The sequence below is a fragment of the Bacillus norwichensis genome, from assembly GCF_014836955.1.
GTDB classification, from domain to species: Bacteria; Bacillota; Bacilli; order Bacillales; family Bacillaceae_C; genus Siminovitchia; species Siminovitchia norwichensis.
On the sequence record NZ_JACSPV010000011.1, the window covers coordinates 1 to 57,671 of the forward strand.

At 41.7% G+C, this 57,671-nt stretch carries 53 protein-coding genes and 2 riboswitches (1 of these 55 running past the window's edge); of the genes, 41 read left to right on the plus strand and 12 right to left on the minus strand.

What is annotated here, in order from left to right:
• Positions 1-156 precede the first annotated feature (156 nt).
• Entirely contained in the window at positions 157-339 is a 183-nt protein-coding gene (locus H9631_RS08410) for a hypothetical protein (protein WP_191811771.1), read from the minus strand.
• 345 nt (positions 340-684) lie between these two features.
• Between H9631_RS08410 and H9631_RS08415 the strand changes: the two genes are divergently transcribed.
• The 6 genes from H9631_RS08415 to prpB all read left to right on the plus strand — a co-directional run bounded on the left by H9631_RS08415 (position 685) and on the right by prpB (position 7,253).
• Positions 685-1,896, plus strand: coding sequence for an efflux RND transporter periplasmic adaptor subunit (locus tag H9631_RS08415; protein WP_191811773.1), 1,212 nt, complete (start codon positions 685-687; stop codon positions 1,894-1,896).
• Complete coding sequence (locus H9631_RS08420; RefSeq protein ID WP_191811776.1) at positions 1,880-2,560, plus strand: ABC transporter ATP-binding protein; 681 nt, start codon at positions 1,880-1,882, stop codon at positions 2,558-2,560. Before H9631_RS08415 ends, H9631_RS08420 begins: the two co-directional genes overlap by 17 nt.
• Positions 2,557-3,762: an ABC transporter permease gene (locus H9631_RS08425; protein ID WP_191811778.1), complete on the plus strand. Its 1,206-nt coding sequence runs from the start codon at positions 2,557-2,559 to the stop codon at positions 3,760-3,762. The genes H9631_RS08420 and H9631_RS08425 overlap by 4 nt, the downstream gene beginning before the upstream one ends.
• A 180-nt stretch (positions 3,763-3,942) precedes the next feature.
• Positions 3,943-4,140, plus strand: a riboswitch (cobalamin riboswitch).
• 195 nt (positions 4,141-4,335) lie between these two features.
• On the plus strand, positions 4,336-4,575 hold the full coding sequence (locus H9631_RS08430) for a hypothetical protein (protein ID WP_191811779.1): 240 nt from the start codon (positions 4,336-4,338) through the stop codon (positions 4,573-4,575).
• Positions 4,576-4,892: 317 nt separating this feature from the next.
• A complete protein-coding gene (locus H9631_RS08435) occupies positions 4,893-6,329 on the plus strand; it encodes a bifunctional 2-methylcitrate dehydratase/aconitate hydratase (RefSeq protein ID WP_191811781.1) in 1,437 nt (478 codons plus the stop codon).
• A 15-nt stretch (positions 6,330-6,344) separates the two neighbouring features.
• Entirely contained in the window at positions 6,345-7,253 is a 909-nt protein-coding gene (prpB, locus tag H9631_RS08440) for a methylisocitrate lyase (RefSeq protein WP_191811783.1), read from the plus strand.
• A 73-nt stretch (positions 7,254-7,326) separates the two neighbouring features.
• Here prpB and H9631_RS08445 read toward each other — a convergent pair whose 3' ends face one another.
• Positions 7,327-8,385: a C45 family autoproteolytic acyltransferase/hydolase gene (locus H9631_RS08445; RefSeq protein WP_191811785.1), complete on the minus strand. Its 1,059-nt coding sequence runs from the start codon at positions 8,383-8,385 to the stop codon at positions 7,327-7,329.
• A gap of 331 nt (positions 8,386-8,716) precedes the next feature.
• On the opposite strand from H9631_RS08445, the gene H9631_RS08450 reads away from it, so the two are divergent.
• Positions 8,717-10,321, plus strand: a complete 1,605-nt coding sequence (locus tag H9631_RS08450; RefSeq protein ID WP_404801726.1) for a catalase — start codon at positions 8,717-8,719, stop codon at positions 10,319-10,321.
• 249 nt (positions 10,322-10,570) lie between these two features.
• On the opposite strand, the gene ilvA is transcribed toward H9631_RS08450, so the two are convergent.
• The 3 genes from ilvA to H9631_RS22575 all read right to left on the minus strand — a co-directional run bounded on the left by ilvA (position 10,571) and on the right by H9631_RS22575 (position 12,648).
• Complete coding sequence (gene ilvA, locus H9631_RS08455) at positions 10,571-11,839, minus strand: threonine ammonia-lyase IlvA (RefSeq protein WP_191811787.1); 1,269 nt, start codon at positions 11,837-11,839, stop codon at positions 10,571-10,573.
• Between the two features lie 99 nt (positions 11,840-11,938).
• Entirely contained in the window at positions 11,939-12,397 is a 459-nt protein-coding gene (locus tag H9631_RS22570; RefSeq protein WP_191811962.1) for an SIMPL domain-containing protein, read from the minus strand.
• Positions 12,289-12,648: an SIMPL domain-containing protein gene (locus H9631_RS22575; protein ID WP_191811789.1), complete on the minus strand. Its 360-nt coding sequence runs from the start codon at positions 12,646-12,648 to the stop codon at positions 12,289-12,291. Before H9631_RS22575 ends, H9631_RS22570 begins: the two co-directional genes overlap by 109 nt.
• A 215-nt stretch (positions 12,649-12,863) precedes the next feature.
• Here H9631_RS22575 and H9631_RS08470 point away from each other — a divergent pair, with 215 nt between their 5' ends.
• From H9631_RS08470 to H9631_RS08500, 7 genes are all read left to right on the plus strand, one after another.
• On the plus strand, positions 12,864-13,616 hold the full coding sequence (locus H9631_RS08470; protein ID WP_191811791.1) for a MerR family transcriptional regulator: 753 nt from the start codon (positions 12,864-12,866) through the stop codon (positions 13,614-13,616).
• The gene (locus H9631_RS08475) at positions 13,609-14,238 is read left to right on the plus strand and encodes a hypothetical protein (protein WP_191811793.1); all 630 of its coding nucleotides are present in this window, start codon (positions 13,609-13,611) and stop codon (positions 14,236-14,238) included. The genes H9631_RS08470 and H9631_RS08475 overlap by 8 nt, the downstream gene beginning before the upstream one ends.
• A gap of 428 nt (positions 14,239-14,666) precedes the next feature.
• Positions 14,667-15,575 (plus strand): hypothetical protein, encoded by a 909-nt coding sequence (locus H9631_RS08480; RefSeq protein WP_191811795.1) that lies wholly within the window; start codon positions 14,667-14,669, stop codon positions 15,573-15,575.
• A 15-nt stretch (positions 15,576-15,590) separates the two neighbouring features.
• On the plus strand, positions 15,591-16,241 hold the full coding sequence (locus H9631_RS08485) for a DUF4129 domain-containing protein (RefSeq protein WP_191811797.1): 651 nt from the start codon (positions 15,591-15,593) through the stop codon (positions 16,239-16,241).
• A gap of 2 nt (positions 16,242-16,243) precedes the next feature.
• A complete protein-coding gene (locus H9631_RS08490) occupies positions 16,244-17,380 on the plus strand; it encodes a DUF4350 domain-containing protein (RefSeq protein WP_191811799.1) in 1,137 nt (378 codons plus the stop codon).
• Positions 17,377-18,306, plus strand: a complete 930-nt coding sequence (locus H9631_RS08495) for an AAA family ATPase (RefSeq protein WP_191811801.1) — start codon at positions 17,377-17,379, stop codon at positions 18,304-18,306. The genes H9631_RS08490 and H9631_RS08495 overlap by 4 nt, the downstream gene beginning before the upstream one ends.
• 7 nt (positions 18,307-18,313) lie before the next feature.
• Positions 18,314-19,618, plus strand: coding sequence for a DUF58 domain-containing protein (locus tag H9631_RS08500; RefSeq protein WP_191811964.1), 1,305 nt, complete (start codon positions 18,314-18,316; stop codon positions 19,616-19,618).
• A 221-nt stretch (positions 19,619-19,839) separates the two neighbouring features.
• Here the strand turns inward: H9631_RS08500 and H9631_RS08505 are convergent, their stop codons facing one another.
• Positions 19,840-20,817 carry a stage II sporulation protein M gene (locus tag H9631_RS08505; RefSeq protein WP_191811803.1) on the minus strand — a complete coding sequence of 326 codons (978 nt, stop codon included), beginning with the start codon at positions 20,815-20,817 and terminating at the stop codon, positions 19,840-19,842.
• A gap of 99 nt (positions 20,818-20,916) precedes the next feature.
• On the opposite strand from H9631_RS08505, the gene H9631_RS08510 reads away from it, so the two are divergent.
• Positions 20,917-21,714 carry an RDD family protein gene (locus H9631_RS08510; RefSeq protein ID WP_191811805.1) on the plus strand — a complete coding sequence of 266 codons (798 nt, stop codon included), beginning with the start codon at positions 20,917-20,919 and terminating at the stop codon, positions 21,712-21,714.
• Between the two features lie 318 nt (positions 21,715-22,032).
• On the opposite strand, the gene H9631_RS08515 is transcribed toward H9631_RS08510, so the two are convergent.
• From H9631_RS08515 to H9631_RS08530, 4 genes are all read right to left on the minus strand, one after another.
• Complete coding sequence (locus H9631_RS08515; RefSeq protein WP_191811807.1) at positions 22,033-23,385, minus strand: aldehyde dehydrogenase; 1,353 nt, start codon at positions 23,383-23,385, stop codon at positions 22,033-22,035.
• A 1,162-nt stretch (positions 23,386-24,547) separates the two neighbouring features.
• Positions 24,548-25,372, minus strand: a complete 825-nt coding sequence (locus H9631_RS08520) for an ABC transporter permease (protein ID WP_191811809.1) — start codon at positions 25,370-25,372, stop codon at positions 24,548-24,550.
• Positions 25,373-25,376: 4 nt separating this feature from the next.
• Positions 25,377-26,201 (minus strand): ABC transporter ATP-binding protein, encoded by an 825-nt coding sequence (locus H9631_RS08525; protein ID WP_191811811.1) that lies wholly within the window; start codon positions 26,199-26,201, stop codon positions 25,377-25,379.
• Positions 26,202-26,226: 25 nt separating this feature from the next.
• Positions 26,227-27,279 carry an ABC transporter substrate-binding protein gene (locus H9631_RS08530; RefSeq protein WP_191811813.1) on the minus strand — a complete coding sequence of 351 codons (1,053 nt, stop codon included), beginning with the start codon at positions 27,277-27,279 and terminating at the stop codon, positions 26,227-26,229.
• Between the two features lie 562 nt (positions 27,280-27,841).
• Here H9631_RS08530 and H9631_RS08535 point away from each other — a divergent pair.
• The 16 genes from H9631_RS08535 (at position 27,842) to H9631_RS08610 (ending at position 44,584) form a co-directional block, all read left to right on the plus strand.
• Positions 27,842-28,630, plus strand: a complete 789-nt coding sequence (locus H9631_RS08535; protein ID WP_191811815.1) for an alpha/beta fold hydrolase — start codon at positions 27,842-27,844, stop codon at positions 28,628-28,630.
• A gap of 160 nt (positions 28,631-28,790) precedes the next feature.
• Positions 28,791-29,540 carry an IclR family transcriptional regulator gene (locus H9631_RS08540; protein ID WP_191811817.1) on the plus strand — a complete coding sequence of 250 codons (750 nt, stop codon included), beginning with the start codon at positions 28,791-28,793 and terminating at the stop codon, positions 29,538-29,540.
• A 206-nt stretch (positions 29,541-29,746) separates the two neighbouring features.
• Positions 29,747-31,009, plus strand: coding sequence for an MFS transporter (locus H9631_RS08545; RefSeq protein WP_191811819.1), 1,263 nt, complete (start codon positions 29,747-29,749; stop codon positions 31,007-31,009).
• Between the two features lie 242 nt (positions 31,010-31,251).
• Positions 31,252-31,788 carry a cupin domain-containing protein gene (locus H9631_RS08550; RefSeq protein ID WP_191811821.1) on the plus strand — a complete coding sequence of 179 codons (537 nt, stop codon included), beginning with the start codon at positions 31,252-31,254 and terminating at the stop codon, positions 31,786-31,788.
• A 72-nt stretch (positions 31,789-31,860) separates the two neighbouring features.
• On the plus strand, positions 31,861-32,781 hold the full coding sequence (locus H9631_RS08555) for a VOC family protein (RefSeq protein WP_191811823.1): 921 nt from the start codon (positions 31,861-31,863) through the stop codon (positions 32,779-32,781).
• 120 nt (positions 32,782-32,901) lie between these two features.
• Positions 32,902-33,693 (plus strand): SDR family oxidoreductase, encoded by a 792-nt coding sequence (locus tag H9631_RS08560; RefSeq protein WP_191811825.1) that lies wholly within the window; start codon positions 32,902-32,904, stop codon positions 33,691-33,693.
• Between the two features lie 29 nt (positions 33,694-33,722).
• Complete coding sequence (locus H9631_RS08565; protein WP_191811826.1) at positions 33,723-35,408, plus strand: thiamine pyrophosphate-binding protein; 1,686 nt, start codon at positions 33,723-33,725, stop codon at positions 35,406-35,408.
• Between the two features lie 15 nt (positions 35,409-35,423).
• Positions 35,424-36,869, plus strand: coding sequence for an aldehyde dehydrogenase family protein (locus H9631_RS08570; protein ID WP_191811828.1), 1,446 nt, complete (start codon positions 35,424-35,426; stop codon positions 36,867-36,869).
• Between the two features lie 15 nt (positions 36,870-36,884).
• Complete coding sequence (gene nadX, locus H9631_RS08575) at positions 36,885-37,670, plus strand: aspartate dehydrogenase (protein WP_191811830.1); 786 nt, start codon at positions 36,885-36,887, stop codon at positions 37,668-37,670.
• Between the two features lie 24 nt (positions 37,671-37,694).
• A complete protein-coding gene (locus H9631_RS08580) occupies positions 37,695-38,999 on the plus strand; it encodes an aromatic ring-hydroxylating oxygenase subunit alpha (RefSeq protein WP_191811832.1) in 1,305 nt (434 codons plus the stop codon).
• Between the two features lie 20 nt (positions 39,000-39,019).
• Positions 39,020-39,529 (plus strand): aromatic-ring-hydroxylating dioxygenase subunit beta, encoded by a 510-nt coding sequence (locus H9631_RS08585; RefSeq protein ID WP_191811834.1) that lies wholly within the window; start codon positions 39,020-39,022, stop codon positions 39,527-39,529.
• A gap of 83 nt (positions 39,530-39,612) precedes the next feature.
• On the plus strand, positions 39,613-40,404 hold the full coding sequence (locus H9631_RS08590; protein ID WP_191811836.1) for an SDR family NAD(P)-dependent oxidoreductase: 792 nt from the start codon (positions 39,613-39,615) through the stop codon (positions 40,402-40,404).
• Positions 40,405-40,433: 29 nt separating this feature from the next.
• Positions 40,434-41,387: a VOC family protein gene (locus H9631_RS08595; protein ID WP_191811838.1), complete on the plus strand. Its 954-nt coding sequence runs from the start codon at positions 40,434-40,436 to the stop codon at positions 41,385-41,387.
• Between the two features lie 274 nt (positions 41,388-41,661).
• A complete protein-coding gene (locus H9631_RS08600; RefSeq protein WP_191811839.1) occupies positions 41,662-43,425 on the plus strand; it encodes a 2-oxoacid:acceptor oxidoreductase subunit alpha in 1,764 nt (587 codons plus the stop codon).
• On the plus strand, positions 43,412-44,275 hold the full coding sequence (locus H9631_RS08605) for a 2-oxoacid:ferredoxin oxidoreductase subunit beta (RefSeq protein WP_191811966.1): 864 nt from the start codon (positions 43,412-43,414) through the stop codon (positions 44,273-44,275). The genes H9631_RS08600 and H9631_RS08605 overlap by 14 nt, the downstream gene beginning before the upstream one ends.
• Positions 44,276-44,332: 57 nt before the next feature.
• Complete coding sequence (locus tag H9631_RS08610) at positions 44,333-44,584, plus strand: ferredoxin (protein ID WP_191811841.1); 252 nt, start codon at positions 44,333-44,335, stop codon at positions 44,582-44,584.
• Between the two features lie 168 nt (positions 44,585-44,752).
• On the opposite strand, the gene H9631_RS08615 is transcribed toward H9631_RS08610, so the two are convergent.
• The gene (locus tag H9631_RS08615) at positions 44,753-45,352 is read right to left on the minus strand and encodes a hypothetical protein (RefSeq protein ID WP_191811843.1); all 600 of its coding nucleotides are present in this window, start codon (positions 45,350-45,352) and stop codon (positions 44,753-44,755) included.
• Positions 45,353-45,913: 561 nt separating this feature from the next.
• Between H9631_RS08615 and H9631_RS08620 the strand changes: the two genes are divergently transcribed.
• The 10 genes from H9631_RS08620 to H9631_RS08665 all read left to right on the plus strand — a co-directional run bounded on the left by H9631_RS08620 (position 45,914) and on the right by H9631_RS08665 (position 56,807).
• On the plus strand, positions 45,914-48,232 hold the full coding sequence (locus H9631_RS08620; protein ID WP_191811846.1) for a xanthine dehydrogenase family protein molybdopterin-binding subunit: 2,319 nt from the start codon (positions 45,914-45,916) through the stop codon (positions 48,230-48,232).
• 1 nt (position 48,233) lies between these two features.
• Complete coding sequence (locus tag H9631_RS08625; protein WP_191811848.1) at positions 48,234-49,052, plus strand: FAD binding domain-containing protein; 819 nt, start codon at positions 48,234-48,236, stop codon at positions 49,050-49,052.
• Positions 49,053-49,057: 5 nt separating this feature from the next.
• Positions 49,058-49,540 carry a (2Fe-2S)-binding protein gene (locus tag H9631_RS08630; RefSeq protein WP_191811968.1) on the plus strand — a complete coding sequence of 161 codons (483 nt, stop codon included), beginning with the start codon at positions 49,058-49,060 and terminating at the stop codon, positions 49,538-49,540.
• Positions 49,541-49,814: 274 nt separating this feature from the next.
• Positions 49,815-50,660 carry a MurR/RpiR family transcriptional regulator gene (locus H9631_RS08635; protein ID WP_191811970.1) on the plus strand — a complete coding sequence of 282 codons (846 nt, stop codon included), beginning with the start codon at positions 49,815-49,817 and terminating at the stop codon, positions 50,658-50,660.
• A 214-nt stretch (positions 50,661-50,874) separates the two neighbouring features.
• Positions 50,875-51,690, plus strand: a complete 816-nt coding sequence (locus tag H9631_RS08640; protein WP_191811850.1) for a GNAT family N-acetyltransferase — start codon at positions 50,875-50,877, stop codon at positions 51,688-51,690.
• Positions 51,680-52,786: an o-succinylbenzoate synthase gene (gene menC, locus H9631_RS08645; protein ID WP_191811852.1), complete on the plus strand. Its 1,107-nt coding sequence runs from the start codon at positions 51,680-51,682 to the stop codon at positions 52,784-52,786. The genes H9631_RS08640 and menC overlap by 11 nt, the downstream gene beginning before the upstream one ends.
• A 78-nt stretch (positions 52,787-52,864) precedes the next feature.
• Positions 52,865-53,935: a YkvI family membrane protein gene (locus H9631_RS08650; protein WP_191811854.1), complete on the plus strand. Its 1,071-nt coding sequence runs from the start codon at positions 52,865-52,867 to the stop codon at positions 53,933-53,935.
• Between the two features lie 576 nt (positions 53,936-54,511).
• Entirely contained in the window at positions 54,512-55,141 is a 630-nt protein-coding gene (locus H9631_RS08655; protein WP_191811856.1) for a class I SAM-dependent methyltransferase, read from the plus strand.
• Between the two features lie 117 nt (positions 55,142-55,258).
• A riboswitch (SAM riboswitch) is annotated at positions 55,259-55,361 on the plus strand.
• Positions 55,362-55,726: 365 nt separating this feature from the next.
• A complete protein-coding gene (locus tag H9631_RS08660; RefSeq protein WP_191811858.1) occupies positions 55,727-56,059 on the plus strand; it encodes a hypothetical protein in 333 nt (110 codons plus the stop codon).
• Between the two features lie 184 nt (positions 56,060-56,243).
• A complete protein-coding gene (locus tag H9631_RS08665; protein WP_191811860.1) occupies positions 56,244-56,807 on the plus strand; it encodes an FAD-dependent oxidoreductase in 564 nt (187 codons plus the stop codon).
• Positions 56,808-57,071: 264 nt separating this feature from the next.
• On the opposite strand, the gene H9631_RS08670 is transcribed toward H9631_RS08665, so the two are convergent.
• Positions 57,072-57,671, minus strand: partial view of a small-conductance mechanosensitive channel gene (locus H9631_RS08670; protein WP_191811862.1) — the 3' portion only. 105 nt of this gene lie beyond the right edge of the window; the window shows 600 of its 705 coding nt (coding positions 106-705); its start codon lies beyond the right edge, outside the window; it ends in the stop codon at positions 57,072-57,074.

A 57,671-nucleotide genomic window follows, 5' to 3' on the forward strand; every position in this document is an offset into this window, starting at 1 on the left:
AACTTGAGCAGTGGTTCTCTGGCCTTCCCAACTACATCAAGGCTTATTTGCCAATTTCTCTCTGCGAAAGTTGAGTACATAAATTATAGGCGCCAGAAAAAAAGGAATCAACTGGTTGTATTTATCAGGCGGTCGGGCTTGCAAGTTAAAAGCCTGTTAAAGAAAGGGAATACCTGGGATTCTATGAAAGTTTTGATCACTATTTGTATAGAGTGCTTGCGTGAGTAACAAGATATCTTCCATAATAGCATTTTTTTTATTGCGAGGAGAGCGCTCATAGTCATCAAGCAAACGACGCAATTCTCTTAGGAAGAGTTGATTTTCTTCTGAAATGGACATAGTGACCCCCAAAAAGTTTATACTAAAAATAGTGGCAAAAGCTATATGTTTCCGTATTTTTACTATCAGTTTCTTCTGAAATATATATATTTCTTTTAACCTATATTTCAGTTTTTAAACATTTTGTAATATTATTGTTATATATTCAAAAAAAGTTGCATTTTATGTAGTATCTTGTTCAGAGTGCATCGTCTAATAGATATGGGGGGATTTTTTATCGAAAATGAATAGGTTTTGAATCTTTTTGATATGTAAATACGTTGTTATTAATGTCACTATTTATGGAGTTTCCCAGTAAATACAAAAATAGGGGAATTCCGCCATCATTTACTAGGGGGATATATTGTGAAAAAGAAAGCCTGGATATGGGCAGGATCTATTGTCGGGGTGTTGGTATTGGCGCTTGTGGTCACATTGGTGATTAGAGCACAGGCAGGAAAAATGGCAGTAGCAGATGATGAGGAATCTCTTCTCGTGCAAAAGGTGTCAGAGCAGGAACTAAGTGAAAGTATTTTAGTAACGGGAAAAATTGTTCCGGAAGATGAGCAAAAAGTGTATTTGGATGCAGAAAAAGGAGAGGTTACGGAATTCAAAGTAAAGGAAAACCAAAAGGTGAAGGCCGGAGACCCTCTGTTTGTCTATGATTCTTCCAAATTGCAGTCAGAATATAATAAAGCCGTTAGAGAAAGGGATTTGGTGCAAAAGCGCTCCCAGACGGAGATTAACCAGATAGCAGAAATGGACAAGCGAATTACGAAGGCGAAAAATAGTCCGACTCCATCTGGGGATGGTGAGGATGACGACGAAGCTGCAACAGAAGATGTGAATTCTTTGACGAGCGAAAAGCTTGAATTGGAAACTCAGCATGAAAGTACAAAATCAGAAATTGAATCTGCTCAAGAGCAGATCAATGATATAGATACCCAAATCAAAGAAATGACCGTCACAAGTAAGATTGATGGAATTGTTGTCAAAGTTGACAGAAATGCTGTGAGCACTGAAGGTGGGGAAACAAACCCAGCTGTACATATCATCTCAAGTCAGCCATTTAAGGTCATTGGCACAATGAGCGAGTTTGACGCTGTAAGAATCAAGGAAAAGCAGAAAGTAATTATTCGTCCAAAAGTTTATAAAGATAAAGAATGGAAAGGTGTCATCGAATCTGTTTCCCAATTTCCGAATGAAGAAGGCGGGGATGAGGAGTATTCCGATGGTGGCGGCGGTGGCGGAGTCACTATGTATCCATTTAAGGTCGCCATTACAGATGACACATCCAAACTGCGTCAGGGATTCCATGTTTCATTGGAGATTAAAATAGACGGAGATGGCAAAAAAATGGCCGTCCCTCATGCTGCCATTTTGGAGGAAGAGGATAGCAATACGGTTTTTGTACTGAAAGATGGAAAATTGGAAATGCGCGAAATTGAGACTGGAACATCAAATGACGAATTTATCGAGGTCAAAAAAGGACTTGAAAAAGACGAGCTCGTTGTCATAGCTCCTCACGAAGGCTTGCACGATGGAATGGAAGTGACCACCTTTGATGAAATTGAGTGAGATTACGAAAGTTTATGGAAATGGGTCACTCCAGGTTCCGGTGTTGCATGGCATTGATTTGGAGGTTGAAGATGGTGAGTTTATTGCCATTATGGGCCCATCGGGATCAGGAAAATCAACACTGATGAATATCATTGGTTTTTTGGATTATCCCACAGAAGGTATATTTGAACTGAATGGAGAAAATATCATTTCTGCGAAAGAAAAGCATTTGGCAAAACTGCGGAACGAACATATCGGGTTTGTATTCCAGCAATTCTTTTTGCTGCCGAGGCTGAATGCGCAGAAAAATGTGGAAGCTCCGTTAATTTATGCAGGTATGTCCAAACGGGAAAGAGCGGAAAGGGCCAAGCAGATGCTGGAAAAGGTTGGGTTGGGAGACCGCGTGAAGCATTTGCCCAACCAGCTTTCGGGAGGACAAAAGCAAAGGGTTGCCATTGCGCGGGCTCTTGTGAACAATCCGACTCTTATTTTGGCAGATGAGCCTACAGGTGCCCTTGATTCAAAAACGAGCGCCCAAATCATGGAACTGTTTGTTCAACTGAACAAGGAAGGAAAAACTGTCATCATCGTTACCCATGAAGAGGAAATCGCAGCCTATACAAACAGAATCATAACTTTAAGGGATGGAAAAATCATTGATGACCGGAGGACGAGACCATGAATTTGTGGGAAAGCTTCAAGATTGCTCTGTCGTCCATATGGAATCATAAAATCCGGTCAGTTTTAACAATGCTTGGAATCATCATTGGAGTCGCGGCTGTTATTGTCATAGTGGCAATAGGACAAGGTGCGAAAAAAGAAATGATGGATGAGATGTTTAGTACGGATAAAAATGCGATAGACCTCATATATGAACCAATGGAGACGGAAGATGAAGAGATGGAATGGGAAGAACCCCCTGAGCTGACCTCAATGGACTTGGAGGTTTTGAAAGAAGTACCGGGAGTCAAATCTATATTGGCCACTAATCAGGGATTCGGGACTTCCATGATCAATGACAAAACGGCAGAGATGGAAATTACAGGGGTTGACGGTGTATATTTTACCGCCCAAAATATTCAAACAGTGGAGGGGCGTCCGCTGAATGATAAAGATAACGACGCTATGAACCGCGTTGTTATGATCGATAAGGTCGCGAGAGACAAATTTTTTAAAGGGTCGGATGATGTAATTGGGGAAATCATAGAGTTAGACGGAAATCCCTACAAAATTGTTGGTGTTTATGAATCTCCCGTTCCTGAGATGTATCGCTGGAATGAAGATGGTGAGATGGTCATGCCGAGGACTGTCGTCTCCATGATGTTTGGAAACAATGAAATAGAACAGCTGGCTATCATCGTTGACGATCCTGAAATGCTTTCTGATATCGGGATGGACGCGGCCAATGCACTGACAGAGCACAAAAATTTAGAAGACGGTATTTATAATATCCCGAATCTGTCTGAATTTATGGAGGAAATCGAAACATACGTTAACATGATGACATTATTCATCGGAAGTATTGCTGCTATTTCCCTATTGGTTGGCGGAATTGGGGTCATGAATATTATGCTCGTATCTGTCACGGAGAGAACAAGGGAAATTGGTCTCCGCAAGGCTCTTGGGGCAACGAGGGGAAAAATATTGCTTCAATTTCTTATTGAATCAGTCACATTAACCTCATTGGGCGGATTGATTGGAATCGGCTTGGCAGCATTAGGAGCGTTGCTTATCACGATATTTGCGCCGATCACTGCTCCAATCAGTCCATTGGTTGTGCTGATAGGAGTTGGTTTCTCAGCGTTTATCGGGATCATCTTTGGGATTCTTCCAGCAAATAAAGCGTCCAAGCTTAGCCCGATTGATGCGTTAAGATATGAATAAGTCAAAGAGGCTGGAACAAGTATAGATTGTGAAAAGAAAGCCGCATGAGATCAAATGATTTCATGCGGCTAATTTTTTTGTATACGGCTTATGAGTTCGGTGATAATCAGTGGGAAAAGGAGAAATGATCTGATATTTCTGGTAGTTTGATAAAACATTTGATATGCTTAATATATGAAAACTGAATAGATAGAAATAGGTGCAGATAAAATGTTTTATTTGCTTAATAGGGAAGTTCGGTTTGATTCCGACGCTGTCTGCGCAACTGTATTTGGGAGCGATTCAAAAGGAAGCCACTGTTTTCATTTATTTGAAAATGGGAAGGTTTGAAAAGCGATGATCATAAGCCAGGAGACCTGCCTGTTTCAGCAAACATCAATACCTACGCGAGATGGGAGGTGTTAAGTGCGAAAATGCTAAAGCATGTATTTTAACATGTTTATTTATGTATCCATTCGTCCCTTAGCAACTTCTGTATGAAGTTGCTTTTTTGGTTGAAGGGAAATTATAAAAAAAACCTTGTTTGCCCGCGCTGAGCAAGGCTTGCGCTTGTGTTATTGAAAGGAGTTTATTTTGTTTGGATCAGTAGATTACTTTACCAATTCTTTAAAAGCAGGCATCATGAACAATTTTGGTTTGTCTTCGTCTTGCTCTATTCAAGATCAATACACACAATTAAAAACGAAAATAATGAAAACAGCAGAAAGACAGTTTGAACGGGAGGCTTATTTACAAAATCTTGAGAAGGCCTACTTGAACGTGAAAATTGAAATTTTCGGATTGGAGGACAGTGTGGGGGAGAAACGGAAGTAATATTGCCTTGTTTCTGGACAGAGATCGTCCAATGCTTATAGTGCAACTGACGGAGAGGAAAAAGTATCGGTGGTCTTTATAGGTTGAATTAGAGTTCTTCCTTGTAACTGTGGCACATGGTTCCAAAAACATATTGTCTGAATCCGGATAATACTGTCTGAAATCCAAAAATACTATCCAGAATTGAAATACTGTTGCACATGTTTAAATTTGATCTGGATAAACCTCAAATCTTTCGTTCAACTTATAGAGTCCTTATTAAAGTGAACATGAGCTTCTTAATTCTACAGGAATGAAGGATAGAAAGGAAGATTGATGTGATCAAAACGAATGAGCGCCCTACAAATGTAGATCATTTATTAGAGGATATTGCTGATTATGTACTGGATTGGAAGATTACTAGTAATGAAGCTTTCAAGACAGCGCATTATGTACTGCTTGACACATTGGGTTGTGGAATACTTGCGTTGCGATACCCAGAATGCACAAAGCTGCTAGGACCGCTTGTGCCGGGTACGACGGTTCCTAAAGGAAGCCGGGTACCGGGAACATCATACGTGCTTGATCCGGTACGCGGGGCATTTAATATTGGATGCATGATTCGCTGGCTTGATTACAATGATACGTGGTTGGCGGCTGAGTGGGGGCATCCTTCAGATAATCTGGGTGGAATATTGGCAGTGGCTGACTATGTTAGTCAAGTGCGCCTTGAAGAAGGGAAAGAACCATTGGCCGTTCGGGATGTGCTGGAAATGATGATTAAAGCGCATGAAATTCAAGGGGTTCTCGCATTAGAGAACAGTTTGAACCGGGTTGGACTGGATCATGTGCTGTTTGTTAAAGTTGCCACAACCGCTGTTGTGACAAAGATGCTTGGAGGAGGGCGTGAGGAGATCATCAATGCGCTTTCCAATGCATGGATTGACAATAGTAGTCTTAGAACGTACCGTCACGCCCCGAATACAGGCTCTCGGAAGTCATGGGCTGCCGGAGATGCGACAAGCAGAGGCGTTCTTTTGGCAATGATGGCCGTTAAAGGAGAGATGGGCTATCCACAGGCACTTTCTGCGCCGGGCTGGGGTTTTCAGGATGTCCTATTTAAAAAGCAAGAATTAAAGCTTGCGCGGCCTCTTGACTCCTATGTAATGGAAAATGTATTGTTCAAAGTAGCTTATCCGGCAGAGTTTCACGCACAAACTGCCGCGGAGTGCGCAGTCAAGCTTCATCCGCAAATCAAGGATCGGTTGGATGAAATTGATAGGATCACCATTACTACACATGAATCAGCTATTCGAATCATCGATAAAAAGGGACCGCTCCATAATCCGGCTGACCGAGATCATAGTCTTCAGTATATTACGGCAATCGGTTTGATTAAGGGGGATATACGGGCGGAATATTATGAAAAGGAAACAGCGGTGGATGAAAGGATTGACCGTTTGCGTGACAAGATGGAAGTCATTGAAAACAAACAGTATAGTATTGATTACCTAGATCCGAGCAAGCGCTCAATCGCCAATGCTGTACAGGTCCATTTTATGGATGGAACTTCGACAGAAAATGTTGAATGTGAGTATCCTTTGGGACACCGATTCCGCAGGGAAGAAGCTATTCCGCTTATTAAGAAAAAGTTTTCAAATAATCTGAGGGCACATTTCACAAATAAGCAATCAGAAAAAATTGAGGAAGAATGTTTTGATAAAGAAAAGCTTGAGCAAATGCATGTTAAGCAATTTCTGGAATTGTTCTTATAATGGGAGGGCTGATAAATGGCTTGGATTGTTGATCAACCAATGACGCAAAGCGAACTTGCTGACAAGTTTCGCAAGCTATTAGCAGCAGATGTGACACAAGTTCCGGGTGCCCATGATGCAATGGCTGCTCTAACGGCGAAGGAAGCAGGATTTTCATCACTTTATTTATCGGGAGCGGCTTACACCGCAAGTAGGGGACTGCCTGATTTGGGTATTGTCACTTCAACAGAAGTGGCAGATCGAGCGAGGGATCTTGTCCGCGCTACGAATTTGCCGTTGCTTGTAGATATTGATACGGGGTTTGGGGGAGTTTTAAATGCTGCCCGAACCGCTAGAGAAATGGTAGAAGCCAATGTGGCGGCTGTCCAAATGGAGGATCAGCAGCTACCAAAGAAATGCGGACATTTAAATGGTAAACAACTCGTTTCAACGGAAGATATGGTCCAAAAGATTCAGGCTGTGAAAGAGACTGCTCCGTCCCTGGTAATGGTGGCCCGGACAGATGCTCGTGCTGTAGAAGGCTTGGATGCTGCAATAGAACGCGCACTTGCGTATGTTGAAGCAGGGGCGGAAGTAATCTTCCCTGAGGCGCTTCAATCCAGAGAAGAGTTTCAATTATTCTCTGAAAAGCTCAAGGTTCCTTTGTTGGCAAACATGACGGAATTCGGGAAAACACCTTACTATACCGCAGAAGAGTTCGCCAGCATGGGTGTGAAGCTAGTCATCTATCCAGTGACTTCCCTTCGAGTTGCTGCGAAAGCATATGAAAGAGTGTTCCAGCTTATTAAAGAGCAAGGTTCACAAAAGGAAGGGTTATCCTCTATGCAAACGAGAAAAGAATTATATGAGACCATTTCCTATTATAAATTTGAGGAGTTGGATCGTAAGATTGCCAAAACAATTTTAGATAATGGAGAAGAATGAGGCAGTGTTCCATTATATACATTCGCTTTCTTCGTCCATTATCAGGCTGGAACCCCCTATTCATTAGGGGGCTCTACCTTTTAAACCAGTCGGCATTCTCATCCATATGTACGAAAGGAATATCTGTATCTACTTCACCTGTTATCCTTTTTACGCTTAATTCCTTTCCTTTCAGCCATTCTCCAAAATTAAACTTTATCGGTTCTTGATTTCCACCCAGTGCCATCCATGTATGCATCTCTTTTGGAAAGTATGCGGAGGTATGGATTGTTCCAGCCCAGCTGCTGTATAAACCCGAAAAAACACCTCTATCTGTATCGTTGAATAGACGGAAAGCTTCGTGCGCGTCTGAAACAGAATTCATTCGAATCGCTTCAAGTCTGCGCTCCGAATCTGCAAGATGATGGCGATTTTCGTGTTTTAACTTTTCAAAGTGATTCGTGCATGCATTTGATTGTCTTACGGTGATCTCTCTTGGTGTCGCTTCAACAATATAAGTCTCCCCGCTTGGGTCATACACAATATAGCTGAACGAATGCCGATGTGGAATTTCTTTTAACAATGAGACAGCATCCTTTACATTGGCACAAGTCTCCAAAACAAGCCTTCCAATCATTCCACAAATGAAGCCATTCTTAGGGCTTTTTCGGTTCATAAAATTGTAACCCATGGCGAGCCCTTTCTCGTTCAAACCATCCGAACGCCCGGTAATTCTTTGACTGGGCCCCACCGTCGCATAACCATTTTTGGCTGGCTGGAAGAATACATATCGTCCTTCATAAGTTTTCGGATGATAGTCGTAATTTCGGATGATATAGCCATCACCAGTTAAAATGGAGCAACCTGACCGGGGAATTTCCAGCCGGTATCCGCCGAATTCAGTTAGAGCGCGTTCCAAGGGCCATTCCAGAGCCTCCTGCAACCCAAGGATTTCTTCCCAAACCCCTGGTGCAATCGGAGTTATCGCCTCTTTCACCTCAGCAGCATTGATTTTGAATCGAGGCCTGCGCACCTTCCATTGATTTTCCCTGTTTTTTACAGTAAGGGAATTCTTTAAAATCTGTCCCTGCATAAAACCAAAATCGTAATGGGAACCGCGGAATTGAATAATATCACTATAAATATTTTTCATTATGTTCCTCACTTTCTAAGACTATTTTATGGAAAGGAGAATGGGGTGGCAAGAACGTGAAAATATTGTCCTTTTATAAACAGGCCTGAAAAGGGCGATTGGCTAAAAGTCTGTCACGAACAGAGCTGAAAGGTACTCTAAAAAGTGCAGTGGCAAAAGCTTAGTCATAAAAAGTGATTAAAGGCTTGAAAAAACACTGTCTTCCAAAAAAACAGTCACTTTTCGAGAAAAGGGAAAATTCCTCATTGATGGATTAACTGGAACAAAGCGGGAATATTAAACTCGAACATCGCTGTAAGGAAATACATAAATTTTGGGAGGAGTGTCATCCATGATGGACAAAAATAAGGAATCAATGGACAAGAAATCTAATCAAGAAGGCGATATGACTCTTACAAATAGACAGGGTCATCCAGTCACCAACAATCAAAATCTAAGAACGGTTGGTAACAGAGGGCCCGCAACTTTAGAGAACTATGATTTCATTGAAAAAATCAGCCATTTTGATCGGGAACGAATTCCGGAGCGTGTAGTGCATGCAAGAGGGGCAGGAGCACACGGCTATTTCGAGGCTTACGGAAAAGCGGGAGATGAACCCGTTTCAAAATATACAAGGGCAAAAGTTTTTCAGGAACAAGGAAAACGCACCCCGGTTTTCGTCCGCTTTTCAAGCGTGATCCATGGCGGGCATTCACCAGAAACCCTCCGGGATCCACGTGGTTTTGCGGTTAAGTTTTATACGGAGGATGGTAACTGGGACTTGGTAGGAAACAATTTAAAGATCTTTTTTATTAGGGATGCCATTAAATTTCCTGATATGATCCATGCCTTTAAACCGGATCCGATTACCAATATACAAGATAGTGAACGCTTTTTCGATTTTTGCGCAAATTCCCCAGAGTCATTTCATATGGTGACTTTTCTATATTCCCCATGGGGAATACCGGCCAATTACCGGCACATGCAAGGTTCAGGGGTCAATACTTACAAATGGGTAAATCGTGATGGAGAAGCCGTTCTGGTAAAATATCATTGGGAACCGAAGCAAGGTATTAAAAATCTGACTCAAAAAGAGGCTGAGGAAATACAAGCAAAAAACTTCAATCACGCCACACAGGATTTGTACGAAGCGATTGAGCGCGGAGACTATCCTGAATGGGAGCTTTTTGTACAGATTTTGAGTGACGAGGAGCATCCAGAGCTTGACTTCGACCCGCTCGATGACACAAAGATTTGGCCGAAGGATCAGTTCCCATGGCTGCCTGTAGGCAAAATGGTTCTGAATAAAAATCCAGAAGACTATTTCAATGAAGTGGAACAGGCTGCTTTTGGAACAGGAGTACTTGTAGATGGGCTTGATTTTTCGGATGATAAAATGCTTCAAGGACGGACCTTCTCTTATTCGGACACACAAAGGCACAGGGTTGGGCCTAACTATCTTCAGCTGCCAATCAATTCGCCGAAAAAGAGAGTAGGTACCAATCAAACTGGCGGCCAAATGCAATATAAAGTGGATCGCGCGCCTGGGCAAAATCCGCATATTAATTATGAGCCGTCCATTCTTGGGGGATTGAAGGAAGCGGAGCAACCGGGAAAAGAATACACGCCTAAAATTGAGGGACATCTTGTAAGGGAATCAATTGACAGAAATGATAATACTAAGCAGGCAGGAGACACATATCGCAGCTTTGAGGATTGGGAAAAAGATGAACTAATTACGAACCTTGTGAATGACCTGTCTAAATGTGATCAGCGAATCCAGAAAAAAATGATCACTTTGGCTGAGGAAGCAGATGAAGAATATGGACGCCGTCTGAGAGAAGGAATAAAAAATGCAAGCACGGAAGGCTCCAGCATGCATCCTCTTGGAAATAAAGATGGGGAACAAGCGCCTGAAATGGCTGAGGAAAAGGGGCGCGAAACTGACTCATATTAAGGCTTTGGGCAATCCTTCAAGAATTTATCTTGACTAGGTGAAGGCCTGGCTTACCCGGAAAACCTGTCAAAGACAAACCTTAGGGCATTCTATTCGATTGCAATGAGAGTCGAATAGTGAGGGGGTTTTTTAACTTCATTCAGCAGAAGTTTCCTACTTCTGTAAGGCCTTGAAAAAGTCCAAAGACAGGAGGGAATCCTGCAAATGAAAAACCAGTCTGAGAAATATGTTTCTCAGACTGGTTTATTTTTAGATCAATAAGTGGAATAGCATACTGTCTTTATTGACTTCTGTATAGGAAATATTTCTTTGTTGCATCCGCTCAATCAGCCCAGCATAATCTTCACGGCGTTTAAGTTCAATACCGACAAGACTCGGGCCTCTTTCTCTGTTGTTTTTCTTCGTGTATTCAAATGTAACAATATCGTCATCAGGTCCAAGAACTTCATCAAGGAATTCCCGGAGTGCACCTGCACGCTGCGGAAAGTTCACGATGAAATAGTAGAGCAGGCCTTCATACATCAGGGATTTCTCTTTGATTTCCTGCATTCTGCTTATATCGTTATTGCCGCCGCTGATGACGCACACAACGGTCTTACCTTTGATTTGATCTTTATAAAAATCCAAGGCTGCAATCGGAAGAGCACCTGCGGGCTCTGCGATAATAGCATGCTGATTATAGAGATTCAGAATGGTTGTACATACTTTTCCTTCAGGAACAGCTACAATGTCATCAACATATTTCTTGGACAATTCAAATGTTCTTTGGCCAACGCATTGGACAGCAGCCCCGTCTACAAATTTATCAATAGAAGGAAGCGTGGTCACGGCGTTGTTTTCCAAAGCCGTTTTCATGCTTAAAGCCCCGTTCGGTTCAACACCGATCATTTTTGTATGAGGGGATACATTTTTTACATAAGTGCTTAGGCCAGCCATTAATCCACCGCCACCGACACTTCCGAAGACAAAATCGACTGGCTCGTGGATATCATTCATTATTTCGACTGCCACTGTTCCTTGTCCAGCAATGATATCAAGGTCGTCAAATGGATGGATGAAGATACGGCCTTCTTCTTCTGCATAGGCATTTGCTTCAGTGGAACTTTCATCGAAGGTATCTCCTGTCAGAATGACTTCTATATAGTCACGTCCAAACATTTTCACTTGGTTGATTTTTTGTTTTGGCGTTGTTTGCGGCATGAAGATAGTTCCCTGAATTCCAAGATTGGCACAGGCGTATGCAACCCCCTGTGCGTGATTTCCCGCACTGGCACAGACAACTCCTTTTTCCCTTGCCTCACGCTCAATTGTTTTTATTTTATAGTAGGCACCACGCAGCTTAAAGGAGCGGACGTGTTGCAAATCCTCTCTTTTCACATACACCTGGCAATCATATTGCTCAGATAACCGGTCATTTTTTTGCAAAGGTGTATGTGCCACTACATCTTTTAAAAATTGATACGAAATGAGAATATCTTCCAAATTCAAAGTTTTTGTCTTTTCCTCTGTTGTATTCATGGCGTCATTCTACCTCCGCTTTTGTATAAACATTTCTATATTATAACATGAAGATATTGAAAATAATACAGAAGTTTTCAAAATATTTAGGGATAACGTTTACATAGAAACATAGGAGAATGTTGCCTGCACTCGGCTTATAACCTCAAGTGTCCCCGGATGAAATGATGTGGCCGCTTTGTTCATGGCAAACATTTTTGTCTGATAAGGCATCGTTTCGCGGTCAGTAATCTCGACAATCGTCAAAGGCACTTTAGATAACTGTGCATTTAATGTCCCGGCAATGGTTTCCGCTTTTTGGCGGGCATTCAAAACTGCTAGGGATAATGCCTGCTTGTAAAATTGATCATTCTGGGCTGCTTCAAAGGTGACTCCTGAAACGATGTTGGCCCCATTTCTTACAGCCATATCGACAATCGGTCCCGTCTGATTCATCTCCATGACCTTAACTAAAAGCATATGGTCGATTTTATAGTTTCTGAAAAACTGTTGTCCGTCGACATAATCATATTGTGGATAGATGGAATAATCGTCAGTCTTGATCGCATTTTCAGGTATTCCTGCTTGGAAAAAGCTGTCTCGATGCCCAAAATGGTTCTTGCATTTTCCTCTTGAGCCTTGGTTAAGGTTAAACTTTCCGTAGAGACTCCAAGCCTGATTACGGCCATGTCCGGATCGACAGAAATTTTCCCTTCACCGGAGACCTTGATGACATATGGTCTAGTTTTAGCTGTTTTGTATGGAAGTGGATAGTACATGAGAATCTCACCGCTTTCTTCTGTTTCATTTATAATAAGTATGAATGACATCAGAATGGAACAACCTTATTTCTAAAAATGTATTGATCCTTGTTGACTTGCTTTTTTCATTTTTTGAAGATCTTCTTTTGAAACACATTTGTCTGCAACTATCGCAACCCATAAAAAATTCGCTATATTAACCTTTTTGAACATGTTAATTTAGCTTGAAGTTGACGCAACGTCAACTTGTATACTGGTGTTAGAAACGAAGTGAGGTGCATGATATGATCACCATCAGCGAATTATCGAAAAAAGCCAATGTAACTCCCAGGACTTTGCGATACTATGATTCAATTAATTTATTGAACCCTTTGGGAGTAACAGAAGGCGGCCACCGCACATACAGAAAAGAAGATATTTTTAAACTTCAACAGATCCAATTCCTGAAAAAGCTCGGCTTTTCTTTAAAGGATATTAAGCAGTTGATTGAAAATAATGATTTGGACCCGGTCGATCATATAAAAAATCAGCTCAACCTCATCCGTTCAGAACAGAAACTTCTTGAAGAAATGGAAAGGGACCTAGTGGGACTTCTTCATAGCCATTCCATTGAAGGAAGACTAAATTGGGAGCTTATTTTACAAATGCTTCAGCACCAGCAAACGGGTCAAATGGAGATGAGGAAATACTCCAAGCAATGGTTTGGAGAAAAGGTGGACGAAGTAACTAAGAAGCTTCCCAATATAAATGACGATAACAAAGAGACAAAGGAATGGATAGACCTCCTAAAAGCGCTTCAAGACATGATGGACCAGCCCCCGAACTCTAAAGAGGTTCAAACTATTGTGAAGAAGATTTGGATGAAATCTGAATCGCTATACGGTAATGACGAACAGCTTCAAGAACAATTATGGGAAGTGCGAAAATCACCCGAAAAATCCTCGCAGCTGGGATGGTACCCTTTAAATGAAAAACTATTGCGTTTTTTAGATCAAGCATTTGCAATTTATGAAAATGGGGGGAACATTCATGATTGAATTTATCCTTCAATATAAATGGGTATTTCTTATCTTGGGAGAAGTTATATTTTGGGTAAGTCTTCTGGGCTTCTTTATTGTCAGATATGCATTCGGTCTGGAAAAGCTCAGCAAATACTTTATTTTCCTTTGGCTTGCCAGCGATGCCTGGCTTCTTGTGCTTGGCATCATGGATTATAGAGACACTGGCACTTTTGATACATTTCAGGTCATCATTGTTTTATTTTTACTATATGCTTTGACATTCGGAAGAAATGATATGAGGAAGCTTGACCAATGGATGAAAAGAAATATCCGAAAGTGGAAAGGTGAGCCTCCTGTTGAAGAGGAAAAAGAGAAAAAATTATATGGCTTGGATTATGCAGTCAAGCAAGGGAAAGAATTCGCGCTTCATGCATTGATGTATACTGCTGTGTTGGTTGTTTTAAGCTTTTTCAGTGATTTTCGCAGTCCGAATGAGCTGTTAAAGTTGAACGATTTCGGGGATATGCTCGGATATCTCATTGAAAAAGGCTGGTTTACTGATCCGACAATTGGAAAGATTACTGGTATCTGGACACTTATTCTCATCATTGATGCGGTTATAACAGTAACGTATTTTATTTTTCCAAAAAAAGCCTAGAAAAAAACGTTGGTTGTGAAGGAACAGCCAGCGTTTTTTATATATTATTGGAATGAAAATTAAACCTGTCTAGATTTGCTGTACAGGAAGTACAAGTAAGGCAAAAGTTAATGGGTGCGGTCAGACGCCTGCACCACAAAGTGCGGATGCTTGAAGTGGGAGCCCCGTACAAAGGGATGTTAAAGCTCTTTTCCTTCTTTGTTAAACATACAATATAAATTAAATTGCAGCCCCAGCCTTCATTAAGCAATAAAATTGCTTCTTATGTAAAGTGATATTTTCAATTGAGTAGGTTCTGGAATACGGAAGATAATAATCGAGAGGGACTTTCGAGAAAAATTCCAGAAATTATCATATAGTTCATACATTCAATAGGAACAATGTTAAAATAGTCGATATGACTCTTTTTTTAGGAGGTTTTTCAGAAAATGGATGAAAGGTTTAGCAGACCGAAGGGGTTTGGCCAGATTCTGGACCATACTTTCAGTTTGAGCAAGAGGCACTTTAAGGACTTATTTTTAATCCTTCTTATTTTTATGGGACCTATCTATTTATTGCAGGCGATCATCGAGTTGTTTTCTGGAGTCAGTTTTTTCCGGGAGGTTGGCGTGGGTGGGACCTGGTATGAACAGATCCTTTCCAGCTTTGATGACACAGAAGATATCAACCTGGGAGCTGATTTAGCGATTGCATCGGTGGGGCTCATTAGTATTTTCATAGCACCTGTGGCCACAGCGGCAGTCATGTTTGTGGTAGACCATGTAAGAAAAGGCGAAGAGTATACAGTCGGTTCCGTTATTAAGCAGGCATTTTCACGCTATTGGCCTATGCTTGGAAGTACGATTCTGTTTGGATTGATTGTGTTTGGTCTTTTTATAGTCCCAACGATCATCATCACGATTGCTGTTGTTGTAGGAGCTATTATTTTCCCAATTGTCGGCATTATCTTGGCTATTTTGCTTTTTGGGAGTTTTTGTATAGGCGTCGGTCTTTTGCTGACCCGCTGGAGTTTTTATTTCGGGTCGGTCGTTTTTCAGGAGGAGACACCGGGCCTTTCACGTAGTTGGAAATTGACGAGAGGCCGCACTTGGGCGCTCTTTGGTCTATTTATTATTTTCTCTTTGATTGTGACGATGATTAGCACAATATTGGAATTAACTTTTGGGCTGTTTCTTGGAAACAGCGTGCTGCTTTCACTTATTATCAATGCAGCGAGTATTTTTACAACGTTGATTTTTACCGTAGGATATGCTGTTATGTATTTTGACTTAAAGATTAGGCATGATGCGGATGACTTGAAAGAAATGATTGAGGAATATCACACACCACAAATCTAGGTCAGGTGATGGTTAATGCTAGATGCTGATCAGGCGAAGGAAAGACTTCAAGAAATAGTAAACAAAGCTGAATATAAGGTTTATGAGAACCAGACGAAGGGTTTCCTGCAAAGCTGGTGGGATAGTGTCAAGGGCTGGATTGTCAGACAGCTTGAAAAACTGCTTCCTTCCCAAGAAGCGGCGAGCGCGGCTGCAGGCCCAGTTCTGATATTGATTGTTATTTTGACCATCATTGTGCTTGGGTTAGCCGTCTATTTTATTGTCCGCTATACGCGGAGGTCCAGGCGATACCGCGATAAATCGCCGCTCCAATCAATGAATGAATTGGATTGGACTTCTGAGAGGCACTTGGTGGAGGTGCTTAAGCTGGAAAAACAGCAGAATTATTCAATGGCTGCACGTCATTTGTTTTTGGCAACCCTTCTTTATTTCCATCAAAGGAACTGGCTGGAAGCAAGGATATGGAAAACGAATTGGGAGTATTATGATGAGTTGAAAAAGTTTAATCGGGGTTGGGCGGATCAATTTTTTCATTTAGCGCGTGTTTTTGACGAAGTGACATACGGAGAGAGACAATTGGATAAGGAAGAGTATGATCAGTTTCGAAAAGAAGCGATGGATTGGTTGGAGGAGCCGCAGACGACAATGGAAGATAGGAGGGGGTAAGTTTGCAGGGATCTGGAAAAAGAACATGGATTTTGCTTAGCATTCTTCTTTTGTGTTTTTTGGCCGGCGGCTATTTTTTGCAGCCAAAGCAGCCCATCGCCTACCCCGCCTATGTTTCCGATTCTCCATCTCCTACCGGTACAAAGGCTATTTATACATATTTAAAAGAAGAAGCAAAATCCATCCAGCGATGGAATAAAACGCCGCAGCGATTGGATCTTAAAGACGGAGGCCAAGTACTCGTCATGGTGGAGCCGCTCAATATACCTAATAGTGAAGAAATGAAGGCTTATGAAAAATTTATGGAAGCAGGTAATACCATTTTGCTGTTTCAAAGAAATCCACAGGGGATGTTTAATTTGGTAACAGATCCAATTATAGTGGAGGAAGAAGCAGAAGAAGGAGTACTGTACGGTAGAAAAGATCGTAAATATAAAGCGGATATTTCATATTTGAATCGTATCCAAACGGAGCAGCAGGATAGCATCCTATTGTACGATGATGCAGGGACAATTGCGCTTGAACGTCCTTACGGAAAAGGAAGGTTGATAGTTTCCATTTTTCCGGAATGGATGAAAAATGAACAGATTTTGAAAAAGGACCATGTTCCCCTGCTTATTTCACTGTTGAACGAGACGGAAGGTCTCCACTTGTTATTTGATGAGCATATACACCAGCCTAAGGGCGGGGAAAAAGCCTTGACAGTTTATCCGCTGTGGTTCTTGCTCTTCATGTTCCAAGGTGGAATCCTTGTTATCCTTTGGCTTTGGTATCAAGGAAAAAGATTCGGTCCGATTTACAGTCCAAGAGAAGCGACTGTTCGTTTTAGTGACGAAGGAATCCGTGCATTGGCTGCCTGGTATATGAGGGGCAGACGTTACCATGATTCCATTGTCATACAGGCTGATTACTTGAAATTTATTCTCCAAGAGAAGTGGCATATTCCTTACCGTCAGGAGTGGAGAAGTCTCTCCTTGCTTTTAGAGCGTAAAAGTAAAGGGCAAATGGGGCAAAAGGAGATTGATTCTTTTCTGTCCGGTTTAATGGACGTCTTACATAAAGAAAGATTAAGCAAGCAGGAATACTTATTATGGTCGAAAAAAATTGACCGGCTAAGGAAAGTGGTGGAAGAGAGATGAATACAAAAGTATTAGCATTGTTGGAGAGGTATGAAGAACGGATCCTTGGGCAAAGTACGAATCTTCGACTCTTGCTGTCTGCGATTCTGGCAGGAGGACATGTTCTTCTTGAAGGAGTGCCAGGGACGGGAAAAACAGCAACGGTTCGGACTCTTGCAAATCTTCTAGGTGGACAGTTCAATCGTATTCAGTTTACCCCTGACCTTCTTCCAAGCGATATAACCGGAAGTGTTATTTATAACGTGAAGGAAGGCTCTTTTGAAACGTTAAAAGGTCCGATTTTTACAAATATCCTGCTGGCAGATGAAATTAACCGGACTCCTGCTAAAACGCAGGCTGCCCTTTTGGAAGCGATGGAAGAGAGGCAGGTCACGATTCAGGGAACGACCTATCCGTTGGCAGAGGTGTTTTTTGTCGTGGCGACACAAAACCCGATTGAATTCGAAGGAACCTATCCATTGCCGGAAGCTCAGCAGGACCGCTTTTTATTTAAGCTCTTGATTGATTTTCCAACGTTTGAAGACGAGAAGGATGTATTGAAAAATGTGATTGAAAACAATTTCGAAACATCGGCGATTGAACCGGTCCTGGACATGGAAGAGTTTTTAAAAGCCAGACAAGAGATTATGCAAACCACGGTGAACGAAAATGTTCTGGAATACATTATGACAATTGTAAAAAGAACGAGGGAGACAGAGGCAATCCGTTATGGAGCTAGTACAAGAGCGGCGATTGCTATTGGGAAAGCCGCCCAGGCGTGGGCCTATTTGGATGGCCGTGATTATGTAACACCTGACGATGTGAAGATCGTTGCAAAACCGTCACTAAGACATAGGATACAATTAGCCCCGCATGTGGAATTGGAGGGAGGATTTGTTGACCAAGTCATTGAAGAGCTTGTGGGCTCGGTTCCTGTTCCGAGATAGGGGAATACTGCCAACCAAGCGGCTACTGTTCGTTTTTCTGGGCATCTCTGCTTTTTTCGTTCTGCTTGGTGTATTGACGAATGTATCATGGGCGTACATTATCATAATGAATGTGATCGTTTTTTTGGCAAGCTTTCTGGACCTGTTTTTTTCACCAGGCAGAAAAGACCTGAATTTCCAACGGTTCATGCCCGAAGAGATGGAGCGGGACCTTCCGTATACCATAAAGATAGAAGTGGAAAACTACTCTAAACGCCCATTTTCATTTGCTTTTGTTGACGATTTGCCGCAGACTTTCAGGCGCCCTTTCCCTGTAAGTGGATTAGGGCGTAAAGAAGCGGTGACGGAAGTATCGTATGTAACGAGTGCGCCAGTCAGGGGAGACTATGGGGTTACGAAGCTATATTTCCGTTATAAAAGCGTGCTTGGTCTTTGGGAAAAACAGAAAACGACTAAAATCCCTCAGGCTTTGAAAGTAATCCCTGACATGACTGAAACGAAGCAGTACCTGAAGGATGCACAAAGGTTTTTATTGCATGAAGGCATGAAAATTCGAAAATTCCAGAGCGGCTCAGGAGAATTTGCTCAGATTCGAAAATATGCAGCGGGAGATGACCCGCGCATGATTAACTGGAGGCAGACCGCGAAGCTTCAAGAAGTCATGACGAACGAATATGAACCTGAGCATGGAAAATATATTACGATTTTAATAGATTGTGGAAGAATGATGGGGGCGGAACTGAAAAAGGGCAATCGTTTGGAACGGGCATTGGAGGCTGCTATGACCGTAACAGCAGCAGCCTTGCGGAAAGGGGACTATGTAGCCTTCCTCGCTTTTTCAAAAGATGTGAAGGTCTTCGTTCCGCCAGCCAAAGGAATGGAACATATGCAGACCATCCTGAAATCCATCTATCATTTGCAGGCCGATCCGGTAGAACCGAACTATGGAGCTGTCTTTTCATTTTTGGAAACCAAGCAGAAAAAGCGGAGCCTACTGCTATTGTTTAGCGATATCCGCACATTTCTGTACGAAGAAAACACACTCACCTATTTGATGAGGATTAGGCAACGTCATTTGTTCTTAATGATCGGCGTTGAAGATGAGGTCATCAAGAAGCGAATTAATGAAAATCCTGACAAAATAGAGCATGCCATGATTAAAACCATTGCCCAACAGCAAATGCTTTTTAAAAAGAGGGAAAAAGCTAAATGGGAAAACCAGGGACTGCTCATGATGGAAGCTGATGAGGAAAAACTAGCGGTTGCCGCTGTTTCTTATTATATCGACATGATGAATCGGAATCTGCTGTAGCGAAGCTGGAGAAAGACTGAAATACTGTTCAGTTACAGGAAATATTGTCCGGATTGGGAACGATAGTGTCCGAGAGTGAGCAATACTGTCTGAGAATGAGATATACTGTCCAGCTCGTCAGGAATACGATCTGGTAACCGAAAAATATTATCCAGTTATGTAAAGTATTCACCGAAGGTCTTCCAAACAGTCCCGCTCTAGGACCATAAAAAAACGGGGCGTCACGCCCCGTCTAGTCTTCCGATTTCACGCAGAAAAAGTCTCTTTCCAATCATAAAGTAAAAGAACAATCCAAGGACTGTCGCAAATGCTACGAAGTATTTGGCTTCTAGCGGGATAGGAGCCGGGGTGATGAAGCCTTCTATGATTCCGGCAATGATGAATAGCGGAATCGTACCAAGCAAGAGCTGAACGGACCTTTTGGCGTTCACCTTCAATTGGTATCCCCTTGAGAAATGACCTGGTACAAAAAGCTTATACCCCATCAAAAGCCCCGCCCCGCCGGCGATAAAGATGGCGGTAAGTTCAATCATTCCGTGAGGAATAATATATGCCCAAAATTCATAGCTTTTTCCGTGAGTCCAGAACAAGGCAGCAAGGGCTCCAACAAGGATTCCATTATAAATAAGGACATAGACGGTCAACAATCCGAAAGTGATGCCTCCAACAAAAGCCATGATGGCGACCTGTATATTATTGGACATGATACTTGCCGACATTACGGAAGAATCCCAAGATCCATTGTTGCTTCCAAGCGAATCTGGATCGACGCCATGGGCTACCTCAGGCGGAAGAATCGCATACATACTTTGTGGATCTTGAACTACAGCGATGTAACTGCCGACTGCTCCAATTGTAAAAAGCATGAAGGCTGCAATCACAAACTTCCACTGCTCCCAAAGCAACCGGATAAATGTCGTGGTGAAAAAGTGGCGTACCTGTTGGATGCTCGACATTTGATCTTTGTATAAAATATTATGGGCTTTTGAAACAAGGCCGTTTAAATAGAAGGTAACCTCTTCACGCGGAAAATAAGTTTGGGAGTATGAAAGATTTTGAGCGGCTTTCTGGTACAGACGATAAAATTGATCAATCGTGGAGGCTGTTACATCTTTCTTCCGTTTATGCATCGTGGCTACAAGCTGCTCTAGCTGCTTCCAGTCATCCCGGTGTTTTTTGATAAACTGTTTTACATTCATGTGATTCGTCACCTCTTATAAAAGATCGACAACTATACTCTTCTATTATAGTACACTCCCGAGCAATAGAAACATTAACTTAGGAAAGGAGGAAAAAATATGGAAAAAGAACAGGTTGGGGTCAAGACGCCGGAATTCGTTTCTATCCAGTTTCAGCTGGCTGGCCTGGGTAGCAGAATGGCGGCCTATATGCTAGACTGGCTTATACTGTGTGTGCTAAATGTAATAATAATTATTATTCCGCTCATTTTGTTAATCGATGGGAATCCATTTTATGATGATGTTGCCTCCGTTGTTATTGCCATATTGATTATAGCTCTGTTTGTTCTGAACTGGGGATACTTTATTTTCATGGAGTTTTATTTTGGTGGGAAGACGATTGGAAAAAGAGTCCTTGGGATCCGGGTGATTCAAGATAACGGGCATAGCCTGACACTATTATCCAGCTTTATCCGGAATTTCATGCGAATCGTGGACTCTTTACCTAGCGGTTATTTAACCGGGTTGTTGATGATTTTCTTCCACCCGAAGCATAAAAGGGTGGGGGATTTGGTAGCCGGTACAATAGTCGTCCATGAAAGGAAAGCGAAGCGACTGGGCAAGCTTACACCTGTCGAAAAGGAAATTCAAAGACGGGGGCTCTCAAAACACGAAATAGTCATTGATCAATTTTCACTTCGTGCCCTCACCGCTAAAGATTGGAATCTGATCCGGACATACAGCAGCCGCTTGTTGCAACTTCCTTTAGAGGAACGCCATGATCTGACGAAGCAAGTGGCGGAAATTTTATTTCCGAAGATTGGGTGGAGCACGAATGGAAAGAACACCCGCGAACTGGAGGACGCGCTCTTTATTTTATACTTAAATCTGAAAGATGAATGGGAATTCGATCTGTAGAGAAATGTGGCAAGTAGAACCGCGTGAAATCAATGTTCTTATAATTGACTTCACGCGGTTTCTTTATTTTGAGTAAGAAAGTATAACTTGTTATGGAAGATTTTATTCAAAGGAAACTTTTACTTTATCCAGCTACGACGTACAGGAAGTACTAGTGCAAGCGAAGCGACAGGACGTCGCATTCTGAGACTACCGAAGCCACAGGATGTGGCGACTTGAGGCGGCCAGTCCCTCGCGGCTTCCCTATGGTGGCTGATGAACTGCCTCCTCGGGAATCGTCTTGTGCTTGGCGTGGATGATTAAGGCGCTTGCGCTTTCTTATAAAAACAGTTTGATCTTACTCAATGCATTTTTTACATGGGGATAGCGGAACGGAATATCGAACAAAGTCGTCTGTTTTAAGACGCTTTTTTTATGGGAAAAAACGTCAAAGCTGCTCTTTCCGTGATAGGCTCCAATACCGCTCGTTCCAACTCCTCCAAACGGTAAATGAGGATTTGCAAAATGGTAAATTGTATCATTGATGCATCCGCCACCAAAGGAGATGGACTCCAGGAGCTCATTTTGAATCCGTGTACTTGAGGTAAAAAGATACAGTGCAAGAGGATTCGGGTGATTGCGGATACCAACGATCAAGTCATCCAATGCAGTATATTCCAGAACAGGAAGGATAGGGCCGAATATTTCATCTGCCATTATTCGGTCATCCCACGTAACACTTGTCAGAACAGTAGGTTCAATGGATAACATCTCCCGGTTTGATTTACCTCCCAGAAATATATCTCCCTGCTCCATAAAAGAAGTGAGCCGATCAAAATGTTTTTCATTCACAATTCGTGTCATGGAATGTCCCTCATACATTTCTTGGATTGCTTCTCTCAATAAAGCTAAAAAATGGTCTTTAACCCGCTTATGAATATATAAATAGTCAGGCGCAATGCACGTTTGTCCGGCATTTGTAAATTTCCCCCATGCAATGCGCTTAGCTGCCAGCTTCAGGTTGGCATCTTCATGGATAATGCAGGGGCTTTTTCCGCCTAACTCCAAAGTTACTGGGGTAAGGTGTTGAGCGGCAGCCTCCATGACAGTTTTTCCAACGGGTACGCTGCCAGTAAAGAAGATTTTTCCAAACTCTTCCTGAAGAAGGGCTTGACTCGTTTCTGCGCCGCCCTGAATAACCGTAATATAGTTTTCAGGAAAAATTTCCTGAATCATTTTTGCAAAAACCTGTGACGTTTGAGGAGTGAGCTCCGAGGGCTTTATAATCGCACAATTTCCAGCACTAATAGCTCCAATCAGAGGGGCAGCTGCGAGCTGGAACGGGTAATTCCAAGGAGAAATGATCAAAGTAGTCCCATATGGCTCAGAATAAACGTAGCTGGTTGAACCGATATGAGTAATTGGCGTTTTCACCCTTTCTGGTTTCACCCAGGAACGCAGCTTGCTGATTGTAAAACGCAGTTCTTCCAATATAATTCCGATTTCTGTTGAGTACGCTTCAAATTCGGATTTATTCAAATCATCGTTGAGGGCCGTAATGAAGTCCTTTTCGTACAGTTTGACGGCACTCCTCAGTTTTTTAAGGGCATTCAGACGAAAGGCAATCTCCTTTGTTTGATTGGTCCTGAAAAACTCCCGTTGGTTTGTAATGAGTGAGCGATAGGATTCCATGTGGCAATCTCCTTATCTGCTTATTCTTTGTAAAATGTAAAGCGATTGTGTAATACCAGAAGCTTTCAAGTCTTTTTTCCAAATCACACTCCTCTTTATGTATATTTATATCCAAGTTGTTTTAGTTTTTCCAATATACCACATCGCCTTTTCAAAAGCTGCGGCTGTACAAGGAGATAGATATGCTTTGCATGTTATTTAATTTGTGACATATGTTTTATAAAAGAAGAGGCGTTGAACCCCGGAAGCTTATAAAACAGGCATATCTAGAATTGACTGCTAGTTTTTAAGAAAAAAAATAAAAAAATGGTAAAAAAAATATTTACAAATTCCTCTTCCGGGTATATACTAAAAACACTTTAAAAAAGGAGTGACAAATTTATGAACAAATCAACAAAAGCTGGACTTATATTCGTGGTTGTGCATACTGTGTTTTTCTTGAATTTGGCTGTTGATCTATCATTCCTTTCTTAGTTTCTCTTCTATTAAAGCGCTTTCAATATTCTTCGATAAATTGCTTCTATACTTAGCAAAACGGGCTCTCTTTCTAAGAGGGGGCTTTTTTGTGCGGAACCCTCTATTTAATAAATGCTAATTAAATCATTGATGGCAAGTAATGCCTTGCTGTCAATTGGAGCGACTCTATGAGTATTGCCAGTTTCCTTTTTCTTAAATGCAAATCCCCACCACTTTTTCTAATACGAAACTCCGAAATTGAATTCTCTCGTTGTCTATTTTGTGCACTTGTATCAGCCAGTCTCTATTTTACCATGTTGAAGAAAGGATATTGTACGAAGTGTGAAAAAGAAGATCGGATGAGGATATACAGTAGATTTGAGACTAAGATGGCTCTCACGCGGGTCTATCAAATAAGGAAGGACTTCTGCGGAATACGTTTCTTAATGAATCGGCGGCTTTAAAGGAGCATTCAGATATTTGTCAATAGGAGGGTCCGGTGAATATAGCTTCTTGCTCATAGTGAAGAAATTAGAGACTATGAAGCATTGGAAAAAACGGTGGGAGTATTATTCCCAAATTAATCAGAAAAAGTAAAATCGGGCACCAATTGCCAAAGGTGCCCGCGTTTGTCGGGAGTAAGGAAAGACAGTACCAATCCCCAACATTACATCCCATCTTTGTCCATGCAATTTTGTACAGATTCCTACTTATGCTCCGGTTTCCAGGACGAAAATCGTTTTTCAATAAGACCCAACAAGAATGTAAGAATGAGCCCTGTAATAGTGATGATAAATACACCAACAAACATTCGATCCGTTTGCAGGTTTTGTCCATTGCTTGTCAACTGATATCCAATACCCGCGGTTGAAGCAAATAATTCGCCTACAACTACAGCAATTAGTCCTTGTCCAATTCCTAGTCGAATTCCGTTTAAAAGAAATGGCACTGTTGAAGGTAAAGCAATTGTTTTAAAGATTTGAAACTCACTGGCATTGAATGTACGTGCTGCTTTGATCAGGTTTTGATCCAAGGTCACCATTGCCTTCTGAGCACTCATTACGATAGGGAAGAAAGCCATCAAAAATACGATAACAATTTTGGACGCAGGCCCAATTCCGAAGGCAATCACAATAACTGGCAAAAGAGCAACCTTAGGTGTTACATACAAACCAGAAATAAAAGGGTTGACGGCTGCATTAAAATACTTATTCCATCCCGAAAACACTCCGACTGGTATACCGACTAATATTGCCAGAGCAAACCCTGCTAAAAATTCGTAACCGCTTACTTTTAAGTTCTCCCAAAAGGAAGCTTCCTGAACCATATAAACAGATGCTTGCAAAATTTCAATCGGCGAACTGATAAATAACGGATTTATCCATGCGTTTCGCGAAGCGATTTCCCAAAGCAATAGAAACAGTGTGACGGAAGTGATACTAATAATCAAAGGCCTTCTATCTTTTTTCACCTTCTTTTCTTTGTTTAGATTTATTCCGGACTCTGCGAATTGGGTAGCACTCTTAGTCATATTATTAGATTCCCTTCTCCTTATTTTCAAAACCTTGCTTAGAAGACTCATCTTCAATAATTGACCATATTTGGTCCACTAATTGTAAAAATTGCGGGTCACGCTTTACATGTAAATCCCTTGGTCTAGGTATCTCCACATCAATAATTTTGACTAAACGTCCAGGTCTTGCTCCAAAGACGAAAACCCTATCTGCTAAAAATACAGCTTCATCAATTTGATGTGTAATGAAGAGACTCGTTTTCTTTGTTTCGCTCCAGATTCTAAGGAGTTCTACCTGCATAAATTCTCTCGTTTGTGCGTCTAATGCTGAAAATGGCTCATCTAGAAGTAATAATGATGGATCTACCGTTAAGGCTCGAGCCAAATTCACTCTTTGCTGCATACCTCCTGATAATTCATGAGGATAATGATTCTCAAAGCCTTTTAATCCAACCATCTCTATGAATTCTCTGGCTTCTTCCTTTTTATTTTCCGAGATTTCTTTTTGTAGTTCAACGCCATAGAGCACATTATCTAAAACTGTCCGCCAAGGCAGGAGACTAGGATTTTGAAAAACCATCGCCCGGTCTTTGCCCGGCCCACTAATTTTCCGTTGATCTAATAATATTTCTCCTTTACTTGGTTTTAGCAGTCCAACCACTGTGTTTAGAAACGTTGTCTTTCCACAACCGCTTGGACCGACGATACAGATGAATTCTCCCTCTTTAATATTGAGATTTATATTCTCCAAGGCTATCACTTCTGCACCAGTTTTATTATTTATATAAGTAACATTCAAAAAGCGAGTGGACAATTTTACATTTTCTAGCGCATTTGCAGTTCCCATTTCATAAATCTCCTTTATTAATGGTTTATTTGAAAACTTCATCTATATATTTGTTTGTCCAAATAACGTCTTCTGCTGTATCTTGTTCTTTAGTGACGCCTGATAAATCTTTATATTCAATTAAAGGATCTTGAGCATTGTCCCATGCTTCTTGATTCATTTCCCCATAACCTTTGAAAGTATCTTTTAATCCGATTAAGGATTTTTCAATGATATCTACATCGACACCTTCAAAATAAGAAGAAATAGATTTTGCCGCTTCTTCTGGGTTATCTCGTGTAAACTCCATTCCTTTTCCAATAGCTCTTACGACTTTCAAAGAAGTTTCATGATTTTTTTCTAGATAATCTTTGTCAGCAAACACAACTTCCCACGCCATGTTCTTGTACATCGGTTCCTCCATCATGTCAATCATGATTTCACCAACTTCTTTACCTTCAGTTTGTAGACCCATTGGAGGCGAGGCAACCCCTCCATCAACAATACCTTCTTGCATACCACCAATTTTTGACCCATCACCTGATAGCTTGACTGTTTTGAAATCTTTTGGGTCGATGTTATGTAATTTCATTAAGTATCTGGCATAAACATCCCCAGAATCTCCCACTAGATTTGTACCGATAGTACTTCCGGCCAATGCTTGTACTTTTTCTTCATATGATGAATCTTTAGATATTCCCTTTTCTTGTATATATTTGTTAGAAAAAGTGATTTGAAAAGTCAGGGCAGAATTTAAAGATTGGATTGCGACTAAGTTTTCGCCTTTATCAAGAGGAGCAAACATACTCCGTGGTCCAGAGACTGCAAACTGAGCTTCACCAGATAAAAGAGAAGCGATTACCTGAGCACCTCCACCACCAGAGGCTATTTTGGCTTCAATCCCTTCCTCTTTGAAGAAGCCTTGTTCAATTGCTACGTAAAACGGAGCTACCGACAAAATTCTTGCTGGTTCGGCGAAAGTGATTTTTTCTAGTTCTTCACCCTTTGAACTCGTTCTTTTTTTCTCCTGGCCGCAGGCAGACATAATGATAGCTAAACAAAATATAACTGCTAGAACTCCCAATTTCTTTCTGAACATATTGCCATCCTCCTGTTTATATCGTTGTTTGTTTTCTATACAAAACATCGTTTTGTCGATGTTTCGGTAATTGTAACTTGCTCTTGACATAATTGTCAATATCTTTTTGCATTTGCGATGATTGGGTTTTTAACAAAAATAGTGCCATTAATATAGGTTAAATAACGGTAATTGATAGGAAAATAAAGTGAAAAAAAGAGCGGATTTTGTCGGATCTTGCTTTTAGATTAGAGAGAGCCCTCGTAATGTTGTGGAGGATTGGAAATATGTTACCAAATGGAGGATGTAATTTTTAAAAAGTTCAAAGTAAAGAGAGATCATTTCAGCTTCATGTTGACAAATCTGAATTTAACAATAATAATTATATCGTAAACGATGTTTCACATTTAAAACGATGAATGTTTTCGTTTAAATTAGAAGGGAGAATAATTATATACTTGGCTGCTGGTGTTTCTGTTTTAGGAGATCTGTTAGAAAGTTGTTATTATGTGAAAACAAATTTATCGGACTGCTATGGTAGAGCTATATTAGAAAAACAACCAAGATAGTGAGGTTTTATTCAATGCCAACAGTACAACTTAGGAACTTTACAATTCATTACGCGCAAGAAGGAAAGGGACATCCTTTGATTATTTTACATGGACTTGGGAATAACTCACAGTCATGGAAAAATCAATTGAGTGCACTTAAAGATAACTTTACAGTCATTGCTTGGGATGCTCCGGGATATGGCAAGAGTTCAGATCCTGCAGAAGAATTTAAACATTTTTCGCAATTTGCGGATGTGCTTAAGGAGTTTGTTGATACATTAGGATATGAATCTATTCACCTTTTGGGGCATTCCATGGGATCAGCAATTGCAATCGATTTTGCTTACCGATTCCCTAATTTAGTAGATAAGCTGATTATTGCAGATCCTACCCGAGGTGCGGCAGGTTTATCCAAAGAGGAAAATGCAAAAAGACTTCAAGAGCGTTTAGACTCCATTAATAATCTAGATCCATCAGAACTGGCAAAGCAAAGGGCCGGAAACCTGCTTTCTCCTAATGCTCCTGAAGAGATCGTAAGAGAAGCTGAACGCATCATGTCCCAAGTGAGACCACCAGGCTACCGTTCAGTCTCTTATTCACTCGGAAATTTAAATCAGATGAGCATATTACCCTCCATTTCCGTTCCGACACTTGTCATATGCGGGGAGCTTGACAAAGTGACGCCTGTTTCTGAAGCGGAAATTTTCCATCAGTCCATACTAGATTCAAAATTGGAGATTATTCCGGACACGGGTCATTTATGCTACCAGGAGGATCCTGAAACGTTTAATGAAAAAATTGTTCGCTTTTTGGAAAAGTGATGTTTGAGGACAGTTGAAGGCTGGCGGAGAATTTCTCTGCTAGTTTTTTTCTGCTGATGATAATGAAATATTTTGCAAAATCTTGAGTCTTGTTCATTTTAATCATATGATGATTAATAAGAAAGCTTGATGAAAAACTATTTAGGGAGATGCTTTGTCAATGAGTGACTCAGATAAAGAAAAATATAGTGCAAATTCCTTGGTAAGAGGTTTGGAAATCCTGAAACTATTTAATGAAGAGACCCCCACTTTATCGCTCTCCGAGATATCAAAAAGCTTGGGTGTCAGTAGAACAGTACCATATCGGCTTTTATATACGTTGCAAAGTATGGGGTATTTGGATCAAGATGAGAATACAAAGCGTTATAGCCTTACCCCCAAGGTGTTGGAGATCGGATTTGCTTATTTAAGCAGTTTAAAATTACCTGAAATCGCACAGCCATATATGGAAAAATTACGAGACGAGCTTGGAGCGTCCTGCCATTTATCAATTTTGGATGAAAAAGAGGTAGTATACATAGGAACTGCGCCGGTGAGGCATGTTTCAATGATCAACGTCAATATAGGAGCGAGGCTTCCGGCACGGGCATTGGCCAATGGAAGGGTCCTGCTCGCATACCAGCCGGTAGGAAGATTGACAGATAAGTTTAATGAAGCGGAGCTTGCTTCTATTCAAATAGAATTGGAGTCAATTCGTCAACAAGGGTATGCAATTACCGAAGGTGATTTCCTTCCTGGTATCCATTCGGCAGCAGCTCCCATTTTTGATTATACTGGAAGCATAAAGGCTGCATTGAATGTGGTTACATCGGAACCATTATTTCATGAAAATTTCCTTGAAGAAGTGGCTTTGCCAAAAGTAGTTGAAGCAGCAAAAGAGTTATCTAATCATTTAGGATATAAAAAATGACTGATTGAAATCTTACAAGAATTGAGAGCTTGTAAGATTTTTTGTTTTATATACAAAACATAATTTTTCATATCAAAAAATTATGTTGACAAACTTATCTGTAAATATTAATATTTTTCTTATATAAAACATTGTTTCAATAAAATATATTGAAAGGGGTTTCTATTTACGGAAAATTCAAATAAGGAATTAAAGGAGAGTCTATGATGTTCTCAAACAACAAAAGATGGCTTTATATCGCTGTACCGATTTTCTTTTTTTGGTTTTTTGGACAAATTGACAAGATGGGGATATCTGTAATCCAGACAGATCCCGAATTTTTAAAAGCTTTGGGGTTAACCGGAGAGGACCGAAGCGCCAAAATCGGCATGATCACATTTGTATTCACTGTATCGTATGCGCTTTCAAACTTGTTCTGGGGAGTAATTATCGATAAGCTGGGAGCGCGCCAAACAGCTATTTTGGGGCTGGGGGTCTGGACAGTAACAATGATAATGGCTGGCTTATCAAGTACATATGAAATGTTTTTAGCCAGCAGAATTATCCTTGGATTGGGAGAAGGTATGATGATTCCGGTCTCAGGGAAATTCATTTCAAGCTGGTTTAACCGAAGGGAATTAGGAAAGGCCCAAGCATCGTGGATTACAGGAAACTATTTAGGACCGGCATTAGGAGCATTTATACTTGTATTTATTATTGCAAGCTTCCATTGGCAGGCTGCATTCTTTATCCTTGCTGGCTTTAATTTATTTATCAACATCCCTATGTTCTTGTTCTTAACAAGGAATACGCCAGAAGAACATCCTGGATTGAGTAAAGAAGAGTTGACCTATATCCGGGCAACGAATCAAGAGGATGAGGTGGCTGATGGAAAGTTTATCCAAGATTTCCGTTATTGGATCGTTTGGATTGGAATGCTGATTGCTTCCTTTCTATTCTTCGGCATCAGTATATGGCTACCGACATATTTGGTTGAAGCGCGCGGATTTGCTCAAGAGGGTATGAAAAATATTACATCAGTTTCCTGGTTATTTGCATTGCTGTTCGTGCTGGCCTGTGGTTATTTGTCAGATAAGACAAGAAGGCCAAGCCTAATGGCTACTATCTTATTCGGTTTGACAGCGCTCTTTCTTTCTTATGCCATCATGGCGCCAAATGCAATTGTTGCTGGTCTTTGTATGGGTCTTGCCATGGGAGCCCAAGGTGGCGTTTTTCATTTGAGCAATCTCTTTATTGTTAAGTTTTCAACACCTGAAACTGCTGGACGTGCTGCGGGTCTCATGGGATTTACAAATATAATGGGAGGCTTCTCAAGCTACATTATGGGCTGGCTCCGTGATACATCCGGCGGAAGCTTCAGTTCTTCCATCATTATGCTGATTGTTGCTTCGCTTCTGGGTTTATTGGCTTACCTTTTCGCATTGAAAAAAGAAGCTGCAGAAGTTCGCCTGTTTAAGCAAATGATGTAGGTTTCATATGCGTACAGATGCATGAAAGAGCGTCTGTACGTTTTTTTGTTTCTTTAAAAGCCGTGTTCGATAGAGGAGTCTATTACCAATTCATAGGTGTGTATCTATATAGCTATTGAATTTTCTTAAAAATTAATCTTGACAACGCTATCATTATTGATTACGATAAACTCATAAATTAAAACAATGTTTCGTATATAAAACAATAGAGAATTTGTATACGAAAAAGGAGGAAGTTGAGAATGGCAAAAGAGAAATTTTCAGTTGAAGAGTTTGAGAAAAAGTACGTGGCAAGACTGAAAGATCGCACGCTTGATTGGAACGTATTGAAGTTTCAGGAGGAAGTTGATCCTCAGTACAAAAGGGCTCAAATGCGTTATATCGGACGGGGAGCCACTGCAAACGCAGATTCAAATGTTATAGCGGCAGAGCATTTCACTTTAAGCACAATGGTTTTACCTGCGGGATGTGTTGGTCCTCTACATTTGCACGATGATGTTGAAGAAGTTTTCTTCATCTTAAAAGGTCAGGTCACAGCACTCATTAAAGAAGTAGATTGCGATGAAATTCATGAGATTAAGTTAAATGAAAGGGATTGCATTAGCAGCCCTCCGGGAGTTCATCGAGGAATTCGTAATGATAGCGATGAGGAAGCATTGATGCTAGTTATGCTCGGGGCAAATAAGCCTAATTTACCAACTTATCCTGAAGGTAGCGCACTTGAAGAACTTCGCAAGCAGCGTGCTGCAGAAAGAGAAGCTATCATTAGCGGGAAGTAAGCGCTGTAAGGATTGATGGCAAGACTTCAGAGGAGTGAAAGCTACTTTACTATTAATGGGAGGTCCAAACTTATGTTAGGCATTACTCATTTACGCCATATTAGCTTGATCACCCCCAATATTGATAAGCAATTTGCATTTTATGAAAAAGTATGGGGATTGGATAAGGTTGATACTCCAGAAGATAATGGGGCAGCTTACTTTCGAGGTGCGGGGCCTGAACATCATATTTTAAGCCTCCACGAAGGGGGGAATCCTGGGCTACACCATATTGCTTTTGGAATGGTGGATAAAAACTCAGTAGATCAGGCAGCAGAGATTCTGCAATCTAAAAATGTGATCATCGTGGATCCGCCAGGTTATTTAAATAAGGCTGGCGGTGGATATGGACTCCGTTTTCTTGATCCTGAAAATCGTCTGATTGAGTTGTCTGCATGGGCCGAAGTGCATACCTCCATCTGGAATAAAAAGAATGTGGACCCTGTAAAACTAAATCATGTCGTCATGAATACAAAGGATTTGGATATGATTGTTGAGTTTTATACGGATGTTCTTGGTTTTAAAGTTACCGACTGGAGTGAACATCAAATGTCATTCCTCAGATGTAACAAAAAGCATCATTCTATTGCTTTTAACCAGGGAACACATGCATCAGTCAATCACATTGCATATGAGCTCGATTCGGTGAACGAAGTGATGAGAGGAATTGCCAATGTCAGGGAAGCGGGCCTGAAAGAGTTATGGGGTCCGGGCAGACATGGACCGGGAGATAATATTTTCTGTTATTTCCAAGATCCAGGTGGATTTGTAATGGAGTACACATGTTATCTTGAGACGATTGAAGATGAATCTGAGTGGCAGGCTAGGGTATGGAAACGTGTTCCACATCTTATGGACCAATGGGGAATAGCCGGACCACCGACTCCGGAAGCCCGAAAAGCCATGGGTGGAGAGCCTGATCCAGGATGGGCTGCGGTTAATATTGCTAAGTAAACCAATGGGGGACATTTCATATGTTGAAAGGTCCCCTATCTAATAAAAAACGGGCAAGAGGCAGGAGTGTCTTGCTTTGATCTTCAACCATTATAGGGCCTAAGGGAGGAGAAAGAATAGATGGATCTCGGGCTTAAAGACAAAGTAGCTGTTATCATGGGCGGCACATCAGGAGTAGGTTTAAAAACAGCAGAAACATTTCTGCAAGAAGGCGCAAAAGTTGCCATATGCGGCCGAAGCAAGGAACGAATTGAAAAAGCGAGCAATCATTTGTTTTTATTCGGGAGCAAGGAAGATATTTACGCTGATCAATGTGATGTTACGTCAAAAGAAGACGTTGATTCATTTATCAAGGCAACAGCGAATTACTTTGGAGGTCTTGACATCCTAGTCAATGCTGCAGGACAAAGCGTTATGGGATACTTTTTTGAGATCACAGATGAACAATGGCAAGAGCAGATTCAATTGAAATATTTTGCCATCATTTACGCGGTACGTGCTGTACATCCTTATCTAGTGAAAAGAGGGGGCGGCAGAATTATTAATATCAATGCAACCCTTGCGAAAGAACCGGAGCGTCATATGGTAGCAACAGCTGCAACACGCGCTGGACTTTTGAATTTGAGTAAAACTTTATCCCAAGAATTGGCTCAGGACAATATCTTGGTGAATTCCGTCAGTCTCGGATTGATTAAAACAGATCAATGGGAGAGAAGAAGATTAAAGAGTGCGCCAGATAAAGATCCAGAAGAATATTATGCGGATCTGGCGAAGAAGCGGAATATCCCGCTTGGCAGGGTTGGAGAAGCGGAAGAAGTGGCAGATGTGATCGTTTTCTTGGCTTCTGAAAAGTCCAGCTATGTAGCAGGTTCAACGATAGAAACAGCAGGAGCGCTAGGAAAAGCACTTTAAATATTATTGGATCGAGGGTTGAGTGTGTAATGGAAACAAAACAACAGGTGGAATATACAGTTGCAGACGCAGTTGTCAAAGAGCTGGTAAATACCGGTGTTGAAGTCGCTTTTGGCATCGTAAGCATACATAATATGCCAATTTATGATGCAATACTCAGAAATGGAAAGATCCAGCTTATTTGTTCAAGGGGAGAAAGCGGAGCTGTCAACATGGCTGATGGTTATGCACGTGCAACAGGAAAACTGGGTGTTGTGATTACCAGTACTGGAACTGGAGCAGGAAATGCAGCAGGTTCATTGGTTGAAGCCTGGGCGGCAGGAGTGCCAGTTCTTCACTTAACAGGTGAGATAGCATCTCCTTATCTTGGAACTGGTAAGGGCTACATACATGAATGTAAAGACCAGCTGTCCATGATGAATGGAGCCTGTAAGAACGCCTATCGGCTGAGACAACCCGAACAGGCATCTTCTTTGATGAGAAAGTCTATCCAAGAAGCTTTGGCTGCACCTACAGGGCCGATCTCTCTTGAGATACCGATAGATTTTCAATCTGCCATCATCGGAGATGTGACTCTTGAAGAAATACAAGTTAAAAGTTTACCTGAAAAGAAACCAGTCGTTCCAGAGCAGGTCACTGCGATGATTTCACGATCAAAGCGACCAGTTATCTGGGCTGGAAGCGGTGTGAATGCATCAGGAGCTTCGAAGCAGCTACGTAAACTGGCTGAAATCATAGGGGCCGCTGTCATTACAAGCCAATCAGGGAAAGGCTCGATTCCTGAAGATCATGAACAATGTATTGGACATTTTGCAGCTTATGAGGCTACAAAACAGTTTTTAAAGAGTGCAGATTTATTGATTAGTGTTGGTGTTAGATTTAGAGGTAATGAAACTTCAAATTGGAAAGTGCCTATACCTAAAGAACATGTTTCAATAGATGCCGATTGGTTAGCCATGAATAGGAACTATAATACCACTATTGGACTGGTGGGAGATGCCAAAGATATCTTGAGCGGCATGGTTGAAGAACTGGAAAAACAATCCCCAGAAACAAAAACCTCCTATTTAGAAGAAGTGCGTAAGCTGAGAAAAGCTGTTCGTACCCAATTGCGAGAAACACTTGGACCTTATGAGAAGTTTTTGGATGGAATGAAAGAAGTGCTTCCACGAGATACTATTTTAGTTCGTGATGTAACAGTTCAGGCGAATGTATGGGGAAGCCGATTATATGAAATCTATGAACCTGGCACTTCCATACATGCATCTGGAGGGGGAATCGGTCAGGGGTTGCCAACCGCTATTGGAGCGCAAGTTGGCTGTAAAGATAAGACAGTTGTCTTAATGGCCGGTGATGGCGGATTTATGGTCAATGCGGGGGAAATGGTGACAGCAGCTGAGGAACAGCTTCCATTGATCATCATTTTATTCGATGATTCAGGATACGGTGTTCTGAGAAACATACAAGATGCGGCATATGGACGCCAGATAGCTGTAGATTTATTAAGCCCCGATTTTGTAAAAATGGCAGAGGCCATGCACTTTGATGCAGTGAAAATTCAATCAGCAGATGAATTTGTACGGGAACTGAAGAAATCGATGGATAACCGCAAACCATCAATGATTGTTGTGGATATGGATAAGGTTGGACCGATGGCAAAGCCATTTGGTGGACCTCCAGGAGCAGCAGAGGCATTTAAACCGAAAAAACTATGATTGGGAGGCATGAGGATGATCGCAACTTATCCGAATACATCAGGGCAATGCTTGATTAATGGAGAATGGAGAAAAGTAGAAAAAACGGCGGATGTTATAAATCCAGCCAACAAAAAAGAAAAAGTCGGTGAAGTTGCCTTGTGTTCCCCGGAATTGGTCAAAGAGGCAATTGATTCAGCAGCAGAAGCATTCAAGGACTGGTCCCGTTCTGACATACGTGAGCGAGCTGCACGTATGAATCAGGCTGCGGAAGAATTGGCGACGATCGTGGAGGAAAATGTATCCTTACTCGTCCGAGAAAATGGGAAGTCATTAGTCGAAGCGAAAGTCGATTTGCTCAGATGTATGGACGTGATGAAAGGATCGGCGCAGGAACTGCTTGAATGGTGGGGGACGGAAACATATAATGGCGGCCAAAATGTCCAGATAAGAAGAAGGCCGAGGGGCGTCACGGCGGTTATTACTCCGTGGAACTCGCCGATGATTTTAACATTCAAACGAGTGATACCAGCGGTGCTTGCAGGTAACACAGTTATCGTGAAACCAGCTACGAACTGTCCATTGACTATTATGAGCTTTCTTAAAATAGTAGCAGCTTACTTTCCGGCAGGCGTTATTAACATTGTGACCGGATCCGGGAGAGAAATCGGAGACATTATTAGTTCTGATTCTCGTGTCAGAACGATAGCATTTGTGGGAAGTACAGAAACAGGAAAAGACATTATGCGTAAGTCATCTGGTACATTGCAGAAATTATATATGGAATTGGGAGGCAATGACCCAGCTATTGTTTTTGAAGATGCTAATCTGGATAAAGATGCGATTGAGAGATTGAAAATGGGTGTTTTACGAGCAGCTGGGCAGGTGTGTTCCGCTATTAAAAGGATTTATGTTCATAAATCGCGGTATGATGAACTCGTTGAGAAGCTGACGCAGGCTTTTGAGAGAGTAGTTGTCGGTAATGGTATTCAACCGGATGTCACTATGGGGCCGATTAATAATGAAGCTCAATTTAAATATGTCACGGAATTACTTGAAAGAACCTCCGAATCAGGCGCAAATGTGGTGACAGCAGGAATCCAGCTAGATCCAGAGACTTGGGATCAGGGATATTTCATGCTTCCATCCATCGTAACAGGTGTTCAACAGGATAGTGAAATTGTTCAGGCAGAACAATTTGGCCCGGTTATCCCAATATTACCGTTTTCTACTATGGATGAAGTGATTGGACTGGCGAATGATAGTCAATTTGGTTTGAGGGCTTCCGTTTGGACAGAAAATGAGGAAATAGCTTCTGAAGTGGCGGATCGTCTGGAAGCAGGAGCTGTATTCCATAATAATCATACGATTTTTAAGGATTTGAACCTTGATTTTCCAGGCTTGAAGGAAAGTGGCTTGTCGCGTGAAACAAGACATGGAAGTCTTGAGTTGTTTGCAGATTCGTACGGATTTGCAGATTAGGAAGGGTGAAATTGCATGAAATTGGGTTTGATCGGCTGTGGCAATATAGGTGAATTTCTTTTGAAGGCGATCAATAAAGACGGACTTCTCCCGGAAGGGAAAATCAATTCGGTTTTTTCACGCCGGGAAGAAGTTGCAGTAAAGGTCGCGCAAAAATTCAATGCAAAAACCTATGGGGATATCGATTCATTCCTAAATTCTGACATAGACGTGGTCATTGAAGTGGCAACGATCGAGGCTGCACAGGAGTATGCATTGAAGGTGCTTGAGAGCAGGAAGGATTTAATATTGAGCAGCATCGGAGTATTGGCTGATGAAGGTTTTCTAGAGGATGTCCAAGAAATTTGCCGGAAAAACAATGTAACGGCTTCTGTTCCTTCTGGAGCTATCGGCGGATTGGATATCCTTAAGTCCGCAAAATCAATGGATGGTCTTGATGCTGTTTCTCTAACAACAAGAAAGCCTCCGACCGCTTTGCCGGATAATCAAACATTAAGAGGAGAAAAAGTTCTATTTGAAGGGCTGGCAAGCGAAGCGATTAAAAAGTTTCCGAGAAATATTAATGTGGCGATTGTTCTTTCCTTGGCCGGACTTGGGCCGGATAGGACCAGCGTAAAAATTATCGCTGATCCGAACATATCCAAGAACATGCATCTGATTGAGGCAGCCGGATCATTCGGAACCTTAAAGCTTGAAGTAGAGAACAATCCGATGCCGGATAACCCAAAAACAAGCTTTTTGGCTGCTCTGAGTGTCCTAGCAACGCTCCAAAATAAGGAACATGTTGTGCAGGTTGGATGATTTAAAGCAGGGAGGAAAAGAAGAATGATTAAAACGAAACAGTTCGCAAAAGAGATGGCAAAAGGACAGTTGATAGACCATTTAAAAGAAACGGTTATTCCTGAAGAAGGAACCATTCCTGCATATATATTGGGTGATGAATCAGTTTATCATCTAGAGCATGAAAAAGTTTTTTTGAAAACATGGGTATTTGTCGGTCATGAATCCGAGATACCCGCCAAAAATGATTTTATGACTCGGGAACTATCGGGGTATTCCATTATTATCACCCGCAGTGGGGATGATGAAATCAATGCATTTTATAATATGTGTACACATAGAGGGATGAAGCTTTGCCGTGCAGATAAGGGGAATAAGCGAACATTCCAGTGCCCATACCATGGTTTCAACTTTAGAAATACCGGTGAATGTATTGGGGTTCCCTTGCAAAAGGACATCTATAGTGAAGATTTCGACCGTTCGAAGTTAGGCTTGAATCAAGTCAGAATTGAATCGTATAAGGGATTGCTCTTTGCCACGTGGAATGAAGAGGCGGAACCCCTCATAGATTTCCTTGGCGACTTTACATGGTATTTGGATTTACTTGTTGGCCGGGCTGAAATGGAAGTTATCGGTGAGCCTCAGCGCTTTATCGTTAATGCCAACTGGAAAGTAGGTTCCGATAACTTTGTCGGAGACTCTTATCATACGATGGTTACTCACGGATCTATCGCAAAGCTTGGAATGGTTCCAAGTGCAACATATTCTAAACGGGGATATCAAATACACCTGGACAATGGTCATGGATTAAACCTGGGTATGCCGAATCCTGTTTTTGCTTTCCCGGAAGAATTGAAAGAAGAATTCAAATCCAATTTAACAGAAGAGCAATATGAAGTGCTAAGTAATATGAAAAATATGATCGGTAATGTATTCCCTAACTTATCCTTTTTAATTTCACATACGGAAATAAAAGGCCAGCCTATCTCTAACACATCAGTAAGAATGTGGAGACCGATTGGTGTTAATAAAATGGAAGTGACAGCGTGGATGCTTGTAGAGAAAAGTGCTCCCCAAGAATGGAAAGACCGTTCAAGAGATGCGTTTATCCTGACATTCAGCCCTTCCGGCATTTTTGAGCAGGACGATACAGAAGTTTTTACAGATATCACTATCGCAGCTTCAGGTCCAATGCCATTTCAAAAGAACTTGACTTATAACTATACAATGGGGCTGCAGCGAGAAACTGTGGACTTTGTAGGACCGGGTGTTGCTTATGATGATAAGTTCTCAGAAGCGAGTCAGCGGAACTTCTATAAGTATTGGCTGGAGTTAATGACCAAAGAGTGAAGCTGGGAGGAGGAAAGAAAATGGATATCGAAAATTTGCTGGCCATTTCCGAATTCGAACAATGGCTGTATCATGAAGCATCATTACTGGACAATATTGAATTTGATGAGTGGTATAGTTTAATGCATGCAAGCTTGCTCTATCGGATGCCTGTCAGGATTAATAAGGAAGGAACTGAGCGTCCTGACTATTCAGCGGATATGTTCGCTTTTAATGATGATATTGAATTGTTAAAACTGAGGGTGGAAAGACTGAAGACAGACTATGCTTGGGCGGAAATTCCCCCATCAAGAACCCGCCGCTTTGTGAGTAATGTACGGGTAGATGAGTATATAAAAGAAAAGAGTGCCAAAGTCCAAAGCTATATGCTTATTTACAGAAGCAGAAGCACTGACATTCATCACGATTTAATTTCCGGTGAAAGAATTGATGAGTTCTTATATGAAAAAGGACAGTGGAAATTATCGAAACGTGACTTTATTGTGGATCAGTCGACGATCAATACTAGGAATCTGGCAATCTTTGTCTAATGGTTGGGTCAATAAAGTTAGAATCAAAGTTATGAAAGGAGCTTCATCTCGACGGTTGAAGCTCCGAGTGAAAGAGGTTATCGATGATGGGGACAGCTTTACAGGATAAGGTGGTCATTGTTACAGGAGGAACATCAGGTATAGGTGAGGCGGTTGTGCGCCGGTTCATCCGTGATGGAGCAAAGGTTGGAATTATCGGACGATCCAAAGATAAGCTGGATAGATTGTCTGAAGAGTTTGAGGACAGCTTGCTTGCCATTCAAGGAGATGTAAGTCAATACGAAGATAATAAGAAAGTAGTTCAGGCAACTGTTGAGAAATTTGGTAAGTTGGATGTTTTCATTGCTAATGCAGGAGTATTTGATGGTTTTGCCAAGTTTGTAGATGTTGAACCTGAGGCAGTGTCAGAAGCATACGATTATTTGTTTAATATCAATGTCAAAGGGTCATTCTTCGGAGCAAAAGCAGCTGTTAATGAGCTATTGAAGACAAAAGGCAGTGTGATTTTTACAGTTTCGGGTGCAAGTTTCTATCCGGATGGAGGAGGAGTTTGGTATACAGCCAGCAAGCATGCACAAATCGGTTTGCTTCGCCAGCTTGCATTTGAACTGGCCCCTGATGTTAGAGTCAATGCGGTTGCCCCTGGCGGAACATTGACAGCCCTTTCTGTCATTCCTCCGCTAACCCCCTATGTAAAAATCATAGATAATGAGACAAAAGCAAAAAATATTAAAAAGCGCAATCCACTCCAAATTGCTATGGCATCGGAAGATCATGTCGGGGCCTATGTTCTGTTGGCTTCTGATGAATCGAAGGCTATTACTGGTGAGATTATTTCCAGTGATGGAGGATTGTCTGTACGTGGGCTGGGTTGAGACCTTTCCGGAAAAGGAGTAGATATTGCTTGAATAAACCGTTATTGGGCAATAACCAAATAAACCAATTGGCATTTGTTGTCAAAGATATTGATAAAGCAAATGAAGCTTTCACAAAGTTATTGGGGATAAGAAAAACGGAGCCTTTTTTGACAGGCGACAGCTCTGTTTCCAAGGTTATATTTAAAGAAAGCCCCAGCGAATCAAGATCGAAATTAGCTTTTTTGAATACACCGACTGTTCAATTCGAACTTATTGAACCGGATGAAAATCCAGGAACCATGCGTGAGTTTTTGGACAAGGTTGGTGAAGGAATTCATCATATCGCTTTTGATGTAGATTCCATTGATAGCTATCTTCCGGTTATGGAAGAAAAGGGATATCCCGTTCTGCAAACTGGCGAATTTACGTTTAGTGAAGGGCGGTACGTATACATTGATACCTTTGCTGACCATAAAACTTTGATTGAACTACTTGAAAGCGCAGAGCCAAGAGTCACTGAATGGCAAAAGGCAGAGGATGAAAATGCGGGGCCGTTGTTAGGTACTAACAAAGTAGAGCAGCTTGCATTTGTTGTGAAGGATCTTGATGCAGCAGCAGATGCTTATTGTAAATTGCTTGGTGTAAAGAAGCCCGAAGTTATTTATTCGGCTCCCGGGGAGTTGATGAATGTTATTTATAAGGGAGAGCCTACAGAAGCGAAGTCGAAATATTTGTTTATTGATACTCCTTTAATTCAAATTGAATTGATTGAGCCCGGCGACTCACCGAGTACGTGGAAAGATCACCTTGATACGTATGGGGAAGGTGCTCACCATATATCATTTGTTGTTAATGATATGGATGAAAAAATTAAGATGCTTGAAGAGATGGGGTACCCGGTCATTCAAATAGGTAACTTTTATAATGGGAAGGGTCGATATGCGTATATGGATACGACCTCAACTTTCAAAGTCATCATTGAATTATTGGAGCGTTTTTAACTTCATTCGGCAGAAATCTCCCACTCCTGTAAGTGGTGAGATGAATGCCTATTGGTATTCCATTCAGTGGGGGCTCAAACCCCGGCTGAATAAAATTAAAGTCTCCGGCGGTTGCCACAGTTTTCAGAGGAAGTTTATCGAGCGGATCTCGATAAAATCTGGGCGCAAGTACGCCAAGGCGCATTTGAGTTCGGTCACCATTAGTTGTTAATGCCTTGTTGTATGAACTGAGTTTGTCTATTTAAGAGGCAAAATTTTAGGAGTGGGGATTGTTATGAAAGTACAAATCGCATGGAAGGTCGGAGGTCAGCAAGGAGAAGGAATTGAAAGTACGGGCGAAATCTTTTCCGTTGGCCTTAACCGGCTGGGTTATTTTTTATATGGATATCGTCACTTCTCATCCAGAATCAAGGGAGGTCATACGAATAATAAAATTCGTGTGAGCACAGAGAAGGTAAATGCAGTTTCAGGTGATTTAGATATTCTTGTAGCTTTTGACCAAGAAACGATTGATTTGAACGAACATGAACTGACAGAAGAGGGCATCATTATTGCGGATGCTAAATTTAACCCGACGAAGCCGGAAAGCTCAAAAGCTCAACTATATGCTGTTCGATTTACGGAAATTGCTTCTGAACTGGGCACTTCTTTAATGAAGAATATGGTAGCTATTGGCGCTACATGTGCGGTGATGAATCTGAAGGTTGAGGTTTTCACAAGCGTCATCAGAGAAATATTTGGGAGAAAAGGAGAAGAGATCGTTCAGAAGAATATGCAGGCGATGCAGGAGGGGTATTTGTATATGAAAGATAACCTGAGAGATTCGGGCTCTTCGTTATCTCTTGCAGAAGCTGATGGCATAAGAAGAATGTTTATGATTGGTAATGATGCTATTGCTCTGGGGGCTTTAGCTGCGGGAGTTCGCCTGATGCCTGCTTATCCGATTACCCCGGCATCTGACATCATGGAATATTTAATTAAAAAGTTGCCAAAAGTCGGCGGCACCGTTATTCAAACGGAAGATGAAATTGCGGCAGTAACAATGGCGATTGGCTCCAATTATACTGGTACCCGTGCTTTTACTGCTTCCGCAGGACCGGGATTGTCACTGATGATGGAGGCCATTGGACTATCCGGAATGACGGAAACACCGCTAGTTGTCGTGGATACACAGCGGGGAGGCCCTTCTACAGGGTTGCCGACAAAACAAGAACAGTCTGATTTGATGCAAATGATTTATGGAACACATGGGGAAATCCCAAAAGTAGTCATTGCTCCGAGCACAGCGGAAGAAGCTTTTTATGATGCGGTCGAGGCATTTAATATTGCAGATGAATATCAGTGTCCGGTTATTCTCTTATCTGATTTGCAGCTTTCTTTGGCCAAGCAGACAGTCAATCCGTTTGATCTGGGACAAGTGGAGATTCGACGGGGGAAATTGGTTCAGAAAGTGGAAGCACGAGAAGATAAGTCGACCTATTTTAAGCGCTTCGAAATAACGGAGGATGGCATTTCACCGAGAGTCCTTCCAGGGACAAAAGATGGCATCCACCATGTGACAGGATTGGAACATGATGAAGAAGGACGACCGAATGAAACTGCGCCAAATCGGAAAAAGCAAATGGACAAAAGGTTTCGTAAACTAAGTAATCTTGTAGAAAAGTTCCCGAATCCGGTTGCAACACATTCGCCTCATGAGCAAGCAGATTTGCTGATCATCGGCTTCAATTCCACAAGGGGTGCTATTGAAGAAGCGATGGAACTGCTTGAAAAAGATGGTGTCAAAGTAAATCATGTGCATATTCGGTTAATCCATCCATTTCCAGCAGATCAGGTAAGACCATATATTGATTCGGCCAAGCATGTGCTCGTTATAGAAAATAATGTGACCGGCCAACTGGCCAATATTATCAAAATGAATGTGGGATATATTGATAAAATTCAAAGCCATTTGAGATTTGATGGCGACCCATTCCATTCAGAGGATGTCTATAAAGCGAGCAGGGAGGTGCTGGAGGATGGCTATGTCAACATTTAAAGACTTTCGAAATGGTGTAAAGTCTAATTGGTGCCCAGGCTGCGGAGACTTTTCGGTCCAGGCTGCCATCCAACGTGCAGCTGCAAATACAGGTCTTACCCCTGAAGAACTCGTCCTTGTTTCAGGTATTGGCTGCTCCGGCCGGATATCGGGCTATATTCGATCTTATGGATTTCACGGTGTCCATGGACGTGCGCTTCCGATTGCTCAGGGAGTGAAAATGGCCAATCGTGATCTTACTGTGATTGCAGCCGGTGGTGACGGCGATGGGTTTGCTATCGGAATCGGTCATACGATCCATGCTATGCGCCGCAACATGGACATCACCTATATTGTGATGGACAACCAAGTTTATGGATTAACAAAAGGTCAGACATCGCCACGTTCGGATGATGGGTTTATTACCTCTTCCACTCCGGATGGATCTATTGAGAAAGCGCTCTCTCCAATGGAGACGGCATTAATTAGTGGGGCAACATTTGTGGCCCAGAGTTTTTCGTCAGATATAAAAGACTTGACAGCTATAATTGAAGCTGGAATTCAGCATAAAGGATTCTCAATCATTAACGTGTATAGTCCTTGCGTGACCTACAATAAAGTGAATACGTACGAGTGGTTTAAAGAGAACTTGATCAAGTTGAGTGATATTGAAGGTTATGATCCAACAAACCGTACACTGACTATGAACACTTTAATGAAATACAACAGCCTTGTAACAGGGGTTATCTACCAAGAAGATCGGCCTTCGTACCAGGAGATGGTGAAAGGATATGCGGACAAACCTTTGGTGCAGTCCCAGCTGAACTTGGAACCTGAACTGTTCCAGGAGCTTGTTAATGAATTTATGTGAAGCTTTTTGTAGTAACAAACTGAACAACGATGTGTTTTGCTAAAAGGAGATGATGAAATGGCTAAATTTACACGAGTTGACCAGGATACTTGTATTGCCTGTGGTGCTTGCGGAGGAATTGCCCCTGATATTTTCGATTACGATGAAGAGGGATTTTCCTTCAGCATATTAGACGATAATCAAGGAATTACCCCCGTGGAAGACGATTTGGAGGATGACTTAATGGATGCTCTAGATGGATGCCCAACTGAATCAATTAAAATCCAGGATAAGCCATTTGCGCATATAGAGGAAGAAGAGGCAGTGTGAAAACACCATAAAATCGAGTGGAGGAGAGATTAGTTCTCTCCTTATTTTTATTGTGAGAATTCTACATGAAAGGTAGAATTTCAAGATTTAGAGTTTATCCTTTCTCTATCGAGTTGTTCTGAAATGCTGAAATTTAAGTTGGCTAGGACAGAATTTCTCCTTTTAGGTCTACATATTTCTATGATTCCATCCAGATTTTCTTAGAATGAATTTGGTTATCCGCAGTTCAAGGATAAAAGCCAATATATAACTGATGATGGCGGCATGCATGATCACACCAAGAATCGTTAAAATAATAATGATTGCATTTCCGGTGACGGTGACCGGATGAAGGTTGCTTTTTCCAAAGAAAACAAGCGACATAAGGCATTCTTTTAAGGCGTCTTTATATGTAAGGATAGCGGGCTCCAAATGATACAAAGGGATAGTAAATAAAAAGACAAGGATCATATTGAAGGGAAGGAACATGATCAGCCTTCTCTTTTTCAGCTTGTCCACCATTGGTGAAGCAAAATGTTTGGTGATGACCTTTAAACGAAACAAATAAAAGATACGAGCGATCCTTGCAAGTTGAAAAATATTGTCCAGCGGAATAATGGCAATGAGTAAAAATGGATTTTCTTTTACGAAAGTCCATTTATTATCAGCCCGAAAAAAACGGATGGAGAAGTCCAAAAAGAAAACTGCCCAAATCGTCCAAGTAATGAAAATGGTTATACCGCTTTGAATCCAAATCGTTGCTACAGAAGCAACGGCAAAAAGGATCATGCAGATTTCAAAAATCAATTTTGTGCGGAAATAATGTTGAACGGCGGCCAGCTCCTTTCTTGCGTTTTTATGGGGTGATTTTTTTTCTTTTTATGGAGGTTGCAAGAGGAGATAGTCTTATACTTATCTAGCTGAGCAACCCCCTCCAAACAGAAAAACTTCAATGAATTGATTACAAGGGTTTTCTACCCTTAAGCATATTGTATCATCTTAAAATTGTGTCGCTTGTATCTGTCTGGTCCGAAAATCAGCAAAAGCACTAGAATTTATTTTCGGTTAGTTTTTCCGCAGTGATGAATGTCACCCAAACCATGCATTATCGTTTGATCCAAAAGAAAGATTCTGGATCAGTTGAATTAAAGTTTTTCTTTCCCTGTTTTCCATTTGGTTCAGAATTCCATCTTTCGTTCAACTTATAAAGATACATCATTCTTCTTTCCCAAAAAGTATCACTAGTCTATTTTTCATGAATTCGTGACCTACTTCTTCAGTAAAATCATCTAACTCGCCCCTCCATCATAAGATGAAATAACATGCCTAATGCGGATAGAGGTGGTTGGAATGGATATCATTGGACAAAGTGTGCCCCGGAAAGAATCCTGGGATAAAGTGAATGGCAAAGCAAAGTATACAAACGATTTTGAGTCTCAGGAAATGCTGTACGGCAAGCTTGTGACCAGCCCATATGCTCATGCAAAAATCATAGAAATTGATCCATCTGATGCTCTTGGAATCAAGGGGGTCCGTACGATTGTAACCGGAGGGAATTTTCCACTTACGGGTGAAGAGATGCGCGACCGTCCGCCGATTGCCGTTGATCGAGTACGGCATTATGGAGAGGTAGTTGCTATCGTTGTCGCAGATACCCTTGCAACAGCTCAGCTTGCCGCAGCTCAAATCCGTATTACATATTCTCCTCTCCCGGTTGTGAATTCCCCAAGTGAAGCTCTCCAAGCGGGTGCTCCCCTGATTCATGAAAAGCTTGGAAGCTATGAAAAGATCGCCGGTGTATATCCGGAGCCGGGGACAAATATCGCATCAAAAATCAAAATCCGCAAAGGGGATATTAAGGAGGGCTGGGAAGAGAGCGATGTTACAATGGAAGGCTCTTTTTCATTTAACCCATCGGATCATGCGGCAATGGAAACTCGCTGCTCCTTTGCGCAAATCCATGAAAATGGAATCGTCGAAATCACTTCTTCATCACAAGCTCCCTTTATGATTAAAAAGCTGATTGCTCTGTATTTTAACCTTCCAGCAGGCAACATCCTTGTAGAAACTCCGCTGGTGGGCGGAGCTTATGGCGGGAAGGCGTCCGTTCAGCTAGAGATATTGGCATATATTGCTTCAAAGGCGATGGACGGCAGGCTTGTAAAAATAGTTAACGATAGGGAAGAGGATATGGTTACTTCACCTGGACATATTGGCCTGGAGGCTATAGTCAAACTTGGGTGTACAAAAGACGGAATCTTAAAAGCTGCAGAGCTTCTGTATTTATGGGACGGCGGAGCCTATGCAGACAAATCAATTGACCTAGCTAGGGCAGGGGCTGTTGACTGTACGGGACCTTATCGGATTGAAAATATATATTGCGATTCGCTTTGTATGTATACAAACCATCCTTATCCTGCTCCATTTAGAGGTTTCAGCCATTCGGAGGTTCATTTTGCTTTTGAGAGGGCAATGGATATGCTTGCAAATAAATTAAACATGGACCCGCTTCATTTAAGAGAAATAAACGCAATCAAGCCAGGCGATACGACACCTACCCAAGTAAAATTGAATACAAGCATCGTTGGTAATGTAGAAGAGTGTATTACCAAGTTAAAAGAATTAATCCATTGGAAGGATGGACAGAGGATTGAAGTTGATGAAAACACAATAAGAGCCAAAGGGATCAGTTGTATTTGGAAAACTTCTACAATTGATACAAACTCTAGCTCAGGCATCGTCTTAATGTTTAATCCAGACGGGAGCATTAACTTAATGTCCGGCGTTGTAGAAATCGGAACAGGAACGAAAACGGTCCTGGCGCAGATGTTAGCAGAAAGATTAAAAATGCCGATTGAAAAAGTCTATGTTCAAATGCTGGTGAATACTCAAAATACTCCGGAGCATTGGAAGACCGTGGCGAGCAGAGGAACGTTTATGGCTGGAAGAGCGGTCCTCAAAGCTGCAGACGATGTCATTTCGCAATTAAAGGAGAGGGCTTCCTGCGTTTTGCGCGCCCCAACTGAAGATTTGGAAGTGGGATATGAAAAGGTCTTTATTCGAGATGCTCCTGACATCTATATTTCTGTAAAAAATATTGCAAATGGTTATGTATTTCCCAATGGCAACACGGTTGGTGGCCAGATTATTGGCAGTGGAACATACACACTTAGACATATGACTCGGTTAGATAAAGAAACAGGTGCAGGGAGGCCAGGACCTGAGTGGACAGTTGGCGCGCAAGGTGTGGAAGTTGAAATCGATACAAGGACATACCGTTATCAGTTATTAAAGGCTGTATCCGTCATTGATATTGGCAGAGTTTTAAACCAGAAGGCAGCTGAAGGCCAGGTGATGGGGGCAATGAGTATGGGCCTGTCCTTTGGAGGGAGGGAAACCTTTCTTTTTGACAACTATGCAAGGGTTCTTAATCCTCAGCTCCGAACGTACCGGCCGATCCGGTTTGGAGAGCAGCCCGAATACAGTGTCGATTTTGTTCAGACCCCGCAAATTGATGCGCCATATGGAGCACGGGGCGTTGGAGAGCATGGTCTGATTGGCATGCCAGCGGCGTTAGCGAACAGTTTATCTACGGCGTTGCAGGTGAATCTCAACCGTTTGCCTCTAACCCCAGAATTATTATGGCGAACAAAAGAAGGGAGGACATAAATTGCTGCCGGCTTATGTGGAATATTACCGTCCTGGGCAGTTGAGGGAAGCAATAGAATTGTTCCAAAGGCTGAAGCAGGAGAACAAAGCACCGATATATTGGTCTGGCGGAACTGAAATATTAACACTAGGCCGTCTGAATATTGACACGCCACGCTCTGTTATTGATATAAAAGGAATCCCGGAGATGATGGTGTTGGAAGAAACAGCGGCATTCTTCACAATCGGCAGTGCTGTTCCTTTGACGACTCTCGAAGAGGAGAATCGTTTTCCGTTACTGACCGCTATTTCAAATGGAATTGCTGACCGAACCGCACGAAACAAGATTACAATTGGAGGAAACATTTGTGGGAAAATTTTTTACCGGGAAGCGGTTTTGCCTTTCCTGCTGGCGGACAGCCGTGTTCTTATCGCAGATCCTCAAGGGAGCAAGGAAATCCCTATTAATGAACTAATATTGAAAGAAGGGCAGCTGCTTGTATCTATTCAAACGGATGCAACCTTTCTTCAGCTGCCTTTTGCAGCTCAGAAAGTTCGAATGCAGTGGGAGACCGGTTATCCTCTCATCACCGGGGCGGCGGTGAATGCATCCGGCAAGATAAGAACAGCTTTCAGCGGTCTTTGTCCCTTTCCGTTTCGGTCATCAGCGATGGAAGAAGAATTAAATAGGCCAGAAGTGTCTATTGAGAATAGGGTAGAGCAAGCTTTGAAGCAAGTCCCTGAACCAATCCTGGAAGATATAGAGGGATCGAAAGAGTATCGTCTCTTCGTATTGAGAAACCTATTGATGGATTTTCTGCTTGAATTGGAGGGAGCCTAGTGGAAATGCGAGGATGCTCAGTAGAAATAGAAATAAACGGTGAATTGGTCAATGTTGACGTACGAGCCGGCGAAACGCTTTTGCATGTTCTTCGAACTAAGCTTGGATTGACAGGAGCCAAGCCCGGTTGTCTGAATGGAGATTGCGGAGCCTGCACAGTCATGGTTGGAGGACTTCCTTTTAAATCCTGCATTATGTTGGCGATGGAAGTCCCAGGTCATAAAATCACTACGATTGAAGGGTTGCGTGATACGCCAATTCAGCGCGCTTTTATCGAGCATTTTGCTTTTCAATGCGGCTACTGTACGCCAGGCTTTATCATTAATTGCCATTCACTGCTTCAAAACCATCCAAATCCCTCAAAAGAAACGATCAAAAGCTGGCTCTCGTCGAACATATGCAGGTGCACAAGCTATCAAGAAATCAACGAAGCAATGATGTCTGTGATCAATGAGAAGGAGACTATGGCATTAAGTAAGAAGTATTAAAAAATATCAGGAAAGCACGAGAAATCAACTTTATGAAAATTGATTCTCGTGCTTTTTAAGGGTTCGACGCAGTGACTTTATTTTTTAAAAAAGAGCTGTAAAGCTCCGATTCTGAAGGAATAACTAGCTATGAATGGAAACAAATAACCATAAATTTTCTGAAAAGTAATTGTGTCGAGACGATAAGTATGATAAGTTTATAAAATGGAATGAAGTTTAAACTTCAATTTTAATAAGATATAAAGTTATAACTTCTTTATGTGGGTGAACAGTGATGGAACTGATGGAATTGATTCAAGACCGGTACAACCATCTGTCAAAGGGACAGCAAAAGGTTGCCAAATATTTACTCAAGAATCCAAGGGAATTTGCACTACATTCAGCTAAAGAAATTGGAGATCAATCCGGTCTTAGTGAGACGACGGTCATCCGCTTTTGTTACGCAATTGGCTTGTCAGGATATTCAGAGCTCCAAAAAACGGTGCGGGATCAGATTATTTTTGAAAAAAGCAGCTTAACCAGCTACTATTCTTCGAAATTAGAATTAATGGATGAACCCCGTTTTTATGAGCAGGTAATGGGAAAGGACAGCCAGTTCATCCAGGAAACGATCATGCGAATCAACGAGGCGGATTTTCATAAAGCCATTGATCGTTTGGCTTCAGCTGAGCAGGTATATATATGCGGGTTGAGATCATCTTTTCCAATCGCAAACTGGCTTGCTTTTTCACTTGGAATTGTCAGAAAAAACGTTCAATTAATCCGTAGGGATACAGATGATGTTCTATCTATGATCTCAGGGATGAACAGCGGTTCTGTCCTCATTGCTCTGTCTTTTCATCGGTATATGAAGGAAACACTTCATATTGCAGAAATTTCCAAAAGCAAAAAGGCATGCATCATTGGAATTACGGATTCTCCGGTTGCTCCGATCCGGGATGTAGCTGATATTTTGTTGCCGCTCCATTCTGCGGAAATGTCCACCTTGGATATTGCACCGGCATTAATTTCGTTCATCAATGCTATTGTTGCGGGTGTAACCATCAAGCATAAGGGGAATTTTGAAAAACGAAAAGAAGAATATGACAGAATCAATAGCGAAGGATTTTTCTATAGTTAATCTTAACTTTATTCAGCAGAAATCTCCCACATCTGTAAGTGGTGAGATGAATGCCTATTGGTATTCCATTCAGTGGGGGTTCAAACCCCGGCTGAATAAAGTCAAAGCCTCCGGCGGATGCCACAGATTTCCATACAAAATTTATCGAGCGGAGCTCGATAAAATCTGGCCGCAAATACGCCAAGGCGAATTTGATAATAAAGAGGGAATTGAAATGGTTGAAATACGTACACTTCAAACAATTCAAGAGTTACAGTTTGTACAGGAATTAGAGAAAACGGTTTGGGGAATGGAGCCAATTCCAGTTCATCAAACGATTACGGCAGTCAAGAATGGCGGGCTGATGCTGGGTGCTTACGTTGAGGATAAGCTTGTAGGAGTCAGCTATAGCTTTCCGGGGTATGCCAATGGAAATACTTATTTATGCTCGCACTTGCTCGGAGTACATCCGGACTACCAGCATAAAGGGATTGGAAGACAGTTAAAGGAAGAGCAGAAAGAAGCCGCATTAAAATTAGGATATACCATGATGACCTGGACGTACGATCCGCTTGAAAGCAAAAATGCCTACTTGAATTTATCCAAGCTAGGCGGAATTTGCTCGACATACGTGGAAAACTGTTATGGAGACATGGATGATTCACTGAATGCCGGACTTCCGACGGATCGCTTTAAATTGGAATGGTGGATTGACCGTCATTTTGTCATTCCAAAAAGCGAGAAACAGTTCAGCATCCCCTTTGAATTGGTGCAAGAAAGCGTGCCAAAGCTGGTTGATGTGGAGTCAGCCCTATCTGGAATAGAGGAGAATGACATTGTTTTTGTCCCAGTTCCCGTCTTTTTCCAGGAATTGAAACAAAAAGACAAGCTGCTCGTTATCGATTGGCGGATGAAGACTCGGAAAATTTTCCAAACTTTATTTGCCAAAGGGTATGTAGCGGTTGCACTTGAAAGACAGCAAGCAGGACCTGTTCACTTTTATAAACTAGTAAAACAAGAATTAATGGGAGTTGAAAAACATGCAAATTAAGGAAGTAACCTTGCGTCATTTGCAAATGAAGCTGAAGTTTCCATTTACAACAAGTTTTGGGACATTCCAAGACAGGGATTTCATTTTACTTGAAGCGAAAGATAAAAATGGCCATTCAGGATGGGGAGAGTCAGTGGCTTTTCATTCACCGTGGTACAGTGAAGAAACGATGAAAACAAACTGGCATATGTTAGAGGATTATTTGATTCCTGCATTATTGAATCAAGAAATCACACATCCGGACGAAGTGTCCGAGGTTTTTTCAAACATCCGCAAAAACAATATGGCGAAATCTACGATTGAAGGTGCTGTATGGGATTTGTACAGCCAGGAACAAGGTATCTCCCTTGCTTCTGCACTTGGTGGAAAAAAATCAAAGATAGAAGTCGGCATTAGCATCGGTATTCAGGACACAGCTTCGGATCTTTTACGCATTATTGAAAAACACGTAGAAGAAGGCTATAAGAGAATGAAGGTTAAGATTAAGCCAGGCTGGGACGTTGATGTAATGCGTGAAGTTAGAAAAGAATTTCCGGATGTTCCGCTCATGGCAGATGCGAACTCTGCTTATACGTTAAAGGATATCGATACATTAAAAGCATTAGATGAATTTGATCTGATGATGATCGAACAGCCTTTGGCATCGGATGACATTATTGACCATGCTAAACTCCAACAAGCTATTTCCACTCCGGTTTGCTTAGACGAAAGCATCCATTCCTATGAGGATGCCAGAAAAGCCATTGAATTGGGGAGCTGCGGGATTATCAACATCAAAATTGGACGTGTGGGCGGTTTATCCGAGTCCAAAAGAATTCACGACTTATGTGAAAGCCATCATAGCCCTGTTTGGTGTGGCGGTATGCTGGAATCAGGAATCGGCCGGGCTCACAACGTGGCTCTCACCACTTTGTCTAACTTCATCATGCCGGGAGATACGGCTGCTTCTTCACGTTATTGGGAAAAAGACATCATTACTCCGGAAGTCACGGTTGAAGATGGATACATTACTGTTCCTAATAAACCGGGTATCGGCTATGAGCCGGACCTGGAAACAATTGAAAGCTATACAATCGAGAAGAAAACATACAAGTAAAATAGCGAGGGAAGAAGCGAGTTCTTTTTCCCTGCTCATCAAATTGACAAAAAATTTAAACAATAAAAGGGGAACATCATGAAAAAAAGCATTCAAATAGGCGGCGCTTTTATCGGTTTAATCGTTGGAGCCGGTTTTGCTTCCGGTCAGGAAATATTACAATTTTTTACAAGCTTTGGCTGGCTAGGAATAGCCGGTTCAGTAGCAGCCACTTTGTTATTTGCCTTTCTGGGGATGAATCTCGCTCAATTGGGGAGCCGTCTCCAAACCAACTCCCATAAGGAAGTTATATATCATATTTGCGGCAAATATCTTGGAGTGATCGTTGATATTCTAATGACCTTCTTTTTATTCGGTGTTACGGTTGTCATGTTCGCAGGGGCAGGCTCCATATTCGAACAGCAATTTGGCATACCAGGTATCATTGGCAACATTTTACTAGCACTTATAACAATTATTGTTGTTTGTCTTAATATCGAAAAAGTCATTTCGGCTATTGGAGTAGTGACGCCGTTTCTGATTTTGGCGGTGATTATCATTGCTATTTATTCATTATCTACAATGGACGGCACTTTTGCTCAAATGCAGGAAGTAGCAAACGCTCAGAAACCCGCAGCTTCCAATTGGGTGCTTGGGGCACTTCTATATGTTTCTTATAACATTGCAGCCGGAGCCGCAATGCTTGCTGTTATGGGAGGTTCTGTAAAAGATGAAAAAACAGCAGGATGGGGCGGAATTATTGGTGGAGTCGGCTTGGGTGTTTTGATTTTTCTTATCAATATCGGAATGTTTGCGAAATTTGATGTTATCTCGGGAGCAGATATGCCGATGCTCTATTTGGCAAACGAAATTTCTCCAATCTTTGGTGCCCTTATGTCCGTCGTATTATTGGGAATGATATTCAACACTGCGGTAGGCATGCTGTACGCCTTTACTGCACGGATTAGTCAAACAGATGCACCGAAGTTCAAAGTCCTTGTCGTCATTTGCGGAATTGCTGCATTCGCCGCAAGCTTTGTCGGCTTTATCACACTTGTAGGAACAGTCTATCCTACAATGGGTTACCTAGGATTTACGTTGATTGCAGCGATTATTGTGGCTTGGTTCAGGTGGAGGAAAAAGCCGGATACTAGTAAACCTGCGTCTTAAATGAGAATTTTCTTTTAAACTTTATTCAGTAGAAGTCTCCCAGTTCTGTATGTGGTGGAATGAATGCCTATCGGTATTCCATTCAGTGGGGCTCAAACCCCGGCTGAATAAAGTTAAATCCTTTAGCGGATGCCACAGACTTTTAGAGGAAGAGGAAATGTATCGAGCGAAGCTAGATAAAATCTGGGCGCAAATACGCCAAGGAGCATTTGATTATTGGCGCAAACCTTGATCTGTTGGCTGGCTCATTCATTTATAAGGTTGAAGAAAAGCGGTTGTGAGGACGAGGTCAATTAGTTAAAGCGGAATAGTACAGGAAGATTCCCGGCTAATCCTTATTCAAATAAAACCAGTCACTAAGAGCAAGGAAAGTTTACTGTCATTAGCGTATTTCAAATAAAATGGTCACTAACAGTGCACTAAATTCAAGGATGAAAAATGCTTCTGTTCGCCTATTTTAACAAAACATCCAATGGCCGCTGAGAGAATCATGTTCCACTGATTTTCCGACGGCCTCTATTTCTTTTATCTGACAGGTGCTATATTTAAGTAAACTAGAGCCGAGGAAGTGATGAGTTGGAAAAAGAGAGACTGGTACGGGTTTTTGATCGACAGGCAGCAAAATATGAATCAAATAAGGAATCGTCTAATCTAACAAAGTGGCGGAGAGCACTGCTCAGTCAAGCAGAGGGAGAAGTACTTGAGCTTGCTGTCGGAGCAGGGGCCAATTTTCCATACTATCCTCCAGATGTTAACATAACGGCTGCTGATTTCAGTAAGGAAATGCTGGCTGCGGCTAGAAAGAAAGCAGCCAACTACCATATACAGGCTAAATGGGTTTGTGCAGATATTGAAAAATTGGAATTTGAGCCTGATTCCTTTGATACAATTGTTTCGACATTGTCTTTTTGCTGTTATGAAAATCCTTTAGAGATGTTGAAAAAAGTCCAATGTTGGTGCAAACCTGATGGGAAAATATTACTGTTCGAGCATGGGAAAAGCTCTAATATTTTTGTTTCTGGAGCCCAAAGGGTTTTAAATCCGCTTTTATATAAAATGATCGGTTGCCATCAAACACGCGATATATTAAACCTGGTACATGAATCGGGATTAGCAGTACAAAGGGCAGAAAGCCACTGGCTGAATATGTTTCATATGATCTGGGCAAGTCCGGAGAAGGGCTTTAGCTGCCAAAAAAACAGGTAATGTTTCCAGCTCTTTTTTACATAGAAGGCAGTTTCGTCTTAATCACTAAAAATGTTACTCTAGAGTAGAATCGGTTTGCACAAAGCGCAAAAGTCGTTTATACTTTCATAAAATAAATAGTTATCAAGAGTGGTTGAGAGATCTGGCTCAAGGATACCACAGCAACCTGCGGAAGTAAGGTGCTCCTACCAGCAAAGCAAAACGCTTTGGGTGATAAAACGGACTTTGGGACCCCTATTTGCATCCATTGCCAAGGGGTTCCTTTTTTAAAAATAAGAAAGCATAAAATTAGATTTTATTGTCTTGCTACTGGCGCCATCGGCTCGAGGTCACAAATCGCAAGGAAGCTTATTCAGGAGGAATGTGCTCCTGCGCCAAAGCTTATTCGAGAAGCCTTGTTCAACTCATCGCAAAGCTACAAGAAGCATATTCAAAGTTGCTTCTCACGATGTAATTAAGTTAGCAGCTTTGCTGTGGGGCCGCCTCCTCGCAATTCGCCTTGTACTTGTCGCCTAAAGCTGCGCGCCTTGCGTTTTTCTTCATATCTTCAAAGGCGTTTTGGAAAAATTCAAGGAGGAAACATATATGAGTGATGTAAGAAAGTGGCTTCGGGAACAGAGGGTGCCGGATGCCGTGTACGGGGAAAATGCTGATGCAGAATTATACTTAAGAAAAAAAGTTGAAATTGTTGCAGAAAGAGAGAATATCGACCTGATTGTCAAAGAAACTTCGGACGGGTTTGAAGTGTTATGGTACGACGATATCGTTTGGTTCGGAAGGGACATTGATATCGACTTTCTTCGGACTATCAGCGGGAGTACGCTTGAAGAGATGCTGGAAAAAAGAATAGAAAGATTGAGAGAATTCAGGGCGCCTGCCTTGGAGCTTTTCGATGAATATTTTAAAGAAGAGAATTAATAAATGGCTTTTTTACTGCTATTTCGTCAGAAATTCCTCATTTCATACCGAAGGTTTTTCAGAACTTGATTGATAGGGACGATGGAACAGTCTACGAAACTCTATTTGAGCATCTTCTACTGTATTTTTCAGAAAATATGCTATACTGAAAGCTATTGAGAATCCGTCAAGGGAGTGGATACATATGTATGATATCGCGATTATTGGAGCAGGTACAGCCGGAGGAAGTGCGGCCATCTTTGCGGCTAAAGCAGGAAAGAAAACACTTGTCATTGACAGTGGAAAAAGCATGACCAAGCGTGCTTTGATCTTGAACCATTACGGAATTGAGGAAATCACTGGCCCAGAGTTGATTGAAGTCGGACAAAAGCAAGCAACAAACTTTGGTGCAGAAATCGTTCAGGACACAGTTGTGAACGTAGTAAAGGCCGAAAACGGATTAAAGGTTGAAGGTGAAAGCGGAACATACGAAGCCAAGCATGTCATCCTTGCAACCGGTGCTCTAGCTACATTAGCCGAGAATATAGGCGTCAACACGAAGGCTGGAACAGAGCCACGAATTAAGACGATCGTGGACGCCGGAATAGATGGAAAAACAAACATCGAGGGCATCTGGGCTGCCGGAACCGTTGCAGGCGTAAGTGTCCACACCATCATAACAGCGGGTGACGGAGCTAAAGTGGCAATCAACGTCATCTCTGAATTAAACGGCGAACGCTATGTTGACCACGACGTATTGAAAAATTAAGAAAACACAATTGGAGCAACTCCCGTGTTCATCCTTGAGTGGATCAGAGGAGTTGCTCTACTCTTTTATAAAAGCTCTAACACAGTCTTGTAAGAAGAATACATATACAAATCCAAATTGTCAAACTTATTCAAGCAGCAGATCTTCCTGTAAAAAGCACCACGTCAGTCATAAAAATCAGTTGAGTTGATAGGTAGACTTAAAAGTGTTCTCGCCAATTCAGCGGGAGCGCTCATCTGTATCCTTCCTTATACAACACCCAAACTATGAAGCTCCTTTTTCACTTTTTAACTTTTCGATATACAATATTAAAGTTATTGTAATAGCTACGCATAGTGCAATCTTAATAAAGCCGATGATGGGTGAGAGAAGTACAGCCAACCCAATCATGGAACCAATTAATCCGTATAACGGGGTTTTAAAGGCAAATTGACCGAGAACAGCACCGAATATGGCAGGAAGTATAAAATTAAAGGCACTTTTCACCACATCTGGTAGCATCATAATAATATAGGATCCGCCCAAAATAACAAAGACAATCACTATTGTATTTACTAAGCAAGCAGCCGCTATACCAAAAACTCCAGCAATCTCGCCTTTATTAGATCCATTTTCTGCCCCAATCGCTTCTTGGGCTGCGGCAGAGCATGGCAGGCACAGATTTGCAATGTTTCCTGAAAGGAAGGCAAGGTAGGTGCCGGCAATTCCGAGAATAGGGTAATAAGTAATCGGTTCTATCACCCACATGACGCCTATGAAGCCAGCATATCCAATCAATCCAGCAATAATTGGACCCCAGCCGGGATGGGCTCCAACAATAAATGACATATACAGAGGGGCGGATATAGAAGCTAAAATTGTCAT

What these genes read in the sequence shown, in the direction of transcription:
- ilvA (WP_191811787.1), bottom strand. Translation starts at nt 11,839, where the DNA reads ATGAATACAACAGAGGAAAAGACAAAAACTTTGAATTTGGAAGATATT.
- H9631_RS08535 (WP_191811815.1), top strand. Translation starts at nt 27,842, where the DNA reads ATGCCAACAGTACAACTTAGGAACTTTACAATTCATTACGCGCAAGAA.
- H9631_RS08550 (WP_191811821.1), top strand. Translation starts at nt 31,252, where the DNA reads ATGGCAAAAGAGAAATTTTCAGTTGAAGAGTTTGAGAAAAAGTACGTG.
- H9631_RS08610 (WP_191811841.1), top strand. Translation starts at nt 44,333, where the DNA reads ATGGCTAAATTTACACGAGTTGACCAGGATACTTGTATTGCCTGTGGT.
- H9631_RS08630 (WP_191811968.1), top strand. Translation starts at nt 49,058, where the DNA reads ATGCGAGGATGCTCAGTAGAAATAGAAATAAACGGTGAATTGGTCAAT.
- H9631_RS08515 (WP_191811807.1), bottom strand. Translation starts at nt 23,385, where the DNA reads ATGGAATCCTATCGCTCACTCATTACAAACCAACGGGAGTTTTTCAGG.
- H9631_RS08485 (WP_191811797.1), top strand. Translation starts at nt 15,591, where the DNA reads ATGCTAGATGCTGATCAGGCGAAGGAAAGACTTCAAGAAATAGTAAAC.
- H9631_RS08660 (WP_191811858.1), top strand. Translation starts at nt 55,727, where the DNA reads ATGAGTGATGTAAGAAAGTGGCTTCGGGAACAGAGGGTGCCGGATGCC.
- H9631_RS08650 (WP_191811854.1), top strand. Translation starts at nt 52,865, where the DNA reads ATGAAAAAAAGCATTCAAATAGGCGGCGCTTTTATCGGTTTAATCGTT.
- H9631_RS08505 (WP_191811803.1), bottom strand. Translation starts at nt 20,817, where the DNA reads ATGAATGTAAAACAGTTTATCAAAAAACACCGGGATGACTGGAAGCAG.
- H9631_RS08445 (WP_191811785.1), bottom strand. Translation starts at nt 8,385, where the DNA reads ATGAAAAATATTTATAGTGATATTATTCAATTCCGCGGTTCCCATTAC.
- H9631_RS08600 (WP_191811839.1), top strand. Translation starts at nt 41,662, where the DNA reads ATGAAAGTACAAATCGCATGGAAGGTCGGAGGTCAGCAAGGAGAAGGA.
- H9631_RS08540 (WP_191811817.1), top strand. Translation starts at nt 28,791, where the DNA reads ATGAGTGACTCAGATAAAGAAAAATATAGTGCAAATTCCTTGGTAAGA.
- H9631_RS08605 (WP_191811966.1), top strand. Translation starts at nt 43,412, where the DNA reads ATGTCAACATTTAAAGACTTTCGAAATGGTGTAAAGTCTAATTGGTGC.
- H9631_RS08520 (WP_191811809.1), bottom strand. Translation starts at nt 25,372, where the DNA reads ATGACTAAGAGTGCTACCCAATTCGCAGAGTCCGGAATAAATCTAAAC.
- H9631_RS08495 (WP_191811801.1), top strand. Translation starts at nt 17,377, where the DNA reads ATGAATACAAAAGTATTAGCATTGTTGGAGAGGTATGAAGAACGGATC.
- H9631_RS08410 (WP_191811771.1), bottom strand. Translation starts at nt 339, where the DNA reads ATGTCCATTTCAGAAGAAAATCAACTCTTCCTAAGAGAATTGCGTCGT.
- H9631_RS08560 (WP_191811825.1), top strand. Translation starts at nt 32,902, where the DNA reads ATGGATCTCGGGCTTAAAGACAAAGTAGCTGTTATCATGGGCGGCACA.
- H9631_RS08615 (WP_191811843.1), bottom strand. Translation starts at nt 45,352, where the DNA reads ATGATCCTTTTTGCCGTTGCTTCTGTAGCAACGATTTGGATTCAAAGC.
- H9631_RS08585 (WP_191811834.1), top strand. Translation starts at nt 39,020, where the DNA reads ATGGATATCGAAAATTTGCTGGCCATTTCCGAATTCGAACAATGGCTG.
- H9631_RS08425 (WP_191811778.1), top strand. Translation starts at nt 2,557, where the DNA reads ATGAATTTGTGGGAAAGCTTCAAGATTGCTCTGTCGTCCATATGGAAT.
- H9631_RS08525 (WP_191811811.1), bottom strand. Translation starts at nt 26,201, where the DNA reads ATGGGAACTGCAAATGCGCTAGAAAATGTAAAATTGTCCACTCGCTTT.
- H9631_RS08665 (WP_191811860.1), top strand. Translation starts at nt 56,244, where the DNA reads ATGTATGATATCGCGATTATTGGAGCAGGTACAGCCGGAGGAAGTGCG.
- H9631_RS08480 (WP_191811795.1), top strand. Translation starts at nt 14,667, where the DNA reads ATGGATGAAAGGTTTAGCAGACCGAAGGGGTTTGGCCAGATTCTGGAC.
- H9631_RS08555 (WP_191811823.1), top strand. Translation starts at nt 31,861, where the DNA reads ATGTTAGGCATTACTCATTTACGCCATATTAGCTTGATCACCCCCAAT.
- H9631_RS08640 (WP_191811850.1), top strand. Translation starts at nt 50,875, where the DNA reads ATGGTTGAAATACGTACACTTCAAACAATTCAAGAGTTACAGTTTGTA.
- nadX (WP_191811830.1), top strand. Translation starts at nt 36,885, where the DNA reads ATGAAATTGGGTTTGATCGGCTGTGGCAATATAGGTGAATTTCTTTTG.
- H9631_RS08590 (WP_191811836.1), top strand. Translation starts at nt 39,613, where the DNA reads ATGATGGGGACAGCTTTACAGGATAAGGTGGTCATTGTTACAGGAGGA.
- H9631_RS22575 (WP_191811789.1), bottom strand. Translation starts at nt 12,648, where the DNA reads ATGTCATTCATACTTATTATAAATGAAACAGAAGAAAGCGGTGAGATT.
- H9631_RS08570 (WP_191811828.1), top strand. Translation starts at nt 35,424, where the DNA reads ATGATCGCAACTTATCCGAATACATCAGGGCAATGCTTGATTAATGGA.
- H9631_RS08475 (WP_191811793.1), top strand. Translation starts at nt 13,609, where the DNA reads ATGATTGAATTTATCCTTCAATATAAATGGGTATTTCTTATCTTGGGA.
- menC (WP_191811852.1), top strand. Translation starts at nt 51,680, where the DNA reads ATGCAAATTAAGGAAGTAACCTTGCGTCATTTGCAAATGAAGCTGAAG.
- H9631_RS08470 (WP_191811791.1), top strand. Translation starts at nt 12,864, where the DNA reads ATGATCACCATCAGCGAATTATCGAAAAAAGCCAATGTAACTCCCAGG.
- H9631_RS08635 (WP_191811970.1), top strand. Translation starts at nt 49,815, where the DNA reads ATGGAACTGATGGAATTGATTCAAGACCGGTACAACCATCTGTCAAAG.
- H9631_RS08565 (WP_191811826.1), top strand. Translation starts at nt 33,723, where the DNA reads ATGGAAACAAAACAACAGGTGGAATATACAGTTGCAGACGCAGTTGTC.
- H9631_RS08450 (WP_404801726.1), top strand. Translation starts at nt 8,717, where the DNA reads ATGATGGACAAAAATAAGGAATCAATGGACAAGAAATCTAATCAAGAA.
- H9631_RS08530 (WP_191811813.1), bottom strand. Translation starts at nt 27,279, where the DNA reads ATGTTCAGAAAGAAATTGGGAGTTCTAGCAGTTATATTTTGTTTAGCT.
- H9631_RS08545 (WP_191811819.1), top strand. Translation starts at nt 29,747, where the DNA reads ATGTTCTCAAACAACAAAAGATGGCTTTATATCGCTGTACCGATTTTC.
- prpB (WP_191811783.1), top strand. Translation starts at nt 6,345, where the DNA reads ATGGCTTGGATTGTTGATCAACCAATGACGCAAAGCGAACTTGCTGAC.
- H9631_RS08510 (WP_191811805.1), top strand. Translation starts at nt 20,917, where the DNA reads ATGGAAAAAGAACAGGTTGGGGTCAAGACGCCGGAATTCGTTTCTATC.
- H9631_RS08580 (WP_191811832.1), top strand. Translation starts at nt 37,695, where the DNA reads ATGATTAAAACGAAACAGTTCGCAAAAGAGATGGCAAAAGGACAGTTG.
- H9631_RS08620 (WP_191811846.1), top strand. Translation starts at nt 45,914, where the DNA reads ATGGATATCATTGGACAAAGTGTGCCCCGGAAAGAATCCTGGGATAAA.